The sequence below is a fragment of the Gluconobacter aidae genome (genome assembly GCF_009547075.1).
Classification (GTDB): Bacteria; Pseudomonadota; Alphaproteobacteria; order Acetobacterales; family Acetobacteraceae; genus Gluconobacter; species Gluconobacter aidae.
The window spans coordinates 1-57,671 of sequence record NZ_WIPH01000005.1 but is presented as its reverse complement, the minus strand read 5'-3'; the positions used below and the strand labels follow the sequence as shown (position 1 = coordinate 57,671).

At 62.6% G+C, this 57,671-nt stretch carries 46 protein-coding genes and 1 pseudogene (1 of these 47 running past the window's edge); 28 read left to right on the top strand and 19 right to left on the bottom strand.

The window, feature by feature from the left end; translation table 11 throughout:
• The 4 genes in view from GFJ39_RS03920 to GFJ39_RS03905 are tightly spaced (at most 22 nt apart) and all read left to right on the top strand, a layout consistent with a single transcriptional unit that may run on beyond the window.
• Window positions 1–1,508 carry the 3' portion of a DNA polymerase III subunit gamma/tau gene (locus GFJ39_RS03920; protein WP_153430002.1) on the top strand. The gene continues 451 nt to the left of window position 1, outside the view, so 1,508 of the gene's 1,959 nt are visible here — the last part of the coding sequence; its start codon lies beyond the left edge, outside the window; the stop codon is at window positions 1,506–1,508.
• Between the two features lie 10 nt (window positions 1,509–1,518).
• Window positions 1,519–1,842 carry a YbaB/EbfC family nucleoid-associated protein gene (locus GFJ39_RS03915; RefSeq protein ID WP_153430000.1) on the top strand — a complete coding sequence of 108 codons (324 nt, stop codon included), beginning with the start codon at window positions 1,519–1,521 and terminating at the stop codon, window positions 1,840–1,842.
• 22 nt (window positions 1,843–1,864) lie between these two features.
• The gene (recR, locus tag GFJ39_RS03910; RefSeq protein ID WP_153429999.1) at window positions 1,865–2,461 is read left to right on the top strand and encodes a recombination mediator RecR; all 597 of its coding nucleotides are present in this window, start codon (window positions 1,865–1,867) and stop codon (window positions 2,459–2,461) included.
• Window positions 2,462–2,463: 2 nt separating this feature from the next.
• The gene (locus tag GFJ39_RS03905; protein ID WP_153429997.1) at window positions 2,464–3,222 is read left to right on the top strand and encodes an SDR family oxidoreductase; all 759 of its coding nucleotides are present in this window, start codon (window positions 2,464–2,466) and stop codon (window positions 3,220–3,222) included.
• A 4-nt stretch (window positions 3,223–3,226) separates the two neighbouring features.
• Here the strand turns inward: GFJ39_RS03905 and GFJ39_RS03900 are convergent, their stop codons facing one another.
• Both GFJ39_RS03900 and GFJ39_RS03895 read right to left on the bottom strand, forming a co-directional pair.
• The gene (locus GFJ39_RS03900) at window positions 3,227–3,730 is read right to left on the bottom strand and encodes a chorismate--pyruvate lyase family protein (RefSeq protein WP_153429995.1); all 504 of its coding nucleotides are present in this window, start codon (window positions 3,728–3,730) and stop codon (window positions 3,227–3,229) included.
• A gap of 43 nt (window positions 3,731–3,773) precedes the next feature.
• Window positions 3,774–4,103, bottom strand: coding sequence for a TIGR02300 family protein (locus tag GFJ39_RS03895; RefSeq protein WP_153429994.1), 330 nt, complete (start codon window positions 4,101–4,103; stop codon window positions 3,774–3,776).
• Window positions 4,104–4,276: 173 nt separating this feature from the next.
• Here GFJ39_RS03895 and aroA point away from each other — a divergent pair, with 173 nt between their 5' ends.
• From aroA to GFJ39_RS03865, 6 genes are all read left to right on the top strand, one after another.
• Window positions 4,277–5,605, top strand: coding sequence for a 3-phosphoshikimate 1-carboxyvinyltransferase (gene aroA / locus GFJ39_RS03890; protein ID WP_153429992.1), 1,329 nt, complete (start codon window positions 4,277–4,279; stop codon window positions 5,603–5,605).
• A complete protein-coding gene (gene cmk / locus GFJ39_RS03885) occupies window positions 5,602–6,243 on the top strand; it encodes a (d)CMP kinase (protein ID WP_325062823.1) in 642 nt (213 codons plus the stop codon). The genes aroA and cmk overlap by 4 nt, the downstream gene beginning before the upstream one ends.
• Window positions 6,244–6,496: 253 nt before the next feature.
• Entirely contained in the window at window positions 6,497–8,209 is a 1,713-nt protein-coding gene (gene rpsA, locus GFJ39_RS03880) for a 30S ribosomal protein S1 (RefSeq protein WP_153430113.1), read from the top strand.
• 245 nt (window positions 8,210–8,454) lie between these two features.
• Window positions 8,455–11,802 carry a glycosyltransferase family protein gene (locus tag GFJ39_RS03875; protein ID WP_153429990.1) on the top strand — a complete coding sequence of 1,116 codons (3,348 nt, stop codon included), beginning with the start codon at window positions 8,455–8,457 and terminating at the stop codon, window positions 11,800–11,802.
• Window positions 11,803–11,826: 24 nt separating this feature from the next.
• Window positions 11,827–14,817 carry a glycosyltransferase gene (locus tag GFJ39_RS03870; RefSeq protein WP_153429988.1) on the top strand — a complete coding sequence of 997 codons (2,991 nt, stop codon included), beginning with the start codon at window positions 11,827–11,829 and terminating at the stop codon, window positions 14,815–14,817.
• 75 nt (window positions 14,818–14,892) lie between these two features.
• On the top strand, window positions 14,893–15,942 hold the full coding sequence (locus GFJ39_RS03865) for a CgeB family protein (protein ID WP_228391784.1): 1,050 nt from the start codon (window positions 14,893–14,895) through the stop codon (window positions 15,940–15,942).
• A gap of 162 nt (window positions 15,943–16,104) precedes the next feature.
• Here GFJ39_RS03865 and GFJ39_RS03860 read toward each other — a convergent pair whose 3' ends face one another.
• The gene (locus GFJ39_RS03860; RefSeq protein ID WP_153429986.1) at window positions 16,105–18,834 is read right to left on the bottom strand and encodes a M16 family metallopeptidase; all 2,730 of its coding nucleotides are present in this window, start codon (window positions 18,832–18,834) and stop codon (window positions 16,105–16,107) included.
• A 165-nt stretch (window positions 18,835–18,999) separates the two neighbouring features.
• On the opposite strand from GFJ39_RS03860, the gene GFJ39_RS03855 reads away from it, so the two are divergent.
• Both GFJ39_RS03855 and GFJ39_RS03850 read left to right on the top strand, forming a co-directional pair.
• Window positions 19,000–19,536, top strand: a complete 537-nt coding sequence (locus GFJ39_RS03855; RefSeq protein WP_153429984.1) for a hypothetical protein — start codon at window positions 19,000–19,002, stop codon at window positions 19,534–19,536.
• A gap of 51 nt (window positions 19,537–19,587) precedes the next feature.
• Window positions 19,588–20,628, top strand: coding sequence for a glycosyltransferase family 4 protein (locus GFJ39_RS03850; RefSeq protein WP_325062822.1), 1,041 nt, complete (start codon window positions 19,588–19,590; stop codon window positions 20,626–20,628).
• Between the two features lie 4 nt (window positions 20,629–20,632).
• Here GFJ39_RS03850 and GFJ39_RS03845 read toward each other — a convergent pair whose 3' ends face one another.
• The 4 genes from GFJ39_RS03845 to GFJ39_RS03830 form a co-directional block, all read right to left on the bottom strand.
• A complete protein-coding gene (locus GFJ39_RS03845) occupies window positions 20,633–21,226 on the bottom strand; it encodes a DUF4339 domain-containing protein (RefSeq protein ID WP_325062821.1) in 594 nt (197 codons plus the stop codon).
• Between the two features lie 193 nt (window positions 21,227–21,419).
• A complete protein-coding gene (locus GFJ39_RS03840) occupies window positions 21,420–23,735 on the bottom strand; it encodes a xanthine dehydrogenase family protein molybdopterin-binding subunit (RefSeq protein ID WP_153429980.1) in 2,316 nt (771 codons plus the stop codon).
• Window positions 23,728–24,204 (bottom strand): (2Fe-2S)-binding protein, encoded by a 477-nt coding sequence (locus GFJ39_RS03835; RefSeq protein ID WP_153429978.1) that lies wholly within the window; start codon window positions 24,202–24,204, stop codon window positions 23,728–23,730. Before GFJ39_RS03835 ends, GFJ39_RS03840 begins: the two co-directional genes overlap by 8 nt.
• 26 nt (window positions 24,205–24,230) lie before the next feature.
• Window positions 24,231–25,565, bottom strand: coding sequence for a cytochrome c (locus GFJ39_RS03830; protein WP_153429976.1), 1,335 nt, complete (start codon window positions 25,563–25,565; stop codon window positions 24,231–24,233).
• 446 nt (window positions 25,566–26,011) lie between these two features.
• On the opposite strand from GFJ39_RS03830, the gene GFJ39_RS03825 reads away from it, so the two are divergent.
• The 5 genes from GFJ39_RS03825 to GFJ39_RS03805 all read left to right on the top strand — a co-directional run bounded on the left by GFJ39_RS03825 (window position 26,012) and on the right by GFJ39_RS03805 (window position 31,832).
• On the top strand, window positions 26,012–27,046 hold the full coding sequence (locus GFJ39_RS03825) for a FecCD family ABC transporter permease (RefSeq protein ID WP_228391783.1): 1,035 nt from the start codon (window positions 26,012–26,014) through the stop codon (window positions 27,044–27,046).
• The gene (locus GFJ39_RS03820) at window positions 27,043–27,825 is read left to right on the top strand and encodes an ABC transporter ATP-binding protein (RefSeq protein ID WP_153429974.1); all 783 of its coding nucleotides are present in this window, start codon (window positions 27,043–27,045) and stop codon (window positions 27,823–27,825) included. Before GFJ39_RS03825 ends, GFJ39_RS03820 begins: the two co-directional genes overlap by 4 nt.
• Entirely contained in the window at window positions 27,822–28,829 is a 1,008-nt protein-coding gene (locus GFJ39_RS03815; protein WP_153429972.1) for an ABC transporter substrate-binding protein, read from the top strand. The genes GFJ39_RS03820 and GFJ39_RS03815 overlap by 4 nt, the downstream gene beginning before the upstream one ends.
• Window positions 28,830–28,857: 28 nt before the next feature.
• Window positions 28,858–31,044 (top strand): family 20 glycosylhydrolase, encoded by a 2,187-nt coding sequence (locus GFJ39_RS03810; RefSeq protein WP_228391782.1) that lies wholly within the window; start codon window positions 28,858–28,860, stop codon window positions 31,042–31,044.
• Between the two features lie 62 nt (window positions 31,045–31,106).
• Window positions 31,107–31,832 (top strand): HAD family hydrolase, encoded by a 726-nt coding sequence (locus GFJ39_RS03805; protein ID WP_228391781.1) that lies wholly within the window; start codon window positions 31,107–31,109, stop codon window positions 31,830–31,832.
• Here GFJ39_RS03805 and GFJ39_RS03800 read toward each other — a convergent pair.
• From GFJ39_RS03800 to GFJ39_RS03785, 4 genes are all read right to left on the bottom strand, one after another.
• Window positions 31,780–32,853, bottom strand: a complete 1,074-nt coding sequence (locus GFJ39_RS03800; protein WP_153429971.1) for a LacI family DNA-binding transcriptional regulator — start codon at window positions 32,851–32,853, stop codon at window positions 31,780–31,782. The genes GFJ39_RS03805 and GFJ39_RS03800 overlap by 53 nt on opposite strands.
• A gap of 231 nt (window positions 32,854–33,084) precedes the next feature.
• The gene (locus tag GFJ39_RS03795) at window positions 33,085–33,342 is read right to left on the bottom strand and encodes a hypothetical protein (RefSeq protein ID WP_194285280.1); all 258 of its coding nucleotides are present in this window, start codon (window positions 33,340–33,342) and stop codon (window positions 33,085–33,087) included.
• A 126-nt stretch (window positions 33,343–33,468) separates the two neighbouring features.
• Complete coding sequence (locus GFJ39_RS03790) at window positions 33,469–33,852, bottom strand: ArsR/SmtB family transcription factor (RefSeq protein ID WP_153429969.1); 384 nt, start codon at window positions 33,850–33,852, stop codon at window positions 33,469–33,471.
• Window positions 33,849–34,496, bottom strand: coding sequence for a peroxiredoxin (locus GFJ39_RS03785; RefSeq protein ID WP_153429967.1), 648 nt, complete (start codon window positions 34,494–34,496; stop codon window positions 33,849–33,851). Before GFJ39_RS03785 ends, GFJ39_RS03790 begins: the two co-directional genes overlap by 4 nt.
• Window positions 34,497–34,604: 108 nt before the next feature.
• Here GFJ39_RS03785 and GFJ39_RS03780 point away from each other — a divergent pair, with 108 nt between their 5' ends.
• The 3 genes from GFJ39_RS03780 (at window position 34,605) to GFJ39_RS03770 (ending at window position 38,057) form a co-directional block, all read left to right on the top strand.
• Window positions 34,605–35,531 carry an MBL fold metallo-hydrolase gene (locus GFJ39_RS03780; RefSeq protein WP_153429965.1) on the top strand — a complete coding sequence of 309 codons (927 nt, stop codon included), beginning with the start codon at window positions 34,605–34,607 and terminating at the stop codon, window positions 35,529–35,531.
• A gap of 62 nt (window positions 35,532–35,593) precedes the next feature.
• On the top strand, window positions 35,594–37,282 hold the full coding sequence (locus GFJ39_RS03775) for a bifunctional protein tyrosine phosphatase family protein/NAD(P)/FAD-dependent oxidoreductase (protein WP_153429963.1): 1,689 nt from the start codon (window positions 35,594–35,596) through the stop codon (window positions 37,280–37,282).
• A 7-nt stretch (window positions 37,283–37,289) separates the two neighbouring features.
• Window positions 37,290–38,057, top strand: coding sequence for a sulfite exporter TauE/SafE family protein (locus tag GFJ39_RS03770; RefSeq protein ID WP_325062820.1), 768 nt, complete (start codon window positions 37,290–37,292; stop codon window positions 38,055–38,057).
• 6 nt (window positions 38,058–38,063) lie between these two features.
• On the opposite strand, the gene GFJ39_RS03765 is transcribed toward GFJ39_RS03770, so the two are convergent.
• Window positions 38,064–38,414, bottom strand: coding sequence for a hypothetical protein (locus GFJ39_RS03765; RefSeq protein WP_153429962.1), 351 nt, complete (start codon window positions 38,412–38,414; stop codon window positions 38,064–38,066).
• A 284-nt stretch (window positions 38,415–38,698) separates the two neighbouring features.
• Between GFJ39_RS03765 and GFJ39_RS03760 the strand changes: the two genes are divergently transcribed.
• Together GFJ39_RS03760 and GFJ39_RS03755 are read left to right on the top strand one after the other, a co-directional pair.
• Entirely contained in the window at window positions 38,699–39,241 is a 543-nt protein-coding gene (locus GFJ39_RS03760; protein WP_153429960.1) for a cupin domain-containing protein, read from the top strand.
• Window positions 39,242–39,548: 307 nt separating this feature from the next.
• Window positions 39,549–39,809, top strand: coding sequence for an STN domain-containing protein (locus GFJ39_RS03755; RefSeq protein ID WP_153429958.1), 261 nt, complete (start codon window positions 39,549–39,551; stop codon window positions 39,807–39,809).
• A 1-nt stretch (window position 39,810) separates the two neighbouring features.
• On the opposite strand, the gene GFJ39_RS03750 is transcribed toward GFJ39_RS03755, so the two are convergent.
• The 3 genes from GFJ39_RS03750 to petA are packed head-to-tail and all read right to left on the bottom strand — an operon-like array spanning window position 39,811 to window position 42,323.
• Complete coding sequence (locus GFJ39_RS03750) at window positions 39,811–40,503, bottom strand: cytochrome c1 (RefSeq protein WP_153429956.1); 693 nt, start codon at window positions 40,501–40,503, stop codon at window positions 39,811–39,813.
• Window positions 40,500–41,678, bottom strand: a complete 1,179-nt coding sequence (locus GFJ39_RS03745) for a cytochrome b (protein WP_153429954.1) — start codon at window positions 41,676–41,678, stop codon at window positions 40,500–40,502. The genes GFJ39_RS03750 and GFJ39_RS03745 overlap by 4 nt, the downstream gene beginning before the upstream one ends.
• Window positions 41,679–41,690: 12 nt before the next feature.
• The gene (petA, locus tag GFJ39_RS03740) at window positions 41,691–42,323 is read right to left on the bottom strand and encodes a ubiquinol-cytochrome c reductase iron-sulfur subunit (RefSeq protein WP_153429952.1); all 633 of its coding nucleotides are present in this window, start codon (window positions 42,321–42,323) and stop codon (window positions 41,691–41,693) included.
• Between the two features lie 164 nt (window positions 42,324–42,487).
• Between petA and GFJ39_RS03735 the strand changes: the two genes are divergently transcribed.
• Together GFJ39_RS03735 and GFJ39_RS03730 are read left to right on the top strand one after the other, a co-directional pair.
• Window positions 42,488–42,979 carry a c-type cytochrome gene (locus GFJ39_RS03735; RefSeq protein ID WP_228391780.1) on the top strand — a complete coding sequence of 164 codons (492 nt, stop codon included), beginning with the start codon at window positions 42,488–42,490 and terminating at the stop codon, window positions 42,977–42,979.
• Between the two features lie 127 nt (window positions 42,980–43,106).
• Window positions 43,107–43,760, top strand: a complete 654-nt coding sequence (locus GFJ39_RS03730) for a TetR/AcrR family transcriptional regulator (protein ID WP_153429950.1) — start codon at window positions 43,107–43,109, stop codon at window positions 43,758–43,760.
• Between the two features lie 16 nt (window positions 43,761–43,776).
• On the opposite strand, the gene GFJ39_RS03725 is transcribed toward GFJ39_RS03730, so the two are convergent.
• Window positions 43,777–46,122: a TonB-dependent receptor gene (locus GFJ39_RS03725; protein WP_153430100.1), complete on the bottom strand. Its 2,346-nt coding sequence runs from the start codon at window positions 46,120–46,122 to the stop codon at window positions 43,777–43,779.
• Between the two features lie 216 nt (window positions 46,123–46,338).
• On the opposite strand from GFJ39_RS03725, the gene GFJ39_RS03720 reads away from it, so the two are divergent.
• Window positions 46,339–48,723, top strand: a complete 2,385-nt coding sequence (locus GFJ39_RS03720; RefSeq protein ID WP_153429948.1) for a TonB-dependent receptor — start codon at window positions 46,339–46,341, stop codon at window positions 48,721–48,723.
• Between the two features lie 29 nt (window positions 48,724–48,752).
• Here GFJ39_RS03720 and GFJ39_RS03715 read toward each other — a convergent pair whose 3' ends face one another.
• A complete protein-coding gene (locus GFJ39_RS03715; protein ID WP_325062819.1) occupies window positions 48,753–50,489 on the bottom strand; it encodes a putative bifunctional diguanylate cyclase/phosphodiesterase in 1,737 nt (578 codons plus the stop codon).
• 273 nt (window positions 50,490–50,762) lie between these two features.
• Complete coding sequence (locus GFJ39_RS03710; RefSeq protein ID WP_153429946.1) at window positions 50,763–51,446, bottom strand: Fe2+-dependent dioxygenase; 684 nt, start codon at window positions 51,444–51,446, stop codon at window positions 50,763–50,765.
• A 181-nt stretch (window positions 51,447–51,627) separates the two neighbouring features.
• On the opposite strand from GFJ39_RS03710, the gene GFJ39_RS03705 reads away from it, so the two are divergent.
• Genes GFJ39_RS03705 through GFJ39_RS03695 form a run of 3 tightly spaced genes read left to right on the top strand, consistent with a single transcriptional unit; the run spans window position 51,628 to window position 57,167 of the window.
• Window positions 51,628–52,920 (top strand): TolC family protein, encoded by a 1,293-nt coding sequence (locus tag GFJ39_RS03705; protein WP_228391779.1) that lies wholly within the window; start codon window positions 51,628–51,630, stop codon window positions 52,918–52,920.
• On the top strand, window positions 52,917–54,080 hold the full coding sequence (locus GFJ39_RS03700) for an efflux RND transporter periplasmic adaptor subunit (RefSeq protein WP_153429944.1): 1,164 nt from the start codon (window positions 52,917–52,919) through the stop codon (window positions 54,078–54,080). Before GFJ39_RS03705 ends, GFJ39_RS03700 begins: the two co-directional genes overlap by 4 nt.
• A 9-nt stretch (window positions 54,081–54,089) precedes the next feature.
• Entirely contained in the window at window positions 54,090–57,167 is a 3,078-nt protein-coding gene (locus tag GFJ39_RS03695) for an efflux RND transporter permease subunit (RefSeq protein WP_153429942.1), read from the top strand.
• 21 nt (window positions 57,168–57,188) lie between these two features.
• Here GFJ39_RS03695 and GFJ39_RS03690 read toward each other — a convergent pair.
• Window positions 57,189–57,671: pseudogene (locus tag GFJ39_RS03690) on the bottom strand (hypothetical protein); the annotation flags it as partial.

The window sequence follows — 57,671 nt, the reverse complement described above, 5'->3', positions numbered from 1 at the left end:
CGCGCTTCCGTCCGATGCAGGCGCGGATGAAGGTCTTCATCATCGATGAAGTCCACATGCTCTCGCGCAATGCCTTCAATGCGCTGCTTAAAACTCTTGAAGAGCCGCCGCCCCAGGTCACGTTCATTTTTGCTACGACAGAACTGCGCAAGGTTCCGGTCACGGTCCTGTCACGGTGTCAGCGATTCGATCTGCGTCGTGTCCCGCAGTCTCTTCTGGCCGGGCACTTTCACAATATCGCCGTCAGGGAAGGAGCGACTCTTTCCGAAGACGCGCTTGCCCTCATCGCCCGCGCGGCCGACGGCTCCGTACGTGACGGGCTTTCGCTGCTCGATCAGGCGATCGCGCAGGGGGCCAGCGACGCCGATGCCGTGGCCGATATGCTCGGTCTGGCGGATCGCGGACTGGTTTTCGATCTGCTGGATACCCTGATGGCCGGCAAGCCCGCGGACGCGCTGGACCTGACCGATCGGGCCTATGCCCGCGGCGCCGATCTCGGCGTTCTGCTGGCGGACCTGCTGGATCTGCTGCATCTGATCTCACGCCTCAAGGCCATTCCATCTCTGCGGGAAGGCCGGGATCTGCCGGAAGCTGAGCGCACGCGGGGTGCGACTCTGGCCGATCGGCTGTCCAATGCAGTTCTGGGGCGCGCCTGGCAGATCCTGCTCAAGGGGGTACAGGAAGTCGAAACCGCTCCGGACCGCCGTCAGGCCGCCGAGATGGTGCTGATCCGCCTGTGTCACGCCAGCCTGCTGCCCACGCCTGACCGCCTGATCCGCCAGTTGACCGAAGGGGGGCAGGATCTGTCGCTCCCGGCTGCTCCATCAGGCCCGATGGGTGGCACGTCTTCCGCCGCGCCGTCCGGTGCGGTCAGCGGCATCGCGTCCAGCAGTGTCAGGGAAGCATCTGGTGGTCACGGGCCTCGCGCGCATGTCCGGCTGGTTGCCAATGGGGGCGAGATCGTCGAGCCCGGCATCGGTTACGCCGAACCTGTCCCGCAGCCAGAACCCGAACCCGAGCTTCCGCCTCCGCCGCGGACCTGGCGTGAAATGGTGGCGATGGTGGCGCGTGAGCGTGAGCCCGTGCTGCACGGTCTGCTCCGCAATGCCGTGCATCTCGTGCGCTTTTCCCCGCCCGATGTGCAGATCCGTGCCGAAGAGCCACAGGCCCGCATCGAACGGCAGCTCCAGAAGCTGCTGGATCGCGTCTATCCCGGCCAGTGGCGCGTCAGTGCCTCGACGGCTCCGGGCGAGCCGACGCTGGATGAGCAGGGCGCCGAGGTCATTGCCATCAATCAGGCTTCGGTGGAGGAGCACCCGTTGGTGCAGGCTATCCTGAAAGCCTTTCCCGGTGCGAAAATCGGGGAAGTGCAGGATCACTCCCTTGATGAATATGGTCTGCCGCCGGAAATCACCGTGCCGCTGACCGATGATGCGCCACCCGATCTGGAATTCGCGCCGCTGGATGCCGATTTCCTTGATGAAGACGATCTGAATCTGAACCGATAGGACGATACTGATGAAGAACCTTGCCGGACTGATGAAGCAGGCCAGCCAGATGCAGGCCAAGATGGAAGCCGCGCAGAGCAATCTGGCGTCTCTTGTGGTTGATGGTTCGGCCGGTGCGGGCCTGGTGACGGTCAAGCTGACGGGCAAGGGCGAGATGCGTGACCTGAAAATTGACCCGCAGCTGGCCGATCCGAGTGATATTGAAACGCTTCAGGACCTGATTGTTGCGGCCTATACGGACGCCAGGACCAAGGCTGAAGCTGCAAGCTCCGAAGCCATGCGTGACGTGACAGGTGGACTCGATCTTCCGGCTGGACTGAAGCTGCCGTTCTGATCCGGGTAGGGATATGACGCCCATGATGGGCCACGGCGACATCGACCGGCTGATCACCATGCTCGCGCGCCTGCCGGGACTGGGGCCACGCTCCGCCCGTCGGGCCGCGCTGGCTCTTCTGCGCCAGCCGGAAAGCCGGATGCTGCCACTCGCCCATCTGATGGAGCGCGCCGCCACGAGCGTGAAGACCTGCTCCCTGTGCGGCAATCTCGATACGGTCGATCCGTGCCATATCTGCACGGATGCAGGGCGTGACCGGGGCCTGATCTGCGTGGTCGAGACCGTGGGCGATCTCTGGGCGCTGGAACGCGCAGGCGTCCATCGCGGGGTTTATCAGGTGCTGGGTGGCACCCTGTCCGCGCTGGCCGGGCTTGGTCCGGATGACCTGAATGTCCGCCCCCTGTTCGAGCGGATCGAGGAAGGCGGGGTGCGGGAAGTCATTCTTGCTCTCAGCGCCACTGTCGAAGGGGCGACGACTGCCCACTGGCTTCAGGAGCGTCTTCTGCCTACAGGCGTGACCGTGACGCGCGTGGGGCATGGGGTGCCCATGGGAGGTGCGCTGGATGTGCTGGATGATGGCACACTGGCCGCGGCTCTCACGGCCCGTCGCTCGCTCTGACCATGACATCGCCATTGCGCATTTCGCCGCGCGTCCCCCGTGTCGCTCTCGTCACGGGAAGCGCGCGTCGTATCGGCGCGTCCCTCGTGGAGATGCTGGCGGAGCAGGGATTCGCGGTCGCCATTCACTGCCGTGACAGCACGAATGATGCCGAGGCCCTGCTGAAGCGGATCGGGGGCAAAGGCTGTGTCCTCAAAGCCGATCTGCAACGCGAAGAAGAGGTCGAAGCGCTTCTGTCCCATGCCGGTGCCGCGCTTGGCCCGGTCGGTATCCTCATCAACAACGCCTCCGCCTTTGTCCGCGACGAGATCGGGAGCGTGACCCGCGAAAGCTGGGACCTGCATCTCGAAACCAATCTCCGCGCGCCCTTCGTGCTCTCGCAGGCCATGGCGCAGGCGCTTCCTGAAGGCGCCGAGGGCCTGATCCTGAACATGCTGGACCAGCGTGTGTGGAACCTGACCCCGCATTTCGTCAGCTATACCCTGTCCCGCACGGGATTATGGACCCTGACGCAGACCATGGCTCTCGCACTCGCGCCCCGGGTGCGGGTGAACGCCATCGGTCCCGGGCCGGTCCTGCCGGCCGTGCGTCAGACGCAGGAGCATTTTGACAGCATGTGCGCCCGAACTCCGCTGCAACACGGCTCCTCGCCCGAGGAAATCGCACAGGCCGCGTTCGCGCTGTTTGCACTGCCCTCCGTGACAGGCCAGATGCTTGCGCTCGACGGTGGGCAGCATCTGAACTGGTCGCCCGCCTCCTGAAGCCTCAGGGGCGGATCGCGGCGGGAAGATAATCTTCCACGACGAGCGAAATCGGTGCGTCATCGATACCGCGTCTCAGCAGCGCCCGGTTTTCCAGAACGATTCCCGAAGCCTGGCCCGGGAAACGTGTTTCGAGTCCCTGCCGCCGGAAAGCCGTCTGGTGGACCACACGACCGAACGGGATGTCGGTCTGTTCAAGCAGTGTGTTCATTGCGGGGGAAAGTCGCTCGGGCACATACCAGTTCCAGGCGTCCGACAGCACGGTCTCGCCGCACAGCAGCCGGACATGCCGTGTCATGACCTGATGCGTCTCGCGGACCTGGAGGAGCGTCAGGATGTCTTCTGTCACGGCCCGGTCCACGCCCAGGCGGATTACCCGGATCGGAGTGGGGCAGCGGGCCTGAAGCACGGCCGTGGCGCTGGGCTGGCTGTCGAGCCGGGCCCTGAATGCGCGAACGGCTGCGCTGTCCGGAGCAAAAACACCTTCCGGATCAGAACAGCCGCTCATAAGTACCGCCAGAGAAACAGCCCGGAGGACTTTGGGGACAACCTTAGTTGTCGTCGCGGTCGTCCTTGTCATTCGGCACTTCGATGTCATTGCTGAGATCGTCGTCGTCATCGTCCAGGTCGTCGTCCGGGGCGATCACATCATCGTCGTCCTCATCTTCGGCGACTTCCAGATCCACGTCGTCCTCATGCTCGTTTGCCTGGGGCTTCGGATCCTTGTCTTCCGGCAGCGGAATCTCGCTGCGTTTGAGGCGGGAATCGTCTGGCTGCGTTGTGCCGCATTTCGGGCACACCGCAGGGACGCGGTTCAGGTCGTAGAAGCGGGCGCTGCATTCAACGCATGTCCGTTTCAGACCAAGTTCGGGTTTTGCCATTGTGCGGGAACCTGCTGATGCCTCGAATAAGGAACGCGGCCATGCCAGCTTGTGCGCGCCCTGTCAAATCCCGAAGCGTGATTCCTGACAGTTTTCAGACGCATGGCTGCGCCGCCCCGACATGATTTACGAGGTGATTGACAGGTGAGGGAAGCCCCAGCCAGAACATTGCCATGCAAGTCTCGCGCCCCCTGACCGTCTCCGCGTCCCCCAAGGGACTTTCCGGCCGTACCCGTGTTCCGGGTGACAAATCCATCAGCCATCGCTCGCTGATGTTCGCCGCTCTCGCTTCCGGCCGTACCCGCGTGACCGGCCTGCTCGAAGGTGAAGACGTGCTGCGGACGGCCGATGCCATGCGCGCCCTTGGCGCGACAATCACGCGCGAGGGCACGGAGTGGACCATTGAGGGCCGCGGCGTGGGCGCTTTGACCGAGCCTGCGGATGTTCTGGACATGGGTAATTCCGGCACGGCAGCCCGCCTGCTGTCCGGGATTCTGTCTTCCCATGCGTTCAACAGTGTCATGACGGGCGATGCCTCGCTCCGCTCGCGGCCCATGCGCCGCGTGACGGTTCCGCTGGCTGCCAATGGTTCCGAATTCCTGACCCGCGAAGGTGGCCGCCTGCCGATGGCCGTTCGCGGGACGGGCGAGGCCAAGCCGATCGAATACCGCCTTCCCGTCGCGTCCGCCCAGGTCAAGTCCGCCATCCTGCTGGCCGGCCTGAACGCCCACGGCACCACGGTCGTGGAAGAGCCCGTCGCGACCCGTGACCACACCGAGAACATGCTCCGCCACTTCGGCGTCGAGGTCGATGTTTCCCGCTTCGGTGCCGGCGGACGCCGAATCGCCCTGACGGGTCCGGTGCGCATGACCGCCCGTGACGTGACCGTCCCCGGCGATCCGTCCTCCGCAGCTTTCCCGATTGTCGCTGCCCTGCTGGTTCCGGGTTCGGATATCTGGATTGAAGGCGTGGGGCTCAACCCGCTGCGTACGGGGCTGTTCACGACCCTGATCGAAATGGGCGCCAGCCTCTCCATTGAAAACGAGCGTGTGGAAGGGGGCGAGCCTGTCGGTGACCTGCATGTGCGCTATAGCCGGCTCAAAGGTGTGGACGTTCCGCCGGAGCGTGCGCCGTCCATGATCGACGAATATCCGGTTCTCGCCGTGGCCTGTGCCTTTGCGGAGGGCTCGTCCCGTCTGCGCGGTCTGGAAGAGCTGCGCGTGAAGGAAAGTGACCGTCTGGCGTCCACGGTCGCCCTGCTGAACGTGAACGGCGCCGAAACCGAAGTCATCGGGGACGATCTCATCGTGAAGGGTGCCCATGCGCCTTTGGGTGGCGGCACGGTCGAGACCCATATGGATCACCGCCTCGCCATGAGCGCCGTCGTGCTTGGCCTTGCCGCCCGGAAGCCTGTGAACGTGGACGACACGGCTTTCATCGAAACCAGCTTCCCCGGTTTCGTGGACCTGATGAACGGTCTTGGCGCGGGGCTGACCCCGTGACGGCACGCCCGCTTGTCATTGCCGTCGATGGTCCCGCCGCGGCCGGGAAGGGTACGCTTGCCAAGGCGCTCGCTGCAAAGCTGGGACTGCCCTATCTCGATACCGGACTGCTCTATCGCGCCGTTGCCCGCCGGATGGTGAATGCGGGGCTGGATCCGGCTGACGATGCGTCGGCTGAGGCACGGGCCCTGCAACAGGCCGATCTGGCCCGGACGGATCTGCGGGTTCCTGAAATCGATCGTGGCGCTTCGCTCGTAGCGGCCCAGCCCGCAGTCCGCGTCGCCCTGCTGGATCGTCAGCGCGTTTTCGCATCTGAAACCGGGGCGGTTGTGGACGGACGCGATATCGGAACCGTCGTTTTCCCGAATGCGGATGTGAAATTCTTCATCACGGCGTCTCCACGCACCCGCGCCCTGCGTCGCCATGGTCAGGTCGGAGGCGGGACTCCGCTGGATGGGGGGGCTCTTGACGCTGCGGTGGCCGAAATCGTGGCGCGGGACGAACGCGACTCATCGCGTGAAACGGCACCTCTGGTGCAGGCCGCGGATGCGGTCCTGATCGAGACGGACAGCCTGTCCGCCGCCGAGGTCCTTGATAAAGCGTGCGAAATCGTGGCCCTGCGTCGGTCGCGAGGCTGAGCTGACGCTGGGGCACCCGTAAAACGGCTTTTTTTATTGACACCGCGCCCCCGCAGGGTGTTGGTGCACCGTATCGCCCGTCCCGAAGGGGAGGGGGATGGTCCGTCCCGCGTCTGGCAGGCGGATCGAACAGCCAATAACCCGATCTGACCGTTCATCGGCAGCGGGGAGACGTTGGGTCCCTCATGGATCTGGCGCAGACGTGGATATCCGCTCCGCCTGCGGAACGGGCATCCGGGAATATCGTATCTACATGGCTTCAGCCACTCAGACCCCCACGACCGAGCGCGCTCACGAAGATTTCGCAGCTCTCCTCGACGAGACCCTGGGCCGTGACACCGGCTTTGACGGTTCCGTCGTCACGGGCCGCGTTGTCCGCCTGACCGACGAATTCGCAATCGTCGATGTCGGCCTCAAGAGCGAAGGCCGCGTGTCTCTCAAGGAATTCGGTCCGGCCGGCGTTGCTCCGGACGTGAAGCCGGGCGATGTCGTCGAGCTTTATGTCGAGCGTTACGAAGACCGTGACGGCTCCATCGTCCTGTCGCGCGAGAAGGCTCGCCGCGAAGAGGCATGGACCGCTCTGGAGCGTGCGTTCGCCAACAACCAGCGCGTCAACGGCACGATCTATGGTCGCGTCAAGGGCGGCTTCACGGTTGATCTCGGCGGCGCCATGGCGTTCCTTCCGGGCAGCCAGGTCGACATCCGTCCGGTTCGGGACGTCGGACCCCTGATGGGCCAGCCGCAGCCGTTCCAGATCCTGAAGATGGACCGCGCCCGTGGCAACATCGTTGTCTCGCGTCGTGCCGTTCTCGAAGAGACCCGTGCGGAACAGCGCTCCGAGCTGATCCAGGGCCTGAAGGAAGGCATGATCCTCGATGGCGTCGTCAAGAACATCACCGACTACGGTGCGTTCGTTGACCTCGGCGGTGTTGACGGCCTCCTGCATGTCACCGACATCGCCTGGAAGCGCATCAACCACCCGTCCGAAGCCCTCCAGATCGGTCAGCCGGTCCGCGTGCAGGTCATCCGCTTCAACCCGGATACGCAGCGCATCTCGCTGGGCATGAAGCAGCTTGAAGCTGATCCGTGGGAAAACGTCGCCATCAAGTATCCGGCCGGCGCACGCTTCACGGGCCGCGTCACGAACATCACCGATTACGGTGCATTCGTGGAGCTGGAGCCGGGCGTCGAAGGTCTGGTGCATGTTTCCGAAATGTCCTGGACGAAGAAGAACGTCCATCCGGGCAAGATCGTCGCCACTTCGCAGGAAGTCGACGTCATGGTTCTGGACGTGGACAGCGCCAAGCGCCGCATCTCCCTCGGCCTCAAGCAGGTTCAGCGCAACCCGTGGGAGCAGTTCGAGGAAGAGCACAAGGTCGGTTCGATCATCGAAGGCGAGATCCGCAACATCACCGAATTCGGTCTGTTCGTTGGTCTTTCCGCAGACATCGACGGCATGGTTCACATGTCCGACCTGTCCTGGGACGAGCCGGGCGAAGCAGCCATGGCGCACTACGAGAAGGGCCAGGTCGTCAAGGCCAAGGTTCTCGACGTGGACCCCGAGAAGGAGCGCATCTCCCTGGGCATCAAGCAGCTTCAGGAAGATCCGGCAGCCGACACGCTGTCCCGCGTTCAGAAGGGTGCTGTCGTGACCTGCGTCGTGACCGCTGTCCAGAGCAACGGTATCGAAGTGAAGGTGGACGACGTCCTGACCGGCTTCATCCGTCGCGCCGAGCTGGCCCGCGACAAGGCCGAGCAGCGTCCGGAGCGTTTCGCGGTCGGTGAGAAGGTGGACGCCAAGGTCGTCTCCGTTGATCGCGCGTCCCGCAAGCTGGCCCTGACGATCCGCGGTCGCGAGGTCGAGGAAGACAAGGCTGCGATCAACGAGTACGGGTCTTCAGACTCGGGCGCATCCCTGGGTGATATCCTTGGTGCCGCCATCCGCCGTCGCAACACGGACGCCTGAGCATCTGCTCTGGTGAACAGGGAGAGGATTTTCTTTTCCTGATCGGGTATGAAAAGGGTCGCTTCGGCGGCCCTTTTTTTATTGAAAATTCATTCTTTCGGGGTGGGCTTTTTCTTAACCGTCCCATCCGCTACAAAAGGAGGTGTGCTGAGACGGAAATGTCGTGAACGGAGGGCATGCCCTGCTGGAATCCGGACGACTGGCCAACATTGAATATGGGAGTGGGCATCCGAGCCCAGAAATTGATGGCGGTCATTTACAACACAAACTATACCCACAATCCCAATTCCTATCTGACGCTTGCGGTTCAGCGGGCAGCCCAGACGCTTTTCGGCAAAGAGCAGGTTGTTGTCGCGGATAACATGAGCCTGGCCGGTATCGCAGCTTCAGGTGAACATGATGTCCTGATCTGCCTGGATGCCCAGCGGATCAATCTTCCGTTAATCCGTCGTGTTCGTCCTGCATTCAGGACCATGATCCTCTGGACATTCGAAGACCCGTTTATGCGGGATTTCAATGTCGAGAATGCCGAACTCTTCGATTTCGTTTTCACGAACGATCCGTCCTGTGCTGAATACTATCACGGCAAGGGGCATTACCTGCCGCTGGCCGCAAGCCCGTCGATTCATGAGCGCCCCGTACTTCCCGCTGCCGAGCTGGAATATGATATTTTCTTTGCCGGTACAATGTGGCCCAACCGGGTTCATACCCTGCGCAAGGTTATCGCAGCGTTCCCCGATGCCCGTCTCAAGCTCGTCTGCCCGACCAACGAATTCCTTCCGCCTCTGCCGGCCGATCTGGCTGCGCTGGCCATCCAGCGCCCGATCAGCCACGAAGCCTTCATTGATTTCGCGAATGTCAGCGCCGTCACCCTGACCATGTTCCGTGACTATGCCAGCCACGGTGATGTCAGTCAGGCGACGGCTCCAGGGCCGCGTTTCTTCGAACTGGCCCTGGCAGGCGCTGCCCAGGTCGTGGAAGCTCCGGAAAGCATGGGCGCCGAGCATTTCGAGACCGTGAACGGCATTGCCCTGGCCCGCGATGCCAATCAGGTCGTGGATGCCATCGCCCGGCTGCTCCAGCAGAAGGGCGCGCGGCGCAATGCGGCTCTGGCCGCGCAGAAATCCGTCGTATCGCAGCATCTGTACGAGCACCGTCTCGCGAAGATGCGCGACATTACTGGGGTTGACTTCGGTCGCCGCTCCAGGGCCCTCGCTCCTCTGCGCCGTCGTCGCCGGCTGCGTGTGCTCATGTGCACGCATTCTACGATTCATGAGCAGGCATGGGGTGGCGTCGAAGTCTACCAGCAGGGTCTGTGTGCGCTTCTGTCGCGTGATGTGGAGTATTTCTACTGGCTGCGTCGTGGCGGTTTCTGCCGCCTGACCACGGCCAACGGCCACGAACTGGAGCGTTTCGACGTGCCGGAAGTCGGCTGGCAGGACGCGATGTGCGATTCGCCCGAAGAAATGGCGTTCTCCAGCGTTATAAGCCAGTACAACGTCGATCTCGTTCATTTCCAGCATCTGGGACACCATGCCCTGTCGCTGCCGATCATCGCAAAAGCCAATGGCGCGGGTGTGATTTTCTCTGCCCATGATTTCTGGCTGGTTTCCGCCCGGTACAACCTGCTGAACCACGAACTCCGCTATGTCGAGGACGAAGTCCGCTCCGTTCTGGCCGCCGATATCACGCTCAATGCCTCAGAAAATGTGGATCATGGCGGGGAGCAGACACGTCGTGCCTTCGTGGCCAAGATGCTGCATTCGGTCGACGCCATCCTGTTCGGCACGGTCCATTCCCGAAATCTGACGCACGAAATCTATCCTGTGCTCGACACCAGGCGCAGCCTCGTGATGGGCATTCCCAGCCCCGACAATACCGTTCCGGTGGCGATGAAATCTTACGAGCCTCTGGGGGACCGTCCTCTTGGCGTCGCAATTGTCGGAAACTTCCTGCGGACCAAGGGTGCGGATACGATCCTCAACCTGATCGATATCGCCCATCCGGACCATTTTGTCTTCCATATCTTCGGTTATGTGCATCCGGAATATGAAGCGGTGCTGACCGCGGTCCCGCGCTCGCATGTCAAGATTTACGGCCGCTACGAGATGGGGGATATCGAGGCGCTGAAGGTGGCGGATGTCGCGCTGAACCTTTCGATCTGGCCCGAGACCTATTGCATTTCCCTGTCTGAGGCCTGGCAGAACGGTCTCATTCCCATCGTGACCGACGTGGGTGCTCTGGGAGACCGCGTCGAAGACGGCGTCAATGGTTTCAAGGTTCCCGTCAGCCGCCCGAGTATGGTGCTCGAACGCTTGGAACTGCTACGTTCGTCTGAGCCCCTGCGTCGTCAGATCATGCAGAACATCACGCCAGCGCTGTGGACCCATGCCCGGGATTATGCCGACGAACTGCTGAGGCTCTATCACGATATGGCGCCCCGTCGCGAAATGGGCGTATCGGAACTTCGTCTGGATGTCGGGCAGGTTCACCTTCTGGCCCATCCCACATGGCGCCATCAGGCTCCGCCGCGTCACATCTTCGATCCGCCGACCCTGCGAGACCTCTCCGTGGAAATGCCGGTTCCTGTTTCGGACTGGTTCTCGGTGCAGGGTGCAGAATGTTATATCGATGATATCTGTCACCACGTCTTTTCCGGGGTGGAAGAGAAACCCTTCCCGGGGGCTTCCGAATTTCATATTCGTGGATGGATGATCCTGCCGGGGATCAGTTCAGCGGGTCAGATGTTCACGGTCCTGCTGGGCGAAGATCCCGACAGCGCCATGATCTTCCTGGAATGCCAGCGCGAAATCCGTGTCGATATTGCGGAGCTTTTCGCGAATGCTCCCCGTCGCGCCGGTTTCTCTGGAAAGGTGGCCCTGCGTGGGAAATGGTGTGAAGGACGTTTCCGGATCGGTCTCATCAACGTGGTCAATGGTCAGGGAGCCTTCCAGTTGACGTCCATGCAGATCGAAGTCGAGGGCGGTCAGATCCGGAAGATCATCTGCTCTGCTCCTTCCAACGATCTCATCCTGTCCGACTTCCGCCGTGTCTCCCATAGTGATGGTCTGATGCGCGGTGTGAAGCTGTCGGGTGTCGGCAAGCACCATATGCATCCTTACACCTCCGGAGCGCTGGATTATTTCATTGACGATTTCACGGGTCTGGTTGGCGATCCTCCTGCTGAATTGACCCCGGATGGTCCTCTGTGGGTCCGGGGCTGGGTGTTTTTCCGTAATCTGGCCCGGGCCGGCCAGATCTATGGCGGGCTGGTCTCGGAAAGCCGTGACGAGATCGTGTTCTTCGCCCTGAGGCGCGTGATTCGCGCCGATGTCGGCACAGCGCATCGCGATGCGCCGCTCTGTGCCGGATTCAGCGGTACGTTCATGCCGCGCGAAGGCTATGCCCGCCCGCTCGATGGTGTCTATCGCTTTATCCTCGTGAATGTCGTGGGAGATGTCTACGGATCGAGAATGACGAATATTGCCGTGACATTCGACAACGGTGCGATCCTGTCCGTGGAATATGTCGACCTGCACACCGAGAACGTCGAACGCGGGGAACGTCTTCTCGCGGGAAAAGTCCTTTCCTGACCTGCGAGCAGGAGGCTTGCCCAGATGTCCGAAAGTGTTTCAGCCGCGTTGGCCGAGACGCGGGAGCCGCGGTGGTCCCGCTTCGATACGCAGTGGTATCTGCTGCGCTATCCCGAAGTGCGGGACTGGATGCGGGAAGAAGGGCAGGACGATCCGCACGCCTTCTACCTTCAGACGGGCCAGCGTTACGGTCATTCTCCGAACCGTTATTTCGATGAGATCTGGTATCGCGATGCACATAAGGATGTGCGTCAGGGGCTGATCCGGGAGGAATGGGCGTCGGGTTTCGAACATTATACCGCGATCGGATACAAGGCCCATTCGCCACACTGGCTGTTTGACGAGCCGGGTTATCGTCGCCGTTATCCGGAACTGACGCAGCGTTTTCTGAGCGAGAACGGCTTCCGTAACGGCTACGACCATTATCTCGAAATCGGAGAGAGCCATTATTATCGGGGACATCATTTCTTCGATGATGAACTCTGTCGCGAACTCGCCCTGACTTTTCCGGATTGTTTCGACAGCCGGATCGGGCTCTTCGGGTCATGGCTCGGGCTGCCGGCCCATGTTGCCGATGCCGGGCGCGTCTCTTGGTATTTCGACCCGGTCTGGTATCTGACGCGCTATCCCGAGGTGCGGCAGGAAATTGCCGCCGGCCATTATTCGAGCGCCCTGCATCATTACCTGACCAACGAGACGCCGCGTCTTTTTGATCCACAGGAACTCTTTTCCGAAGAGTTCTACCGGCAGGCCCATCCGGATATGGTGCCGTCGCTGGAGCATGGATATTTCCGCAACGGTTACGACCATTTCGTCCGTTACGGCGCGCAGGAAGGGCGTACGCCGCAGGAAAACGTGGATCTCGCCGCTCACATGGCGCAGGCACAGGTCCGCAACGACGTGCGCAATCGCCTGTATGACAGCGCGTTCGCCCATCTTGTCGCCGGCAGGAGGGGGCTGGGTGAGGGACGGATGGCGGCGCTCGCGGCTGTGCCCGAGATTCCCGAGGAACAGTCCAGACTGCTGTTTGAGCGTGAAGCCGAAGCCATCCTGCCGTCTCTGGTCCGGCATCCGCTGGACTTCACGGTTCACGGCGTTCCTGAAATCAGCGTCATCATGGTCGTCTATGACCGGGTTGCCCTGACGGCGCAGGCCCTGGTCTCACTGCGGGCCAACTATGCCGGAGCCATCCAGCTCATACTGGTGGACTCGGGTTCGCATGACCAGACCCGCCATATCGGGCGGATGCTGCGCGGCGCCACGATCCTGCGGTACCGCTACAATATCGGCTATCTTCTGGGCTGCAATCTTGCGCTGGAAAAAGCGGAAGCGCCGTTTGTCCTGTATCTAAACAACGACATCCGCCTGTATCCTGATGCCATCGTCAACGCGTTGAAGCGTCTGCGCTCCGAGGCCGCGATCGGGGCGGTGGGCGGCAAGCTGATCCGCACGAACATGCGCCTGCAGGAAGCCGGATCGATCATCTGGCGGGACGGTGCGACTTACGGCTATCTGCGCGAGGATGATCCGAACCTGACGACGGCCAATTTCGTCCGGGACGTCGATTACTGTTCGGCCGCTTTCCTGATGATCCGCACGACAGTGCTGCGCCGCCTGGGCGGGTATGATCCGCGTTACACGCCGGCCTATTTCGAGGATGTCGATCTGTGCGTGCGGATTCTCAAGGCGGGAATGCGGATTGTCTATGATCCGGACGTGGTCATCGAACATCTGGAGTTCGGAAGCTCCGGTGCGACCGGGTCCCATGCCCTGATCCGGGGCAATCTCAAGACATTTTCCCGTCTGCAGCAGGATTTCCTGCGTCATCAGCAGCCGGCTCACATCCGCAACGCCGTTCTGGCGCGCGAACACCGGGTCAGCCAGCGTAAACGGATTCTTTTCATAGAGGACCGTCTGCCTCTGCGGCGTCTGGGGTCCGGCTATGTCCGCTCGAACGACATCATTCATGAGATGACGGCGCTGGGATATCAGGTCACGGTTTTCCCCGTCCTGCCCAGGGATCAGACGGCCATCGACCTGTTCGGTGACTTTCCGGAAACGGTGGAACTGATCGTGGATCGGGATCTGTCCAGTTTCGCCGATTTCATTCAGGAGCGGGTCGGATATTACGATCTGGTCTGGATCGGCCGCACGCACAATCTGGCGCGCCTTCTGCCCCTGCTTAATGAATCGAGCCGCTATCTGCCTTCCGCGGGTCCGATCCTGGACACGGAAGTGGTCGCCACGCCCCGAACGCTGGAGCGCATCCGGGTTCTGGACCTTCCAGAGCCGGATATCAGCTTCGATGACATGCTTCAGCAGGAACTGGACTGTGCCCGGTTCTGCCAGCAGATCATCGCGGTGACGTCTTATGACGCCGATCTGGTGCGTCGCGCGGGCTATGAGAATGTCTCGGTGCTCGGGCATGAACTGCAGCTCCAGCCGACGCCCGCACCGTTCGAGACCCGGCACAGCATCCTCTTTTTCGGTGCGATCCATGACGAGGGTGCGCCCAACCACGACAGTCTTGTCTGGTTTGTGGACAGTGTGCTGCCGATTCTGGACAGGGTTCTGCCGCCGGATGCCCATTTCACGATCGCCGGTTATGTGGGGCCGGATGTGGATATGACGGTTTTTTCGACGAACAGCCGGGTGGAAATCGTGGGGCCTGTGGGGGATCCGCGGGAACTATTCGACCGGCACCGGGTGTTCGTGGCGCCGACGCGGTTTGCGGGCGGGATTCCGTTCAAGGTCCATGAAGCGGCGTCCTATGGTCTGCCGCAGGTCGTGACGACGCTGCTTCAGGAAGAAGTCGGCTGGACGGATGGTGTGGAGATCCTGGCGGCTCCATCGGGTGATCCCGAGGCGTTCGCTGCTGCCGTGGAGCGACTTTATCAGGACGCGGAACTGTGGGAGACTCTGAGGGCTGGCGCGCTCGCGGCTGTTGGGCGGGATTGTTCTCCGGTCCATTTCCGGCAAGCGTTGTCTGAAATTGTTCAGGGCTGCATTGCATGACGTGCCAGGGGACTCTTTCCAGGGGACACTGGTTTGAACTCCGGTTTGAAAAGTTTGGGGAGCGCAGGGAAGGTTATGGACGCAGTGAATGAAGCGATCGTGGAAGCCGGAAGCTCCAGCAAGCCGGCCGAGGGATTGACCAGCAGCAAAGATGGCCTGACAGGGCGCGTTCTTGTCTGTAGCGGCGGGCGGTATGAAAGCCAGGCCAATGCGCAGATCCGTGAGTCCATCATGGACGGCTGGGCGGACTGTTTTGGCGAAGACAACGTCACGGCCGTCCATATTTCGGCCGCGGCCAGTTCCATCCGGATCCTGAAGCCGACGATCGTATTCGCCATCGGCTCCTATCTTCCGGAAAGCACGTATTTCGGCGAGGTGTGCCGCGAGGCGAAGAAGATCGGCGCGGTAACGGTGTTCTGGGCGACGGAAGATCCCTACGAGCAGGATGCGAACTATCGCATCGCCGATGATTTCGACGTGATCTTCTCCTGCGATCGCTGGGGACATAACTTCTATCAGCGCGAGCGGGTGTTCCATCTGCCGCTGGCAGCAAGCCCGAAGCTGCATTACGGCGAGATCGAAGCGGATTCCGAAAAGACGATCGACGTCCTGTTCTGCGGCGTGGCGTTCACGAACCGCAAGGATATCGTCCGCAACCTGCTGCCTGTTCTGCGGGATCTGAACATCAAGATCGTTGGTCCGGGCTGGGGTGAGCTTGGGATCGGGTTCTCCGATGCGCGGATCGAGAAGTCGCAGCTTGTGGAGCTTTATCGTCGCTCCAAGCTGGTGCTGAACCTCGGCCGTTCGCTGAGCTTCGAGAACAAGCGCTTCGTGATTGCGCCGTCCACGCCGGGACCGCGCACGTTCGAGGCTGCTCTGGCCGGGGCGTTCCAGGTGTTCCACGAGGATACGCATGAAATCCGCCGCTATTACTCCGCCGACGAGATCCCGGTGTTCTCCAACCGCGTGGATTTCGAGCAACTGGTAGCGACCTATCTCGACAACAACGATCTGCGCGTGAAGATGGCCCGCAAGGCGCAGGCGCGGACGCAGGCCGAGCATCTGTACAAGCATCGCATCCAGTATGCGCTGCGCGTGCTCAAGGATGAGGGGCTGATCGGCTGAGGGCTGGTCTGTCTGGCCATAGGCTCTTTTCCGCCTGCCTCTGAAAAAGCCGGAGCGTGTCTCCGGTTTTTTTGTGTCCGGGGGTCGGGGGACGGGCATGAAAAAAGGCCACGGAGCAGTCCGTGGCCTTTTTGCTGTTGTGCCGGAATGGAAAGATCAGTTTCAGTTCGGCTGGGGACCCATGACGATCTGGGACAGGTCGGTCGGGCGGACCCATTTGCGGAAAGCGGCCTGCACCTGTTCGGGCTTCATGTCGTAGATCGCCTGTGCCGCCTTGGCCGGGCTGTCCAGCGGCAGGTCCAGCGCGATCAGGGACAGGTAGCTTCCGGCCAGCGCGCTGAAGCTGGCGCGGGACATGGGCTGGCTGCGCAGCAGCGACGCCTTGGCGAGGTCGAGGCTCTCCTGCGAAACGGGGGTGTTGCGCATGTCCTCGACATCCTTGACGGCGAGCGTACGGGCCTTGCCAACCTTGTCCGGATCGGCGCCAAAGGTGATGCCGAAGCCGCTGCGGGTGCGGGAATAGGTAAAGCCGCTTCCGGCACCATAGACATAGCCCGTCTTCACGCGCAGGTCCTGCATCAGGCGTGAGGAGAAGCCATCTCCGAGGATCGTGTTGCCGACCGCGAGGGCATGGCGGTCAGGGTCGGTGACCTTCATGCCGATGGTCTCGACGAGCTTGACCTCATCCTGCGAGCGGCCCGGGTCCGCGACAACGGCCTGCGAGGCATGGCTCAGAGGAATGTCGGGCAGATCGACGACGGGCTTCGGGCCCACGGCCTTCCAGACGCCAAAAGCCTTTTCGACATCCGCTTTCGCGGCCTGGGGGGTGATGTCGCCGACAATGACGATGGTGGTCAGGTCCGGGCGATAGGCGTGGGCGTAATAGGCCTGCACGTCCGCAAGGGTCAGCTTGCCGATCGTGGCGGGAGTCGCTTCACGCAGGGTGGGGTCCCGCGGCGGGACCAGCGCCCTGCGGGCGGCGCGGCCGAAGCGGTAGCCCGGCGACTGGAGTTCACCGGCCTGGGCCTGTGCGGCCTGCATCTGGGTGATGCGGAAGGCTTTTTCCGGGAAGGCGGGGTTCAGTTCATGATCGGCCAGCAGGGCGAGGCCCTTCTCGAAGTTCGGCGTCAGGGTGCTGAGCGAAAAGGACGGCCCGGCTTCCTCGTCCGCCGCGAGGTCGTCGAGAGCGCGGGCGAGAGCCAGACGGTCATGCGTTTTGCTGCCGTAGAGGAACATCTGCTCGGTGACGTCCGCCACGCCTTCCTGACCGGCCGGCTGTTCGAGATCCGCGTTCTGGCGGATGCGGCCGATCAGTTCGACCGTATGGCTGACATGCTCGGGCTGGACCAGAAGATGCAGGCCGTTTGCCAGCGTATAGGCCGCCGGGAGCGGGGCTGCGGCCGGGATGGTCAGGCGCGCGAGAGCCTGCTGTGCCCAGTTGGGCAGGGCGACCTTGCCGGAAGGCGGCGTGTTGAAGGATTCCGCGCCGCCAAAGCCTTTCTGTCCGACCGGTTTGCCCGAGGGGCTTGGCGTCAGGGTGGCGGTGATGGCGTGGGCGGGGTCGAGCAGCTTTTTGGCCAGTGCGTCAACCTGTTCCTTGGTGACGTTACGGAAGGCGGCCAGCATGTCCTGCGGGTCGTTCAGGTGCTGGATGGCGACGGCCTGCGACCAGCTTTCGGCGAGGCCGGAAATGCTGTTGGCGTTGAACTCGAGCGAGGCGATTTCCTTGCGACGGGCGGCTTCGATCAGCTCTGCCGGGATGCCGTGGGTGCGGAAATTCTCCATGATGGCAGCGACACTGGTCCGCAGGGCGTCCGGGTTCGCGCCTTTGGGGAAGCCCGCATAGACCACGCCCAGACCGGCCTGCGCCTCTGGGTCATACATGAAGCCGGTATCGAGCGCCCTGCCGGAAGGGACGAGGTCGAACAGGGCGGCGCGCTGGCTGCTGATGGCGTCGGCGAGCAGGGTGGTCGCGGCGTAGTCGGGGTCGCGCTGGCCGGGCATGCGCCAGGCCATGGTCACGAGGCCGATCGGCAGGTCGGTGTCGAGCGCGATGTTCTGGGCCTTGGCCGGGGTGGGGGAAACGGTGCCGCGTTCGGGCAGGGTGGAAGCCGGGATGCTGCCAAAAGCGGCCTGAACCTTCTTCAGCGTGTCCTGCGGGTCCACATCGCCGGTGATGACCAGCACGGCGTTGTTGGGCGCGTACCAGGAGTCATAGAACTTCCTCAGCAGGGGGGCGGTCGTGGCATCGAAGGACGGGCGGGTGCCGAGGGCATCCTGTTCGTAGGGCGTGCCGGCATAAAGGGCGGCGCGGATCTGCGAGAGATAGCGGTAGATCGGGCTGGAGAGGTCGCGCGAGACTTCCTGTTCGATCGCGCCTTTCTCATGTGCCCATTCGGCTTGCGTGATGTTCAGGCCGCGCATGCGTCCGGCCTCGATACGGAGCAGAACGTCGAGGTCGCTGGCGGGAGCCTTGAAATAATACTGGGTGACGTCGGACGTGGTGTCGGCGTTGTCGTTGTTGCCGAGCTGGGCGCTGATGGTGGAAAGCTGGTCACGCGAGAGGGTCTGTGAGCCGTTGAACATCATGTGCTCAAGCGCATGCGCCGTACCTGGAAAGCCTTTCGGTGCGTTCACCGAGCCCGTCTCATAGTTCAGCATGGTCTGCACCACGGGGGCGAGGGTGTCGCGCACCACGATGACCCGCAGGCCGTTGGAGAGGGTCGCCCGCGTGACTGTCGCGGGGGCGGCACTCGTTGCTGCCGCGTTCGTCGTGAGGGCCGTGGCCGGTGCGGTCGTGACCGGTGCGGCCTGGGCACCCGCGAGGACCGGAGGCGCCAGCATGGTGGCTGCCAGCAGTGACAGGCGGGACAGACGGGAGAGTGCGGACATGTGTTCAGAACTTTCCAGAGGAGAAACGTATCTTCACAAAAGAGTAAACCGGTTGTGCCGGCCCCTGTCCAGCATGTGTAGCCTGCGTTGGCCGGCCTGTATCTGACGGCCGGATGAAGAAAAAATTATATGCAGGGGGGCGTCTGGGCGGATAAAGTGTCTGTGATGACTTTACCTGAACGCATTGCCCATGTGGATGACTGGCTGCTCGACCGCCTGTTCCAGCCTGTGGCGGATCGCCTTCCCGGACGCCTGACGGCGCTCCAGCTTGGCCTGAGCTGCCAGCTCGGCGCGCTGATGCTGGACGGATTGTCCCTCGTGCTGCCGATGCTGCTGTTTGGGGCCAGTCTGGGCAACATGATCGACAGCGCGCTGATCTGGTGCATCAGCCTGGCGTTCTTCCTCGGCATGAAACGTTCGGCGCCTCTGGTCCGCCCCGGGATGCTCAATCCGCTGCGGCCGCTGCTGCGGGCGATGCGTCTGCTGTCGCTGGCCTTTCTGGTCTACCAGCTGTTCCGGGGTATGGGGGCTCCGGGCTTCATCTGGCTTCTGACCCAGATGACCACGATTTCCCAGCTTCTGTTCACGGTGGGTCTCTATCTCGTGGCCTGCCAGCCGCGGCCGCCGTATCAGCGCATGTCCACCCGGAGCGGCCCGATCATCGAGGGTGTCTGGAGCGCCGGGGGGCGGATCAACTCCTGACGCCCGGTTTTCCCCGCCACGCTCCTCCCACGCCCATCAAGGAAAAAGCGCGTGACTTCCCGACTGAGAATTCTGCACTGCCTCTCGACCCGGGAATTCGCGGGGACGGAGCGTCATCTTGCGGAACTCTCCGCCATTCAGGCACGGAGTCATGACGTTACGCTCCTGCTGGACCGCGATACGGTCGATCCGCTGACGGGCGGGGACATCAGCGGGTTTCTCTGTCCCGAGGTGACGGTCGTGCGGGCCGGGAGAGCGGGGTATCTTCCCGCACTGGCTTCCGAGCTGCGCAGCGGTTGTCATGATATCGTCCATACCCATCTCGGCCGTGCCTCCGCCCGCGTGAGCTGGCTGCGCCGGGCCGGGCTGGCGGGGTCGGTTCCGGTGGTAGCCACGCTGCACACCTCCTATCGCGGCCGCTGCTATGGCGCGCATGACGGGCTGGTCTGCATCGCGTCCTGGCAGCAGGAGGCGCTGCCGGAAAAACAGCGTGCCGCCTCCGCGCTGATCCCCAACTGGACGGTGCCGCCGGCATCAACCTGCGAAGCGCGTGCGGCTCTGCGGGAGCGGATGCGGCGGCAGTGGGGGATTCCGGACGGGGGCGTCGTAATCGGCACAGCGGGACGGATGGTTGTGGAAAAGAACTTCGGGCTTCTGATCCAGGCCTGGAAGCAGGCGGAGCTGAAGCCCGGGACCCGTCTCGTTATGGTGGGCGACGGGCCGGAGCGCGGCATGCTGCAACAGGCGGCACAGGGGCGGTCGGACATCATCTTCACCGGGTATCGCACGGACATGCCCGATCTTCTGGCGGCGTTCGATGCGTTTATCGTGCCCTCACGTCATGAGCCGTTCGGGCTGGTGCTGCTGGAGGCCATGGAAGCCGGATTGCCGGTCTGCGCTACGGCGGCCGGAGGGGTGAAAGATATTCTGGCCGATGCGCCGGACTGCCTGGTGGCGCCGGACAGTCTGGAGGCTTTGACAGAAGGGCTGCGGCGTCTGGAACGTGCCGCGCCGCGCCAGTGGGACATGTCGCGCTACAGGATCGGTGCGGCGGCCAGCAGGGTCGAAGCGTTTTACCGCCGGTACTGCTGAGGATTTACAGTTCGTAGTAGCGGCGGGAGACGTAGCTGGAGAGGCCTTCGTCCGGCATGATGTGCCAGCCATTGGTGATCGCGGGGATGAACTCGCACAGGAACACCAGCACAGACAGGAAAAAGAGCAGCATCCCGTGCCCCACGATCTGGATGCGGCGCCAGAAATAGAGCGGGGGCAGGAGGATCCACAGGATCGTGCCGGGACGGAAGCCCGCCGCCAGCAGGCTGCGGCGGTCCATGATGAGCGCGCAGTAGAAAATCCCGACACTGACGAGCATGGTGCCTGTATTGCTCGCGAACTCCGGAAGGAGGCCGAATCCTTCCAGGATTTCGATCGCCTTGCTGCCGAAGAACGGGCCGATCAGGCTGAGCCACAGCCAGCGGTTCGAGATCAGGCTTGCGGGAAGAGCAGGGGGAACGCCTTCGGGCTGGGGCGGCCAGAACACGCAGCTTCCAGCCGGGTGCCATTCGCCGCCGAAGCTTTCGGTCCAGCACAGGGTGGAATGTCCGATGATCCCTTCCGTGACGAGGGCTTTCATCCCGTCTGCGGACACCGGCCCCTTGCGGGTGCCATGTTCTTCGTAAAACCAGCTCACAGTTCGTCCTTTTTCCGGCGGCGCATCGTCGTTCCGGCTCCTGCTGGTTCCTGAACGGCTCAGTCTCTCACGACTTTTGGGGTTTTTGGCAAGACCTATCCCGTCCGGATTATGGGGTGTGACCCTGTCGCCACGTATGACAAAGGCCGCAGGTCCGGGGGACTGCGGCCTTTGTCGTGATGTGCGGGCTGGATCAGCTCGTATGCTGCTTCAGTTCGCGGCGGACATCGGCGGGGCGCATCGGCATGTGGCGCAGGCGGATGCCGACGGCGTTGAAGAGCGCGTTGCCGATGGCAGGCGCGACGACCGTGACACCCGGCTCACCAAGGCCGGTGGGCTTTTCGGTGTTCTGGATGAACTCGATGTCCATATCCGGCACATCGGGGATGCGCAGCGGGGTGTAGGTGTTGAGGTTGCGGTCCTTGATCGTGCCATTGACGATCTCGGTGCCCTCGAACAGGGCCATGCTCAGGCCCCACAGCGCCGCGCCTTCGGTCTGGGCGAGGGCACCGCCCGGATCGACGATGGTGCCGGCATCGAGCACCAGCCAGAGCTTCTGGCAGGTGATTACGCCCGTCTTGCGGTCGACATGGACCTGCGCCGCACCGGCCGTCCAGGTCGGCATGCCGCGTTCCTGGCCGAAGCTGGTGGCGATGCCGATGCCGGTATCGGCTGGAAGCTGCTTGTTGGCGTAACCGATCTTGTCAGCCAGACGCTGGAGCACGGCGGCCTGACGCTTGGCCCCACCCACGGAGTTCGGAGCCTGACCGGCGTTGCGGCCCTGTGCCGTGAACATGGACAGGCGGAAGGCCAGCGGGTCCTGTTTCGTGGAATGGGCCAGCTCGTCGAGGAAACATTCCAGCGCCCACGGCGTCCAGCCGGCACTGACCGAGCGCAGCCAGCCGGGACGGAAGGTCGCGTTGGCGAGGTCGTTGCTGATGGCGCGGACGCGGGTCGGGCCGGTTTCGTACCAGTGATCCGCACCGGCGATGGCGAACGGATCGTATTTCTTGCCGTCTTCGCCGGTGGCGAGGAAGGCCGGAGCCATGACCTGCGTCGGCCAGCCGGCGACCGCGACGTAATCCATGCCCACGATCTTCTTGCGGTCGTTATCGAGTGCGACCTTGATCGTCTGAATGGACGGCGAGCGGATGGAATCCAGCTCCATGTCGTCGGAGCGGGTCAGGATCAGCTTGACCGGTGCGCCGCCGATGGCCTTGGAGGCAAGGGCGGCCGGGATGCAGTAATCGCCGTTCAGACGCCGTCCGAAGCCACCGCCGAGCATGTAGGTGCGCATGACGACCTGCTCCTCGGGGACCTGAAGCGACCTGGCGAGCTGCGGCAGGATCAGGGACTGCCACTGGTTGCCGGTGTGGATTTCCCACATGCCGTCAACGTGACGCGCCACGGCGTTGACCGGCTCAAGCTGGTAATGCGCGACCGAGGCACAGGTATAGCTGCGCTCGAAGACCTGACCGGGGTGGATGGTCAGGGCCTCGTCCACACCCTTGTCATTGAAGACGCGGGTGCCGTTCTTCGAGTCGGCGGCCAGCTTGCGGCCGTGTTCGATGATGTCCGCCTCGGAGACATTGATCGTCGGGCCGGGAGTCCACTGGACCTTCAGGGCGTCGGCCGCGCGGATCGCGGCGGGATAGGTCTTGGCCAGAGCCACGACCCAGCCCGGAACGATGCCGGAGGGATCGTCCAGAACCACATAGCGCACATAGCCCGGGATCTTTTTCGCCGCACTGTCGTCGACGGAAATGACCTTGGCGGCATAGCGTGTCGGCGGCATCTTCGGACGGCCATAGACCATGCCGTCGAGCTTGACGTCGATGCCGTAGATCGCCTTGCCGGTCGTCTTGTCGGGAATGTCGAGCGCCGGGACCGGCTTGCTGATGAGGCGGCGGTTGCCGACAGGCTTGAGCGGCAGTTTCGCCATCTCGTCCGGCGTGAAGCTCCGCGTCGGTTTGGCGCGGGCCACGATGTCGCCGAAGGACACGCTCTTGCCGCCTGCGGAAACGACGCTTTCACTGACGGTGCAGCGCTCCGGCGTCGTGCCGAGGAGCTTTGCACCTTCTTCCAGCATCACGGTACGGGCCGCGGCACCGGCCTGACGGAACGTGTCCCAGGTGTCCCAGACCGACCAGGAACCACCGGTGACATACTTCCCGGCCCATTTCGGAGCGGTATCGACTTCGGTGATCCGGATATTGTCCCAGTCGGCGTCCATCTCGTCCGCGATGATGCGGGCGAGCGCGGTGCCGACATGCTGGCCCATTTCGGCGCGCACGATATTGACGTTGATCGACCCGTCGGGCGCGATGGCGCACCAGACATTGGGTTCGAACGCGGCTTCGGGCGGCATGGCGGAAGGCAGGGTCACGGCGGCGCCGGCCCGGCGGGCGAAACCGAACATCAGGCCGGTGCCGGCCGCCGTCATCAGGAAGTTGCGGCGGGAGAGGCGCGTGGCGTCGCTCTTTTTCGCAATCTGTTCGATTTTAGCCATTGTTGGCACCTTCCTGCTGCTTCGAGGCAGCGTCCTTGATGGCCTTGCGGATGCGGATATAGGTCATGCAGCGGCAGAGGCTGCCACCCATTACACCATCAATTTCATCGTCCGTCGGGTTCGGGTAGTCTTTCAGGAGGCTCGCCGCCTGCATGATCTGGCCGGACTGGCAGTAGCCGCACTGCGGCACCTGCTGGTCGCGCCAAGCCACCTGCACGACGTGGTTGCCTTCTGGGTCCAGACCTTCGATCGTCGTGACCGAAGCGCCTTCGACAGCGGAAAGCGGCGTGATGCAGGAGCGCGTGGCACGGCCGCCGACATGGACGGTGCAGGCCCCGCATTCGCCGATGCCGCAGCCGAACTTGGTGCCGGTCATGTTCAGATCGTCACGAATGACCCAGAGCAGGGGAGTATCTGCCGGGGCGTCGACCGTGACGGACTGTCCGTTGAGTTCAAATTTCGTGGTCATGTCGTGTTTTCCCAGTCCTGCCCGGATCAGTGCGAAGCGTTGACGGGCGGAACTTCGAGCGTGGCGCGCGCGCTGGCGGCCTTCTTTTCCAGATCCGTCCAAGGGGGCAGCGTGGTGCGTGTGCGACGCAGATAGGCTGCGATACGGGCCATGTCATGATCGGACAGGGCGGTATAGAAGCTCGGCATCGAGATGTGATCCTGACCTTCCTCGGCGGTAATGCCGTGTAGCATGACCTGATAGAGGTTGTTCGGTTCATCCAGCCAGACAGCATTGTTCAGGGCCAGTTCCGGACGCCCTGAAACAGGGTTCGGACCGGAATTGTAATGGCAGGCGCCACAGGCGGCCTGATACAGGCGCGCATCGGCGTCCAGCGTCTGCGGGCCCGTCAGATCACGGCCGGACATCTGCATGGCACGGGCAATCGCGGCCTGATCGCCGCCGCTGCGCTGGGCGGCCTTGTCCACATCCGCATAATAATGTGCGATCGCATGCACGTCTTCCTCGGGGATCTTGGAGAGGAAGCGGTGCGGAACGGGCGACATCGGGCCCGCGGCCGAACCGTGCAGCGGAGCCACGCCGAAGCGCAGATACCGGAACAGCTCGTCTTCGGTCCAGACGACGGGCGTCGGGTTGTGGTCGTTCAGCGGCGGGGCGATCCAGCCGTCGATGACCGCGCCGTCATAGACGCTGCTCATTTTTTCGGCGCCGAGAAGGTTACGCGGCGTATGGCAGGCGCCACAGTGTTCGTTGCCTTCGGCGAGATAGGCGCCGCGGTTCCACTGGGCGTCATGCTTCGGGTCGTTCTGGTAGCGGCCCGGGGTGAAGAACAGCAGCTTCCAGAAGCCCTGGCCGATCAGGCGGATGTTGATCGGGAACGGGACCGTGTTGTCGCGCGGCTTCAGATGCACGGCCGGGCGCGTCATCAGATAGGCGTACAGGTCCGAGACGTCCTGATCGCTGACCTTCGTGAAATGGTCGAACGGGAAGGCCGGGTAGAGCTGGGAGCCGTCGCGGGCGATGCCCTTGTTCATGGCGCGCTTGAATGCGGCGAGCGACCAGTTGCCGATTCCCCACTGTTCGTCCGGGGTGATGTTGGACGAGAAGATATCGCCGAAAGGCGTGGCCATCTTGAAGTCACCGGCCAGTTCGGGGCCGGGCTTGCCGTCCACGCGGGTATGACATTCCGCGCAGTAGCCGCCATTCGCCACGATGGCACCCCGGCTGATGGCGTCCGCGGAGAAGGATGACGCGGCAGGCCGCGGGATTGGAGCGATGGCGGGGTACCAGGCATAGGCAAGAAAGCCGATGCCTCCCACTGCGCCAAGGCCAATGACGGCGGCAGCTATCCGTTTGAGCATGCTTGAACTGTCCCGGCAGAGTTGAAATCATTTGCCACAAAAGGCGACTGTTGGGGGCAACCTAGGGCACGAAGCCGTGAAAGGGAAGATTGCGTTATCTCAAAACCGGGTGTTTCGGGAAATAAATGCGGCCTTTGTCATGAAAATAACACAGGTTTCGCGCTGTTGCAGCGTTAATTCGGGACATTTTCGGTCCTGATTGCAGTATTCCGCGAGGTGGACTTTGCGCGGATATGGGAGGGATATTGAGGTTGTGGTCCGGGAATCTGTTACATTGTTTCCACGGGACGGTATCTCGTTCAATGATTATTATGACACTGAGTGCCAAAAACCTCCTATGCTTCCGACAAACTTCCGGAGTCCGTTCCGGGGCATGGACCGGCCTCTCCTCCCCTGGCAGTTCTGGTGATACGGGAAGGTCTGGCTTATGATTTCCCGGCGGCAGGTTGGCCGTTCTGCTGAGAGGAAGCGTTATTTCCGTCCGTCCTGTCCTGATCCGGTCTCTCGCATTGGTCTGTGTCATCCTGAGCGTCCTGTGCGCGCTCTGTCTGGGGCGGTATCCGCTGTCGCCATTGCGCGTGATGGGGGTGTTCGGATCTCTGCTGCATCTGTCTTCCGCGAGTGATCCCGTGGCGCAGGTTGTCGTTATGCAGGCGCGGCTGCCACGCATTGTGGCGGCCTTGCTGATCGGGAGTGCGCTGTCCTGCGGGGGCGCGACCTATCAGGCGGTGTTCCGCAATCCGCTGCTTTCGCCCGATCTGCTCGGGGTTCTGAGCGGGGCGGCTTTTGGCGCGGCGCTCAGTATCGTCAGTGGCGGCTCTGCGGTCATGGTGCAGATGGGCGCGTTCGGCGGCGGTCTGCTGGCGGTCGGGACGGGACTGCTCATCAGCAGGACGTTGCCGGGCGGGGGTATTCTCACGCTGCTGCTGGGCGGGCTGATCGGGAATGCGATTTTCACGGCCTTATTGTCTCTGGTGAAATATCTGGCCGATCCGATGGATCAGCTCCCGGCCATCGTGAACTGGCTGTTGGGCAGTCTGGCGTCGAGCGGATGGCAGGAACTGGCCTGGATGTCGGGGCCGCTGATTGTTTTGACGGTGGCGCTTGTGCTGTGCGCGCCTGTTCTGGATGTGTTGTCGCTCGGGGATGACGAGGCGCGCAGTCTGGGGGTCTCGGTGCGGGTCATGCGTCCGGCGCTGATCGTTCTGGCGACGCTGGCCTGTGCAATGACGATTTCGATGGCGGGGATTATTGGCTGGATCGGGCTTCTGGTGCCGCATGTCGCGAGGCTTCTGGCCGGGGCGGAACATCGGAGCATGATGCCGGTGACGGCGCTTCTGGGGGCGGCCGGTCTGGTGCTGGCCGATACCTGCGCGCGCGGTCTGACGACGGGAGAGGTTCCGCTCGGGATCGTCACGCAGCTTTTAGGAGCGCTGGCCTTCGTGCTGGTGCTGCGGCGTCTGCGGAGTGGGGTGGCATGACGCTGCTGTCGTGCCGGAACCTGGGATTTCGTCAGCCACGGGGCGACGGTCTCGTGCTGGAGGGTATTGATCTTTCGCTGGGGAAGGGCGAGCTGGTCGGGCTGCTGGGGCTGAACGGGGCGGGAAAGAGTACGCTGCTGCGGCTGCTGATGGGGTTTCTGACGCCTTCGGTTGGGGATGTCTTTCTGGAAGGACGTTCTTTGCGGGCGTGGTCGGCCTCCGCCATCGCGCGGCATCTGGCCTATGTGTCGCAAAGTCATGTCGCGACCTTTCCCTATACGGTGCGGCGGATGGTCGAACTGGGGCGTGTGCCTTATTCCGGGCTGACGGGACGGCTGTCTGCGGATGACCGGCTGGCTGTTGATGCCGCGCTGGAGCGGATGGGGCTGGCGGGATTTGGGGATCGTCCGGTGACGGAGCTTTCCGGCGGGGAGCGCCAGCGGGTCGTGCTGGCGCGGGCCATTGCGCAGGACGCGCAGGGCCTGCTGCTGGATGAGCCGATGAGCGGGCTGGATTATGGATATCAGTTGAGATTGATGGCGCTGCTGGCGGATCTTGCGCGGGAAGGCCGGCTTGTTATGCTCACCTCGCACCGGCCGGAAGAACTGTATGTCCGCGCAAGCCGGGTTCTGGTCCTCGATCATGGCCGGATTGACGCGGACGGGCCGCCACAGGATGTTGTGACGGCGCAACGGATGTCAGCGCTTTACGGTGTGCCTCTGATCCAGATGGACCATGCCGGGAACCGCTTTTTCCATCATGGAAGGGACGAGAAATGACATTCTCACAACTCTTGAAGCGGTTTTCGGCCCTGACGCTCCCGGCGGCCCTTCTGGGCGGGGCGCTGGCCATATCCCTGCTGGCGCCTGTGGCGCATGCCGCCCCGCCCGCGCGGATCGTGGAAGGCTGGTACGCGCATAATGCGACGCTCATCATGCTGGGCGCGCAGGACCGGATCGTGGGCACCGTGGCGCGTCCGGCGATGCTGCCCTGGATGTTCCGCCTGGTGCCGGAACTGGCCAAGGCGGAGACGCTGGATCCGGGCAATCTGAATGCGGAAGAACTGCTGGCGCTGCATCCCGATCTGGTGTTCGTCACCAACTCGGGCCATTCCGCCGAAGCACTGACGCGCGCGGGGCTGAATGTGGCGCCCGAAGGGTTCGACCGGTTCGACGCGATGCTTGACTGCGTGGACGGGACCGCGACCCTGCTGCAGACGCCGATGGCCGCCAAGCGGGCGCAAGCCTATCGCTCCGCGTTCCTTCAGGTCGTCTCGCAGGCCCCGACCAACCCGCAGGGGCCGCGCGTGCTTCATGTGGAGTCTCTCAAGCCACTGCGGGTGGATGGTGATGACAGTATCATCGACCAGTGGATCCGCAGTGCGGGCGGACAGAATGCGGCGGAGGGAATCCACGGCAACAAGCAGCCTGTTTCCATCGAGCAGGTTCTGTCCTGGAATCCTGATATTCTCATTATCGGGGCGAACGCTGGCGATCCGGCGGCCCTGAAACAGGACCCCGTCTGGTCGAAGCTCAAGGCCGTGCAGTCGGGGCGGGTCTATCGCAATCCGACGGGTCTTTTCCCCTGGGACCGTTATGGGCCGGAGCTGATGCTTCAGGTGATCTGGGCGCGGCAGATCGTCCAGACCGGGCAGGTGGACGTCCCGGCGATGATCCGGTCGATCCGGTCTTTCTATCATGATTTCTATGGCATCGCGCTGTCGGCCGATGATGCGCAGCGGATGCTCGATGCGCTGCCGCCCTCTACCGACGATACGCACTGATCTTCCGATTTTCCAAGGAAAGCCCTGTATGACGCATACCGCCCCGCCTCGCGGCCTGAGTTCTCCCCGCAGGGTTTCCCGTGCGGCGTGGCTGCTTCTTGCGGGAAGTGTGCTGACCGGGGGAGTTGCCGGGGGGCTGTGGGGTGTGGCGCGGGCGGAAGAGACCCTGCTGCCCGTGCCGCGGACTGTTTCGGTCTCCAATGGCGTGGCGTCGATCGGGGGCGGGGTCCGGGTGGTGTGGGACACGCGGCCCTCGCCCCTGCTGCTGCGGGCCGTGGCGCGGTTTACGACACGTCTGACCGCGATCGCCGGGCCTGCGGGCCGTGGCGTGCCTTATGTGCTGCATCTCTCGGCCGGGCAGGACCGGGCCTATCTGAGTGTGGATGAAAAGGAGCGTTATGCGCTTACGACGTCCGCCACCGGCGCGCGGCTGGAGGCGGACGGGCCGGCCGGTGTGATCCACGGGCTGGCGACGCTGCTTCAGCTTGTCCGGGTGACGCCGCAGGGGGCTCTGGTCGAGCGCGTGCATGTTGAGGATGCGCCCCGGTTTGCCTGGCGCGGTTTGCTGATGGATGTGTCGCGGCATTTCGACACGGTCGAGACCGTCGAACGGCAGCTCGATGCGATGGAACTGGTCAAGCTCAATGTCCTGCACTGGCATCTGAGCGACGGAGCCGGCTTCCGCGTCGAGAGCCGGATGTTCCCGAAACTTCAGACCGTAGCGTCGCACGGCCAGTATTACACTCAGGCGCAGATCCGCGAGGTCGTGGCCTATGCGGCTGATCGCGGCATCCGTGTCGTGCCGGAAATCGACGTGCCCGGCCATGCGCTGGCGATCCTTCAGGCCTATCCCGAACTGGCGGCCCAGCCTCTGCCGGATGTGACCGCCAAGGGCCTGAACCTCAACAATGCCGCGCTGGACCCGACCAATCCGCAGACGTTGCGTTTTGTGCGCGTGCTGTACGCGGAGATGGGTGGACTTTTCCCGGACCGGTATGTTCATGCGGGGGGGGATGAGGTTGTGTCCTCCCAGTGGACGAAGAATCCGGCCATTGCGGCCTATATGAAGGCGCATGGCTTCGAGACGGCCGCTGCGCTTCAGGCGGCTTTTACGGGAGAGGTCGCGAAGATCGTTTCCGCCCAGGGTCATGTCATGATGGGCTGGGACGAGGTCAGCGAAGCGCCGATCCCGAAGAATGTGGTTGTCGAACCCTGGCGGGCGTCGAAATGGATCGGGACGGCGACGCGGGCCGGGCATCCGGTCGTGGTGTCGGCGGGGTATTATCTGGATCTGCTGCGCCCGTCCGCGGCCCATTATGCGGTCGATCCGTTTGATACGAAGGCTGAGGGGATCACGGCGGAGCAGCTTGCGAAATATCCGCCCAAGCACCCTGAATTTTCGGTGCCGTTCGTGATGGACGAGCATGCCCCGCCGTTGGATGACGGGCAGAAGATGCTGGTCATGGGGGCGGAAGGCACGCTCTGGGCGGAAATGGTGTCCGAGCCGATGCTGGACGGGCGGCTGTGGCCCCGGATGGCGGCTCTGGCCGAGCGGTTCTGGTCTGCGCAGGGTGTACGCGACGTTCCCGATCTGGAACGGCGCCTGCCGCTTGTGATGGCGGAGCTTGAGGCGACCGGGTTGCAGGCGACGCAGCATCGGGAGGCCATGCGTGAGGCCGTGGCGCCGGGACATTCGGAGCCGCTGAAGGTTCTGACCGACGTGACGGTCCCGGTCCGCAACTACGCTCTCAATCATCTCGCTGCGTCCAGCGGGGATGCGATGCTGTCAGCTCCGGTTGCGGTGACGGACCCGGATGCGTTCGTGGCGATACGGTTCAATGCGATGGCCGCGCGGTATGTCCGGGGTGAAACCGCGCTTGCCGCCCCCCTGCGGCAGATGTTGCAGCGCTGGTCGGATAATGACGCGGCGTTTGTGGCGGTCGCGAAGGGCGTTCCGGTGCTTGAGGCGGTCGTGCCGGTGTCTCATGCGCTTGGGCTTCTGTCGCGGGCGGGGCTCGGAGTTCTGGACGGGCGTGATGGTTCAGCCTGGCGGATGGATGCGAACCGGCTGCTTCAGGAACAGCAGGCGGCCTTTGAAAACTCGGCCAGCATGCTGGCATCCGCACACAGCCCGCAGCCGCCGGGAGGATTGCTGATTGCAATCCTTCCTGGAATCCGGGCGCTCCTGACGGGTGTGGCAGAGCGCGCGGAGTAAGACATCGGCTTGTTGTTGTGCGGGGGGATGGATTTCCGGCGGCCGGCGGAGGAAAAGGGGATATGACACGTTTTCCGATCCTTCTCCTCGACTATGACGGCACTCTGGCGGAGACGCAGCCAGCCATTCTGCGCAGCCTGAAAGAGGCCTTTGATGCGGTGGGTGTGACAGCGCCTTCCACGGACGTCCTCAAACAGGAACTGACTCGGGGCGGGACGCTCCAGACCCTGTTCCAGGCGATCGCACCCAAAAGTGATGAACGTGATGCCGCCTCTTTCGTGCGGCACTACCGGGCGTTCTATCCGGCGGCCGACGAGGAAGAGACGGTCCTGTTCGACGGTGTGGTGGAGACGCTGACCGCCCTGAAGGAACGGGGGAAAACTCTCGCCATTCTCAGCAACAAGCATGCACCCACGGTCCATGCGAGCATGGTCCGGTTCGGGCTGGAGCCATTTTTCAGTGGTGTTGTGGCGTCGGAGCCGAATTTCCCGCACAAACCCGATCCGCGCGTGATGGAAGAGCGCGTGCTTCCGCTCTTTCCCGATCTGCCGCGTTCGGCTTTCCTGATGGTGGGCGATACCGTGGCCGACCTCCAGTTCGCCCGTAACGCCGGGATCGCCTCATGCTGGGCCAGTTACGGTCATGGGTCTTCGCCAATGTGCCGCACTCGAGCCGGATCTGCGGATCGACGCTTTCGCGGACCTGCCGACGGTGCTTCGGGGCTGAAAGCAAAGTTCAGGCGGCGGAGCCGATACTGCCGCGCAGGACCAGTTCGGTTTCGAGAATGACGTTTTCGCTGCTGCCTGTGGCGGCGCTCAGCAGGCGGACGGCTTCCGTGCCCTTGCGCTCATGCGGCTGGCGGACCGTGCTCAGATCCTCGCTTTCTGCGGCGGGAATGTCGTCGAAGCCGAAGATCGACACATCCTGCGGGATGTTCAGGCCAAGCGCACGGATGGTCTGCATGGCGCCGATGGCCACGCGGTCGCTCATGGCGAGGATGGCGGTCGGGCGCTGGGCACGATTGAGGAGATGGCGCACGCCTTCCGCGCCCATGTCTTCGGAATTGATCGGGATTTCCCAGGTCGGGACGTCTTCGGGCGCGATCCCGGCTTCCTGCAATGCGTGGACATACCCTTCGAGGCGCATGGCGATGGTGCTGTGGGCGATATTGGCGCGGCGCTTGGCGGTCAGCGGACCGAAATAGCCGTCATGCGCGGTCTTGAGTGACAGGATGCCGAAATGCCGGTGCCCGAGATCGAGCAGTGTCCTGGCTGCGCGGTAGGCGGAGCCGCGATCGTCGATCCCGACATACGGCACGCCTTTGAGGCGCGGCTGGTCCACCACCACGAGGGGGACGTTGCGCTGCTGGGCCATCATGACGCAGCGGCTGTCGGGGGCGACGGAATAGAGGATGTAACCGTCCACGGCAGCATTGCCGAGTGAGACGGGAGCCGTGCGGTTGCGCAGGTTGCTGCCGGCGGAAATCAGGGCGAGGTCGGTTTCCAGCGCGTCGCAGGAGCGGGCGACGCCGTTGAGGACGCTGAGGACCGCGGGATCGGTGAAGGCGTAGGGCAGGTCCTCGCTGAAGAGGAAGCCCAGCGCGCCGGCCCGGCCGGTGGCGAGCTGTTTGGCGGCCGGATCGGGGCCGGTATAGCCGAGTTCCTGGGCGGCGGCGAGGATCTTCTCGCGCAGGGCGGCCGAGAGCTGACCAGGACGGATATAGGCGTTCGAGACCGTTGTATGGGAGACACCCACCTGCGCTGCCACATCTTTGAGGGTAACTTTGCGGCGGTCATGCGGTCTGGTCATGGGTATGGTCTGTCCAGTAACGACACCAGACCCGTCATGCCAGATCCTGACGCTCGCAGTATGGTATCAGTGTTCGTTGGAAAATCACTGCGGACACCATACTCATTCTGCCGGGCGGAAACCAGTCACGGGCGCGGGAGGAGTTACAAAAACTGAAAATTTCCTATTTACCTCTGCGTTCGGGCTGACGCGCATCTTCCCCGATGCGGTCTGTATCGGTGAGTCCGGAGGTCAGCCCTGTTTCGGCTTCGGCGCGGGTGCCTTCTTGGCCTGCGGCACCGGGGTGAACATCGCACGGCATTTCGGGGAAAGCTGGTCGATCTTCTTTTTCATGCAGGCGGTGATCTTGGCTTCGTTGGGAATGGCCAGCGTACACAGACGGATGGCGTCGCCCTGACAGGCCTGTTTCTGTTCTTCGCGGGTGGCGGCGCCGGCGGCCTGTGTCATCGCAAATGTCAGGCCGGTCAGGGCGATGAAATAACGGATCATATTTTTCTCCTTACCTACAGGTAAGCGTATGGGACTTTTTACAGTTTCAGTCCCGAATAACTTTATCGCAACTACAGCTCTCCTGCTGTTTTCAATAAGGACTGGACAATTCCTGATTAAGGACTGTCAGGGGTGAAGAATACGGGCGAAACGCGCCGAGGCTGCTGGCCCGGGTGTGGTTTCAGGCGTGGGAGAGGGCAGTTCCGGCGGAAGTGCGCCCGGTTGCAGGCTCATCAGCAGCGCGCGTGCGCGGCGGGCATCCGGAGTGTCGGTCCAGCAGTAATGGATGGCGCGGGATTCGCGCTGGGATTCGATCAGCCCTGCGCGTCTGAGCGCGCCCAGATGCTGGCTCAATGTGGGCTGTCCAATGCCGGTCATGGTCTCGATTTCGCTGACGGCATGGGTGCTGTCGAGCAGGGCCGAGAGGATCATGAGGCGCTGTGGCTGGGCGAGGAGGCGCAGCCACTCCGCCAGTTCGCGGCTTTTCTCCAGAGGAAGCAGGACGGTCATGAGCGCTCCCGGGGCATGGGTTGAAAGAACCATTTCGCACCAGCCTTTTCCACGGCGGCCTGTGTCTGGAGCGGAGGTGCGACGGTGCGCTGTCCCGGCTGCCAGCTTTCGGGCGTCAGCGTGCCCGCGCGGTCCACTTCCTGCAGGGCGCAGAGCAGGCGCAGCAGTTCGGGGACGGAGCGTCCGACCGTGGCCGGATAGTTCAGGATGGCGCGGATGGTGCCTGAAGGGTCGATCACGAAAACCGAGCGCACGGTGGCGCTGTCCTGTGCTGTGCTGTCCAGCATGCCATAGGCGCGGGCGACGGCGAGGGACGGGTCTTCGACGATAGGGAAGGGAATCTGGATTCCGAACTGCGTGTTGATGGCCTCGACCCAGGCGAGATGGGCGGGGAGGCTGTCCGCCGAGATGCCGAGCAGGGCGCAGTCCCGCTTCTGGAACTCTTCCGCGCTCCGGGCCAGGGCGATGAACTCGCTGGTGCAGACGGGTGTGAAATCGGCCGGATGGGCGAAAAGCAGCACCCAGTGTCCGTGCAGGGCGCTCATGATGAATTCGCCATGCGTGGTCCGGGCGCTGAAATCCGGAGCGCGGTCGCCAATGCGCAGGGGAGGGGAAGAGGATTCAGCGGGAGGGGGTACGGTCATGATCCGGTTCCAAAAGCATCAAGGCGCTTGACATGCAATACTTACAGTATTAACTTAACAGTTAATGAAAGTGTCGTAAAGACATCTCACAGCCAGAAAGTGAACGCCATGCATGATGCAGCACTTCAGGCCGCGACACGCCAGATCCGGCGAGCCGAGGAAGGCGCGACGCCCGCTCCCGTTGTCTGTACGTTTTTCGACGAAGCCACGAATACCGCGAGCCACGTTGTCCATTGTCCCGTTACGAAGCGCGCAGCCGTCATCGACTCCGTGCTCGATTATGACGCGGCCGCCGGTCGGACGTCGCATGGATCGGCGCAGGCGATTGTCGATTACGTCAAGCGCGAAGACCTGACCGTCGACTGGCAGCTTGAGACGCATGCCCATGCCGATCACCTCTCCGCAGCTCCATGGCTACAGGAAAAGATTGGCGGAAAGCTCGGGATCGGCGCGGATATCACGCAGGTTCAGGCGGTGTTCGGCAAGATCTTCAATGCCGGCACACGCTTTGCGCGGGACGGATCGCAGTTCGATCATCTGTTCACCGACGGCGAGACCTTCTGGATCGGCGAGCTTCCCGTGACGGTGCTGCATGTCCCGGGTCATACGCCGGCCGACATGGCTTTTGTGATCGGCAATGCGGCGTTCGTGGGCGATACGATCTTCATGCCGGATTTCGGCACGGCGCGGGCGGATTTCCCTGGCGGCGATTCGCGCCAGCTTTTCCGTTCCATCCGGCGTCTGCTGTCGCTGCCCGTCGAGACGCGGCTGTTCCTGTGTCACGACTACAAGGCGCCGGGCCGGGACGAGTATGCCTGGTTGACGACGGTCGGGCATGAGCGTGCCCACAACATCCATGTTCACGATGGCGTAAGCGAAGAGGAGTTCGTGAAAATGCGGACGGAGCGCGATGCCACTCTGGGGATGCCGCGTCTGCTGATGCCGTCCGTGCAGGTCAATATGCGCGCGGGGCATCTGCCCGAGCCCGAAGCTGATGGCGTGAGTTACATCAAGATTCCCGTCAACCGTCTCTGACGTTCTTCTCCGGCGCGGGATGCGTGCCGGTCTTCTGATTTTTTCCCGTTTCTGGAGTTCCCATGCCGACTCGCCATCTGACCGAAAGCTATGCCATTTCTCCCCAGATCGCCGTGCAGGATGTGGCGGATCTGAAAGCGGAAGGGTTCCGCACGATCCTGTGTTTCCGTCCTGACGGGGAGTCTCCCGACCAGTCGGACATGAGCGCGATCAAAGAGGCCGCGAAGGAGGCCGGGCTGGCATTCGCCGCAATTCCCGTGAAGGCCGGGACGGTGCCGGATGAGGCGCAGGTCGCGCAGACGCGGGCGGCTCTGGGCACGCTTCCGGGGCCGGTTGTGGGCTATTGCCGGTCCGGGACACGGGCGGCTCAGATCTGGGCTCTGGCGGAAGCGGGCAAGCGTCCGGCGGCGGAGATTTTCGCGGCGGCGGCCAAGGCGGGGGTGGATGTCAGTGCTCTGCGGGGGCGGATCGAGAATGCTGCCGCGCCGTCCGTGGCTCCGCGCAAGGGGGGGGCGCATTTTCAGGTCCTGATTATTGGTGGTGGCGCGGGTGGTCTGTCGGTCGCGGGCAGTCTGCTCAAGCGTAACAGCCATCTGTCCATCGGTGTGGTTGAGCCGTCGAACGAGCATTTCTATCAGCCAGGCTGGACGCTTGTGGGCGGGGGTGTTTTTCAGGCGGCCCAGACGCGCCGCAAGGAAGCGGATGTCATGCCCAGGGATGTCGTCTGGGTGCGGCAGGCGGCAAAGCTGTTCCGGCCGGATGTGCGTGAGGTCGTTCTCGGGGACGGCTCTGTTATCTCCTATGATGCGCTGATCGTGGCGACGGGCATCACGCTGAACTGGGATGCCATTCCGGGTCTGGCGGAGACGCTGGGCAAGAACGGTGTGACGTCGAACTACCGCTTCGATCTGGCGCCCTATACCTGGCAGCTCGTGCAGCAGCTCAAGACGGGCACGGCGATTTTCACGCAGCCGCCCATGCCGATCAAATGTGCCGGTGCGCCGCAGAAGGCCGTGTATCTGTCCTGTGATTCCTGGAAGCGCCGTGGCGTGCTGGACAGCATTTCGGTCGAGTTCGATACGGCCACGCCGGGCCTGTTTGGCGTGAAGGAATTCGTGCCGCCGCTGATGGAATACATCAAGCGCTATCACGTCGGGCTGCATACCGGATCGAAGCTTGTGGAAGTCGATGGTCCAAACCGGACCGCCGTGTTCGAGCGCAAGGTCGGGGACGGTGTGGAACGGGTCGAGCGCAAATTCGACATGCTGCATGTCGTGCCGCCGCAGAGCGCGCCGCAGGTGATCCGCGAGAGTGTGCTGGCGGGTTCGGACGGGTTCGTCGAAGTCAATCCGGCGACGTTGCAGCATGTACGTTTCCCTGAGGTTTTCGCCGTTGGCGACGTGATCGGGACGTCTTCGGCCAAGACGGCCGCTGCGGCCCGGGCACAGGCGCCTGTGGTGGCGACCAATGTGCTGGCGTTTCTGAAGCATCAGCCTCCGGTATCTGAATATGACGGCTATGGCGCCTGTCCGCTGACGGTGGAGAACGGGCGGATCGTGCTGGCCGAGTTCCGTTATGGTGGCAAGCTGGCGCCGACGCTGCCGAAATGGCTGCTCAACGGGCAGAAGCCGGCGCGTCTGGCCTGGTGGCTCAAGAAATACATCATGCCGCTGATGTATTGGGACGGGATGCTCAAGGGGCGCGAATTCATGGTTGCGCCCAAGCCCCTGAACGCGAAGAAGGGGGGCTGAACCGATCGTGCAGATCGCGCTTGAACTGGCCTGCGGTGTCCTGATCGGGTTCACGCTGGGCCTGATCGGGGGGGGAGGGTCCATCCTTGCCGTTCCCCTGATGGTCTATGTGGTGGGGGTGAAGAACCCCCATGTCGCGATCGGGACGAGTGCGATGGCCGTGGCGGTCAATGCACTGACCGGGCTGGTCAGCCATGCCCGGGCGGAGACGGTCAAATGGAAATGCGCGGCCATTTTCGCGCCTTGCGGTGTGGTGGGAGCACTCATCGGAGCGGCATTCGGCAAGGCCGTGAACGGGCAGAAGCTGCTGCTCTGCTTTGCGCTGCTCATGGCCGTGGTGGGCGTGCTCATGCTGCGGGGGCGGCGCAATCAGGGTGAGGCGGGGGCGTCGTGTAATCGCCAGAACATGCCGCGTGTCATGATGGCGGGGGCCGGGACGGGTGTGCTGTCCGGGTTTTTCGGGATTGGCGGCGGGTTTCTGATCGTGCCGGCCCTGATCGCCTGCACGCGCATGCCCATTCTCAATGCCGTGGGCACATCGCTGGTCGCGGTGGCGGCGCTGGGAGCGAGTACAGCATTCAGTTACATGCTTTCGGGCTATGTGGACTGGGTGATGGGCGCGCTGTTCGTGGCGGGCGGGGTGATCGGCAGTTTCCTTGGCACGCGGGCCGCGAAACGTCTGTCGGGCTCCGGCGCGGCGCTGACGACGTTCTTTGCGTGCGTCATCTTCACGGTTGCGGCTTATATGATCTGGAAGAGTCTTTCGGCTCTGTAACGGACGTCAGTCGAGGCCGAAATTCGGAAAGATCGTGAAGCAGACCATCGAGAAATAGAACATCACCGCCAGCAGGATGTGACACATATAGAGCGGCGCGATCATGGCGCCGCGCCTGCGGAAGAAGGCCATCAGCACACCGAAGGCCGCGATGGCGACGGCAAGCGCCACATTCAGCATGAGCCGGCTGTCGCCGTTGCTGATGGCGATGACCAGAAAGATCGAGCCCACAATGGCCGAGCCGACATGCACGGGCGTGAGGAAGCTGAAGGGGCGTTTGTACCGGGCCGCGAAAATGGCGAGCCAGACGCCCATGATCACCGTGAGAGTGAAACACCCTGTCGAAGCGTACAGCATCTGTAATCCACCCTGTTCCTGATGTTCCTGCGCAAGCTTTCGGAGCCGTGACCGGAATATTCGGAAGTCTATGCGCTTTTCAGGTCTTGCAAAGCACGTCGCTCCGATGCGTGTTTACTCCAGAACGGCCTTTCGGGCCAGACGTTCCCGGATGCAGGGCGCTTTCTCTCCTGGGCGGCACGAAAAAATTGTACCAGGCCCCGGTATTCTGATTTCCAAGGTTTCCTTTCTGTTTCGATATGACATACTGGCGGTACGCAAGAGGCCGGAGAGGATACAAAGGGATGGATCTGGGAGCACGCCTGCGATTTGTGCGGACGGCAAGGAACCTGTCCCAGCGTGAACTGGCCAAGCGGACCGGTGTAACCAATTCCACGATTTCCCTTATTGAATCGGGCGACATGAATCCCTCCGTCGGGACACTCAAACGTGTTCTGGATGGGATCCCCGTGACGCTCGGGGAGTTTTTCAGCATTGCTCCCGATGGCGGGGAAAAGATCTTCTACCGGGCGGACGAACTGATGACGTTCGAGCAGGGCGGCGTGACTTTCCGGCAGGTTGGTGCCTCCCTGTTTGGCCGGAGCCTTCAGATCCTGCGCGAGACCTATGCATCCGGCGCGGATACCGGGGCCGCGGTCTATGCCCATGAGGGCGAAGAGGGTGGGTTTGTGTTGCACGGGGAGGTGGAAATCACGGTGGGAGACAGGCGCGAGATCCTCGGGCCGGGTGATGCCTATCATTTTGACAGCCGTCAGCCGCATCGTTTCCGGTGTCTTAGCTCCGAAGGTTGCGAGATCATCAGCGCCTGTACGCCGCCAACATTCTAGATTTCCCGTCCTTTCAGAAGTTTCGACTTCAAAAAAACGGGAGGGGCGTGCTTTCCCACCGGCTGGGGCGTTGTGTTGTGGGATAGTGTACGGCCGTATTACGGTCCAGGGAGGACGTGGCCAGCGGAGAGCCACGAACATGCCTGACCGTCCGTACCCAGAAAGAAATGTCATGTTTTGCGCGGTTGCTGCTTTTTGGCGCAGGGGGATGGGCGTGGGGGCAATGGTCTGCGCCCTTTTGCTGGGCGGGCCGGCTGCGGCAGAGAGCATAACGCGGACGCGGGATATCTGCCCGGTTCAGCGAACAATGCTGCGGATCGAAACGAAGGCGCTGGCTGCGGCTGTGGCGGAACTGGCCCGCAAGACGAAATGTCCGGTGCTGGTGGATGAAGAGCTTCTGCGCGGCGGGAAGAGCATTGCCATCGCGGGAGTCTACACGCCGCGCGAAGCCCTCATCCGGCTGCTGGGCAACGCCGAGCTGGACGTGGTCGAGACGGTGCAGGGACTGGCGGTCATGCCAGTGAGCTACCGTGCCGCGCATTGCATGGACCATGCCGAGCGCATGTAGTTCAGCGATGTGCTCTCCAGATGCGGCGCTGCAACAGGAAGGTCAGGAACGCCATCAGGGCGAGATAGGTTACGACATAGACGCCGATCCGTCGGCGTTCGGCCTGATGCGGATGGGCGATCCAGTCGAGAAAGGCCGAGACGTCGTTGGCCATCTGCGCGGAGGTCGCAGGCGTGCCGTCGGGATAGGTCAGCATGCCGTCCTGAAGGGGCGGGGGCATGCCGATATGCTTCCATTTCAAAGCGGTGTTGTAATAGCGCCCTTCGTCGAGCGTCATGCCCGCAGGTGTGGGAGCATAAGAGAGCAGGATCTGCCGGATTTCTTCGGCGCCCCCAGGGAGGGTCAGGGCCAGCCGGGAGAGATCGGGCGGGAGCAGTCCGTGATTGGCGAGGCGCCCCATGGCCTCGTTGGGGTAAGGCGACAGAATGGGATCGGTGGCTGTGGCGGGACGGGTTTTCGGATCGCCATTATCATCCGTGCCATTGGGCATCTGCTGGTCGGCGGCCCATTTGCGGATCTCATCCGGCGAGAGGCCGAGGCTGCTCATGTCGCCATATGCGACGTGTTCCATGCCATGGCAGGCGCTGCACACCTGCTGGAAAACCATCAGGCCGCGCTGGGCGGGCGTGCTCGCACAGGCGGGAAGGGCTGTCAGGCTGGCGACGAGTATGAGGTTCCGGGTCCAGCGCGTCATGACGACATCTCCCGTTCAGAGGCCAGTGGCATGACGAGCAGGAAATGGATGAACCACCAGGCTATCGCCACGCGGCTGGCAAGCAGCCATGCCGGGGTCGGTGCGTGCATCCCGGCGACGCCGAGCACCATGAAGGCCGCGAAGGCGAGGGGCAGGGACAGGCGCACCATCGGTCGCCGGGTTGCGGGGCGAAGGGCGGAGCGGTCCAGCCAGGGGAGCGTGAACAGGACGGCAAGGCTCCCCGAGGCGAGGAGAAGCCCGCCGAGGCGGGAAGGGACGGCGCGGAGGATCGCGTAGAACGGTGCGAAATACCATTCCGGCCGGATGTCTCGTGGTGTGACGAGCGGGTTGGCCTGAACGTAGTTGTCGGCCAGCGTCAGCAGGTCGGGCAGGAAAAAGACCAGCCCGGCATAGACCATCAGGAACAGGCAGAGCGCGAAGCCGTCGCGGCTGGTGTAATAGGGGTGGAACGGTAGGGTCTGGCTCGGGCTGACGGGATCAATGCCCGAAGGATTGTTCGATTTCACGACATGCAGCGCCGCGACATGCAGGGCGATGACGCCGAGGATCGCAAAGGCCATCGTGAAATGCAGCACGAAAAGCCGATGCAGCGCCACGTTTCCCAAAGTGTCCCCGCCCAGCAGAAGCTCAGACAGCGGTTGCCCGATCAGGGGAATGGCATGGACGGCGTTCAGGATTACCGTGGCCCCCCAGTAGGACATCTGCCCCCAGGGCAGGACGTAACCGGCAAAGGCCGTGACCATCACCATCAGCATCAGGCCAAGTCCGGTCAGCCAGAGCAGTTCGCGGGGGGCCTTGTAGGAGCCGTACCACAGGCTGCGGCCGATATGGATGTAAAGGCAGGCGAACAGCATCGTCACGCCGCCCATATGCAGGCTGCGAATGAACCAGCCCGAGGGGATCTGCCGGTCGATGGCCTCGACGCTGGCGAAGGCCTGCGTGATGTCGGGCGTGTAGTTGATCGCGAGGAACAGGCCGCTGGCGATCATGAAGGCCATCGTGACGATCAGGAACGCGCCGAAGCTCCAGAACGCATTGAGGTTGCGGGGCATCGGGAAGGCAACGTACTGGCGGCGCAGCAGGCTCATGACCGGCAAGCGGCGTTCGAGCCAGTCAGGCGGATCTGTGTCGGGTGTTTTCAGGGGCGAAGTCATGCGGGCCGGTCTTCAGATCTGCTGGATGTCGGACATGCTGAAGCCCGGATCACCCGCGCTGTGGCCGATGCGGAGTTTCGTGTCGGAAAGGAACGTCACGGGCGGCACCGGCAGATTGCAGGGCGCGGGTGCGCGGCGTGCGACACGGCCGGCCGCGTCGAAGTGTGATCCGTGACAGGGGCAGAAATATCCCCCCTTCGCTTCCGGCGTGGAGCCGGGTTTTTCGAAAGAGGGCACGCAGCCGAGATGGGTGCAGACTCCGATCAGCACGCCATATTCCGGACGGACCGAACGGTGCCAGTTCGTCGCGTCCTTTGGCTGCTGAAGGACTTTCGAGTCCGCGTCCCGCAGGGTGGCCAGATGGTCCGGAGCCTGAAGCGCGGCCAGCATCTGGGGTGTGCGGCGCTGGATGAAAACAGGCCAGTCCCGCCAGCGCACGCTCATGTCCTGCCCGGGCGTGAGAGACGACAGATCAACGTCCAGCAGCCGGTCGGACAGGGGATTTGCCACCGGGTTTTTCAGGCTCTCGACAAAGGGTACGGCCAGAGCGCAGGCCCCCGCGCAACCGAGCACCACGGTCCCGGTGGCCAGCAGATCTCGCCGTCTGGTGCCATCCGAAGAAGGGGGCGTCTCGCTCTGGGTCATGCGGAACCTCTGCCGGCTGCGCCGGCTGCCCGGCAGGAAAGATGACAGCAGGATAGGCGTCTTTGCGCTTTCGAGAAAGGCGGTGTGCGGTAGCTTTCGGAGCGTTTGGGAGCTAGTGTTTTCCGAAGTGATGTAACGACGCGAACCGCGGAAGGGCCCCGGACATGACATCGAAATCCCGTTTCAGGATCATGCCTGCGGCTCTTCTGGGCCTGATGTCGCTCATGGCGTTTTCCGGTATGGCCCCCAGGGCTATAGCGGCGGATGGGGCGGCGCTGTACCGGGGAAAATGCGCGATGTGTCACGGACCTGCGGGCGCGGGGCGTCCGGGGACTTTCCCCCCGCTTGCGGGGCGGGTCGGGCAGATTGCGGGCAACCCGGACGGAAAAGCGTATCTGGCGGCGGTTCTGCTGAACGGGCTGCATGGTCCGATCACGGTGGACGGACAGTCCTACAAGGGATTCATGCCTTCATTCCGTGCGCTGTCGGATGAGGATATCGCAGCCGTCCTGGCCTATGTCAGCACTCTGGGTAACAGCGCGGCGACCGGGGGGATATCCGCCCAGGATGTGGCCTCCGTCAGGGCCGCACCAATGGATGCTGCCGCGGTCCAGGCGAAAAGGGCCGCTCTTCAGACGGCTCACGTGATCCCCTGACGGAAAACGGACATATTTTGTTACCAAACAAACGTAAATGCGTCTTGTAACGGCGGGTCCATATCTGACTAGCTGCGTTCATTCCACGTGATGCCAGCCGGTGAAATGGCCAGAGAGGGGAACGACCATGTCACAGACCATAGTGCCGCATACTTTACCGCTCAAGAACATCCACGTTCCCACTCGGGACCGGACGGCTACCCGCGCACCGGGCCGGCCGGTCAATCTGAGGCTCAAGGATAATATCCTTGCGGCGATCGCGCAGGTGCTCGTGGAAGAGGGCTATCAGGGCCTCACCATCAGCCGCGTCGCCAAGGCCGCCGGAGTGTCGACCGCGACGGTCTATCGTCGCTGGCCGACGAAACAGGCCATGTTTTTTGATGCGATCCGTCTGTGGCGTGACGATCTGACCCCGCAGATTGATACAGGCAGCTTCACGGGAGATGTGGATGAACTGATCGCGGCGCGTATCCGGTTTCTGGATACTCCTCTGGGCCGCACTTACGGCACTCTGCTGGGTGAGGCTGTGCATGACCCCGAATTCGGTCAGGTTTTATGGGAAGTGAGCGTGGTGCCGGCGCGGGCGCAGATGGCGCTTTTTTTTGAGCGGGCAAGTCGGCGAGGCGAGAAGGTCTTCTACCAGCATCCCGACACGGTCCTGGACATGCTGCTCAGCACGATCCATTTCCGGGCCATGAATCTTCTGGGGCGCGAGCCCATGGATGCGGCGCGCACCCTTAAGGAAATCCGCTCTCTCGCTCACAGCCTGATTTCCGGCTGATCCGTTCCGGCAGCGCTCAGAAGCCGTACGAGACGCGGCCTCCGATGAATCGTGGCGGTCCGGGGATGTAGAAATAGGTTGTTGTCGCCATGCCGCCGCTTTCGAAAAAGCTGCGGTTGAGCAGGTTCGAGGCGTAGACCGTGGCTTCCCATTTCCCCGATGAGGGACGCAGGGTCGCATGGGCGCCGAGCAGGAAATAGGGTGGCAGGCGATAAAAGCCGGTGCCGCCGACGGCGATGGCCTGGCTGCCGCGATATGACCAGTCCGGGCCGATATCCAGCCCGAGGGCTGATGTGAGGGGCTGCCGCCATTCGGCCTGACCGTTCAGGGTCAGTTTGGGCTGCCCGTTATCCACGCCGGCGAAGTTGTTCGTAATAGCGCGCCAGACGCCCGTTTTGGCATAGGCGGCATTGGTCGCTGCCCGGTTGACGTTCAGGAAATCCTGATAATTGCCTCGCTGCCAGCCGATATTCTGCGTTATGAAGACATGGCGTATGGGATGAAGTTCAATCGTCCCTTCAAAGCCCCAGCTTTCGGATTTGGGGACGTTCGTGATTTCGCTCAGCGGTCCGTAATTCGGGATCAGAACCGTGCCCACGACCTGCTGGTTATGAAAATCGTTATAGAAGGCGGCACCGTTCAGACGCAGGACATTGGGGATCGGGTCGCTCTTGAAGCCGAGTTCGTAGGTCAGCACCGTCTCAGGGCCGAACGGATCGAGCTGCGCCTGGATCTGGGTGTTGTTGGCGCTGAAGCCGCCGGGTTTGAAGCCCTTGCTCATCTTGTAATAGACGAGCGTGTTTTTCGTGGCCTGCCATGACACTCCGACCTGACCTGCGAACTGCGCCGAGGCCGTGCTCTCGCCATGAAACTCAGTCGTCTTTCCGCCGAAGATTTCCGACGTCAGGCCCGGCAGGCTGCGGTCGTCGATTTCGTGCAGCAGCCCGGCAAACAACGTCACGTTATGCGGCAGGCGATAGCTGATATGCCCGAATTCGGACGTGCTTTCCTGATTCATGGAAAAAGACGTCGCCATCATGTAACCGCGCGCCGCATAGTCCGTGTAATCGAAGAAGAAGCGCTGTTTCATGCGGCTGCGCTGGTAGAACGCGCCGACCACCCATTGCAGGCGGTTATCGGGATTGCTGGAACCCAGACGCAGTTCCTGCGTGAAGGCGTTGGCGCTGATGGTGCGGTAGGTGTCGGCTTCGGAGCGGGACGTGCCGTCCTGATCGGTATATTCGCCCTGCCGCTCGGTCTCGAAGGCCGTGACGGATGTGACTTTCGCGAACCCGAAATCATGGTCCATATGCAGGTCCCAGCCCCAGAACTGGTTGTGTTCGCTGGGTTTGAGGCTTTCCGGGCGTCCGATCAGGTTGGCGAATTGCGGACGGACGGACCATTCGGCCTGTGTCTGGCCGAGCCGGGGCAGGCCACTCGTGCCGATCAGGCGGTGGACGGCCTGGCTTGTGACGACCTGGCTGTTGTCCTGCACGAAATGGCCGGAGAGCAGGATCGTGGTGCGGTTGTCATCCGAATGCCAGCGCAGTTTGCCACGCAGGGCATAGGAATCCGCGTCGCCCAGATGGGCGCCGTTCTGCGGGTCGGTCTGCCAGCCGCCGCCCTGGCGGATCTGTCCGGCCAGACGGAAATCCAGCCCCCTGGCGATCGGGCCGGAAATATAGGCCTCGCTGCGGCTGCGAGCGTAGGAGGCAATGTCCTGGCTGGCCCCATAATGCAGGGTGCTGGTCGGATCAGCGGTGCGGAAGCGGACTTCGCCGCCCGTGTCGGACTGGCCGTGCGTGGTGCCGACGGGACCGGGAGTGACGGTGGCGTCCGCCAGATCGAACATCAGCCCGCTTGCCATGGTTGAAAAGGCGAAAGGAACGTCATCGAAATAGGTCATGACGGTTGGAATGTTGTTCTGCGTGAAGTCGTTGAAGCCGACGCCACGCAGATAGAAATTGGTCGAGGCCGTGCCATTGATGGACTGGATTGTCAGGTTTGGCGCAACGCGCTCCAGATCCCGTAGCGTCACGACGCCACGCTGCGTCAGGCGGTCGGCGGTCAGGCGCGTGTCGGCATCCGGAAGATGCTGGGCGGCGACAAAGGCGAAGTCCGTCCGCCGGGCCGTGACGGCAATCGTTTCGGCGTCACGTGACTGAAGATCATGCGGCGCAGATGCGCGCGCAGGTCTGTGCGGGACTGGCCGGGCAGACGGGGAGGACTGTTTTGGTGTCACGAAATGTCCGGTCCGCGCTCCCGTATGTTTCGTATGTGGTACCGCGGCGGCGCCGGATGCGGCGGAAAGGGAAGGCCCAAGGAGGGTGGCGCTCAGGAAAAGCGCCTTTCGAAGCGGCAGGGTCACAGGAGCTTCCAGAAAGAAACGAGAAGCGGAATCGTGCCTGAAAGACACACCGCAAACCGATTGGGACAGGCCTGCTTATAATAGAGCTGGTCGAAGGCGTAAAACCCCTTGAACTGTTATGATATAACATCATAAAAGATCGGACTGATCCGGATGCCACGCCGTCCGATCTCTCTTCATCGCCACATTTCATCCTTAGCCGGGGGTTTCATGCCATCCTTCGTGTCCGCGCGTTCCTTTGTTCTGCTACTGGGGTGCACCACTGCCCTGGCCGGTCCGGCGTTTGCCCAGACCATGACGGAGACGGCCACGCCCGCATCCCCGACAAAAACGACGGTGGCTAGGGCAGGCATCCGCGTGGCCGCGCCTAAACCCGCGGCCACGCGGGCGGCAGGGCCGGTTTCTGGATCAGCTTCGGGACCGCTCGAAGACAGCGCTGACACCGTGGGGCGCGCAGGATTTGGCCATTCCGATAATGAACATGGAACGACGACTACCGAAGTCAGCCGCCTCGGTGAAGACAATGTCAGCGTCAACGCGCATCTCGAACGCGCGCGGGCGGCACTTCAGCCTTCGACCGGCGCAACGACGTACAGCTTTTCGCGAGAGGCCATCGAGACGAATCCCGGAGGCGATAACGCGGGTTTGAACACTCTGCTGCTTCAGGCCCCCGGCGTTGCACAGGACAGCTACGGCCAGATCCATATTCGTGGCGATCATAACGAAGTTCAGTTCCGTCTCGATGGGGTGGCGCTTCCTGAGGGCATGAGCGTTTTCGGACAGACGCTCATGACGCGCTTTGCCCATTCCATGTCGCTGACGACAGGTGCCCTTCCGAGCGAGTACGGTTTCCTTCAGGCCGGTGTGATCGATATCACAACGAAGAACGGCTATTCCGATGCCGGGGGGGACGTTTCGATCTATGGTGGTGCACGTGACTATTTCTTCCCATCCGCGCAGTTTGGCGGCCATCATGGCAAATGGGACTGGTTTGCGACGGGTGATTTCGTGCACAACCGTGTCGGTATCGAAAACACCACGTCGAGCTTCAACGCAATCCACGATCTGACAAATCAGTATCACTTCCTGGGCCATGCCCGTTACACGGTGGACGAGAACACTCGGATCAGCTTCACCGCCGGCGTGTCCAATGCGGAATACCAGCTTCCCAACAATCCGGGACAGCAGCGTCAGTTCGCCAATCCGTCCTTTGCCAACAGTGATCTGTCCCAGAAGCTGTATGGCAACGGTGACAGTTCCAGCCTGAACGAGCATCAGAAGGAAATCACGGATTTCGGTATTCTGTCCCTTCAGAAAGACATGGGCAGGCTGAGTTTCCAGACGTCCGCCGTCATGCGTTACAGTTCCCTGCGTTATTCGCCCGATCCGCTGGGCGATCTGATCTATAACGGCATTGCCCAGCGTGCGGCGCGTTCGGTCTTTTCGACCGGAACGCAGACGGATGCGACCTGGCAGGCCGCGAAGGACCATACGGTTCGCTTCGGCTATCAGATCTATGTGGAACGGAACACTTCCAAATCGGATTCGACCGTTTACCCCCAGAGCGGCGAAGATGCTGATGGCAATGCGGTCTATTCCGACAACCCGCTCACCATCCATGACGGCACAGGCCGGACAGGCTGGATGTACGGTCTGTATGTGCAGGACGAATGGCGCCCGCTGAAGAACCTGACGATCAATTACGGTCTGCGGTTTGATGGTGTGGATGAATATACCCATGCCAAGCAGGTCAGCCCGCGTCTGAACATTGTCTACAAGCCCTGGCGCGGTGGTACGTTCCATGCGGGTTATTCGCGTTACTTCACGCCGCCGCCGTTCGAACTGGTGGGTGGCACGTCGCTGAACAAGTTCGTCAATACATCCGCGGCTCCGGGGACGTTCCTGAACAGCAATGTGAAGGCCGAGCGCGATCATTACTTTGATGCAGGCTTCTCACAGACCATTCTGCCGGGCTGGCATGCGTCGTTCGATGCGTATGTGAAGCTCGCCAAGAACATGATCGACGAAGGGCAGTTCGGCTCTCCGGTCATTCTGTCGGCGTTCAACTATCGTCGCGGGCAGGTCAATGGTTACGAATTTGCCACAGACTACACCCGTGGTGCGTTCAGCGTGTATGGCAATTTCGCGTGGTCGCGTGCCATTGGCAAGGACATCACTACGGCCCAGTGGAACTTCGATCCCGACGATCTCGCTTATACCAGCAAGCACTGGATCCATCTGGATCACGATCAGCGCTGGACCGCCTCTGCTGGTGGAAGCTATTCCTTCTTCCACAAGACTGGCCACCCGCTGCGTCTGTCTGCCACGATGGTTTATGGCAGTGGTCTGCGGGCCGATGGTGCGACGCCTAACGGGGCTTCCGTGCCGCAATATGCGACGTTCAACCTGTCACTCGTCCAGTCGTTCAACAACCTGTTCCACGTTCCATTCCTCAAGCGCACGCAGTTGCGTCTGGACGTGACAAACCTGTTCGATCGGACCTATCTGCTGCGTGATGGTAGCGGCATCGGTGTAGGGGCACCACAGTACGGTCTGCGCCGGACGATTCTCACGGGAATTGACCAGCGTTTCTGACGTCGGCTCCTGGCGGATCGTCCGATCCGTCAGGCTGGTCCCGCTACCGGCGACAGCAACGCCTGGTAGCGGATCTTTTCTAGGGCGGCCGGGATGTCCATGACCGGTACGGCCTCGCACAGAAAATCTCCCTGTACGAAATCGCACTCCATCTCCAGAAGCGCGCGGATCTGTGTGGCGTTTCCGATCCCCTCGGCCACGACCTTGCGCCCGAGGCTGTGGACAATGTCGATTACGCCCCTGATGATCGCGGCATCCGTTCCATGACGTTCCAGACCGGCCACGAAGGCCCGGTTGATCTTCACCGCATCGAACGTGATGGTCTTAAGATGTGTCAGAGATGCAAATCCCGTCCCGAAATCATCAAGGGAGATCTGGATGCCCTGGCGGTGAAGGGTGTCGAGTTCCTGTTCGATCTGCCTGTGATGTGGGCGCGAGAAAATGTTCTCGGTGATTTCGAGCGCGAGGGAAGTGAGCGGGATATTCATTTCCTCGGCAAGGAGAGCGACTTTCCGGAAGAAATCGCTGCCCTCGAAATCGCAGGACGTGATGTTGATGGCGATGCGTTCGAAGCGGATGTTTTGCTCGCGCAGCTTGCGCATGTCCTGCATGACCTGCCGCGTGACGAAGGTGTTCAGCGTCAGCGTCAGGCGGGGGTCTTCAAAGACTTCGGGGAAATGCTGTGGCGAGAGGACGCGGTGCTGCGGATGGTCCCAGTGCAGCAGAGCCTCGAAGGAAATATTGCCGGGCGTGCTCAGGGAAAAGATGGGCTGGTAAAAGACCGCGATGCTCTGGTTGCGCAGTCCGGTCTGGACCCGCCTGCGCAGGCGGGCGGCATGGTCCAGTTTCTCTTCCATGACGGGATGATATTCCCGGATACGGTTCCTGCCGCTGGTCTTGGCGGCATAGAGCGCGAGATCGGCGCATTTAAGCAGGGCTTTTTCTCGCGCATCGACCAGGAGGACGCGGACGTAGCCGATGCTGACGGTGCAGGCATGGGTCATAGTGCGGTTGCGGAAGCTGAAACGCATCTGCTCGTGAATTTCGCGCAGTGTTTTTTCGAACAGCGTCGGGCAGTCGCCCGTCATGAGGATGGCAAATTCATCACCTCCGATGCGGGCGATGAAGCAGGAGTTGCTCTGGAAAGGCTGAAGCTTCTCGGCGACCTTGCGCAACAGCCGGTCCCCGGAATCGTGTCCCGAGGTGTCGTTGATCGTTTTGAACGTGTCAATGTCGAGCAGGGCCAGGCAGATATGGGCCGCCGTACTTTTGCGCAGTGTCTTGCGGAGGGTATGGGAGAAATGCAGGCGGTTGGAAATCTTGGTCAGGAAGTCCGTATTGACGGCGTTCTGGAGCTTCTGGCGGCTGGATTTCAGGTGGTTTTCCGCCTGTTTGCGCGCCGTGATGTCAAAGCGGATGGCCACATAGCTCGTGACCTTTCCGCTTTCCGAAATATGCGGAACGATCGTGGTGTCGACCCAGTAAAGGGAGCCGTCGCGCCGACGGTTGCAGATTTCGCCATGCCAGACATGGCCTGAGGCGATCGTCCGGTACATCTCCCGGAAGAATTTCCGGTCATGCTGGCCGGAACGCAGCATCCGGTGGTCGTTTCCGATGAGCTCGTCCCGGGTATAGCCGCTGATTTCCTCGAACCGGCTGTTGACGGAAAGAATGCGGCCGCGGGTGTCGGTAATGGCGACAATGGCGGAACAGTCCAGGGCATGAAGAACGAAATCGTCGCGGGGGCCCTGAGGCCAGTTCTTCACATAATCCAGGCTTCTCCTGAAATCATCCTCTTGCTTTTCCATCACCCAGGCTGGCTCTCTCGATAGGAGATCTGAGGAATATCATAGAATAATTAAGCGTTCGTTAAAAGGACATCCTGCTGTTTTCAGGTATATTTTTGAAGGTCTGTTTCGGAGTTTTTCTTTCTTCCTTCTGAAGGTTTCAGTTTTATTTTGACTGTTGCGGAGGGAGATTTCTTTACCAGAATGAGGGATGCCCTGCCTCTCCAGAATCCTCAATGACGCGCCTTTTCCTTATAGTTCCGCCCATTGGCGCAGCAGGTTATGATAGGTTGATGTCAGGCCGAGGATGGAAGGATGACTGTCGGGGAGGGATTTGCGGGCTTCGATGATAGAGCAGTCGAAGTCGTAGAGCAGCCGGCGTTTCGTGTCATCGCGGACCATGGACTGGGACCAGAAGAATGAGGCCCAGCGACTGCCGCGGGTGATGCGGCTGACGCTGTGCAGGCTGGTCGAGGGATAGAGCACCATGTCTCCGGCGGGGAGTTTCACACTCTGGGTCCCGTAGGTGTCCTGAATAACGAGTTCGCCGCCGTCATAGTCTTCCGGGCCGGTGAGGAAAAGCGTGGAAGAAACGTCCGTGCGGATGCGCATGCCTGTGCCGGGGATGGGGCGGATGGCATTGTCGACATGGGCGTCGAAATGCATGCCGGTATCGTAGCGGTTGAAGAGCGGCGGGTAGACGCGCAGGGGCAGGGCGGCGCTGTTGAAGGTCGGGTTCCGGCCTAGTGCGCGCAGAACATACTCCCCGAGTTCGCGGCATTCGGGAGAGTCCTGCGAGATCTGGAGGTTCAGTTTGGCCTTGGCGGACTGTTCTCCCGCGGTGACGCGCCCGTCCGTCCATTCGGCGCTTTCCAGCCTGTCACGGAAATAGCGGACTTCTTCGGGGGAGAGGATGTTCGGGATATGGATCAGCATGGACGGCGGGCCTTGAGGAAAAAAACGGGCTTAAAATGAGAATGAATCTTATCTCGGAGTCATAAAGCCGTTTGGGAAGGGGAGCAATTGGCGGGGCGTCCGGTGTGATGCCCGACAGTAGCGGCAAAAGGTCTTATTTCCTTTCGTTGACAGGACTGGCGGGGCAGGAGATGACACGGACATGGCATTTCATTCCCTTTTCGTTGCGCGCCGGACGGGGGTGTCGCGCAGGTGGCTGACCGGCGTGGCGCTCATGGCGGCCTGTATCGCCGGAGCGGGACAGGGCCGTGCGCAAGGGGGCTTCGTGGCGCCGCTGTCCATTCATGACGCGATTGCCGCAGCCTGGAAAATCGACCCCGTGCGGGCCGAACTGGAAATCAATCAGGATACGGCCGATGCCCGGTCGAAAGCGGCGCAGTCCTGGTTCGCGGGCGGGCCGACACTGACGGGTGACTACTATGATGACCGCATCAGCGGTTCCAATCATGGCTACATTACCTGGCAGGGCGGTGTTTCGGTGCCGCTGTGGCTGCCGGGGCAGGGTACGGCGACCGAGAACGTGGCGAAGGCCGAGGCGAAGACCGCGACGGTCCGTCTTGATGTAGAGCGGATGTCCATTGCCGTACGTGTCGTGGATGCGACCGGGGCTGCGATCATGGCCATGCGCCGGCAGACGGCGGCTCTGGCAACGGTGGCCGCATTGCGGCGGATCGAAGCGGATGTGCAGCGGGCCGGGCATGTGGGCGAAATCGCGGTGTCGGACCAGCAGGCCGTGGAAGCGCAACTGGCGCAGGCCCGCAGCGAAGCCGACATGGCGGCCGAGGAGATCGAGACCACGGCGAGCCAGTTGCGGACGCTGACGGGGCTGCCGGGTGTGCCGGACATCACGCAGGCGGATGAGCACTGGCTGGCGCTGACGCGGGCCAATGATGCGCGCTGGGTCGAGGATGTTGATCCGCGGGTGCGGGCAACGCATCAGGCCGTGATTGCGGCGCAGAACCAGATGAAGCTGGCGCGAAAGAGCTTCATGCCCAATCCGGAAATCGGCGTCGATGCGATTGATCAGGGGCAGTATGACAGCCCCTGGGATACGCAGGTGGGTGTCAATCTGCGGGTGCCGCTGCCCAGCGCGGTGACGAATACGCCGCAGGAATCCGCGGCGCGGGACCGGATGGCGGCGGCGACGCGACAGGAAGTCGAGGCGCGACGGGCCGTTCGCAACGAAATGGCGCAGGTGCGGGCGCATCTGGTCGCGGCGACGGGATCGCTGTCGAACTCGCGGGTCGAGGCGAGTTCCATGCTGCGCCGGGCGGATGGGATGGAGCGCTCCTGGCGGGTGGGTGAAACGCCGCTGATTGAGGCTCTGCGGGCGCGGATGGATGCGTATCGCGCGCTGCTGGATCTGAACCGTGCGGAGATTGCCTGGCATGCGGCGATTATCCGGATGGGTATTGCGACGGGGACCATTCCATGAGCCGGTTTGTGCGTTTTCTGGTCTGTGGGGTGGCGCTGTGTGCTCTGTCGCGTGCGGGTGCGGCGGAAGCGCCGGGCTGGATGCAGCCGCTGACGCTTGGGGCCGAAGCGCGGGAGGGTGAGCATCTCCAGACCGCGACGGTGCGGCAGGGGACGTTGCATGACACGGTCTCGGCGCTGGCGCGGGTGAGCGCGGATCTGTCGCGGACGGTGGTGATCCGCACGAGCGGGGACGGGAAGGTCACAGCTGTGCGGGTGACGCCGGGGCAGAGTGTGGTGCCCGGACAGGCGCTTATTGATTACACGGATCATTCCCTTCACGTGCTGCATCTTCAGCTCGAGCAGGACGAAGCCGCTCTGGCCTCGGCGAAGGCGACGCTGGGGGAGGCCGAGCTGGCGTATCGGCGCGGGCAGTCGCTGGTGGGCAGCACGGTATCGGCCGGGGAAGTGCGGCGGCGTCAGGCGGCGGTGCAGCAGGCGCGCAGTACGGTCGTGGCGCGGGAAGCGGATATCGGGCTGATCCAGCATCGTCTGACGGAAGAATTCACCTCCGTGACAGAAAAGATCGTGCAGGATGAGGCGTCCACGCTGATTTCGCCGGTGCAGGGTGTCGTGCAGTCCATCCAGACTTCCGTGGCGTCGGATGTGACGCCGGGGCAGCCTGTGGCGACGGTCGTGGATCTGTCGGGCGTGTGGATTGTCGCGGATCTGCGGCCAGATGAGGTGTCGCGGCTGGTGCCCGGGGGGGTTGTAACCGTTCGCCCGTCAGGCAATGCGCGGGCCGAGCCGTTCCGGGCGAAGATTACGACGATTGATGGTGTGGCCGATCCGGTAACGGGGCTGGTGCGGGTGGTGTGTGTCGTGGACCGGCCGGTGGCGTTTCTGCGGCCGGGGATCATGCTGGATGCGGCGCTTGAAACCAGTGAAGCCGTGGACGGCATGATCGTGCCTTCGAATGCGGTGCAGACGATCGAGGGGCATGATCTTGTCTATGTGCAGACCGCCGAGGGGCAGTATGCGCCGCGCGAGGTGCGGGTGCGGCTGGCGACGGATGAGAGTGTCGTCGTGCAGGGCAATCTGAAGGCCGGGGATGCTGTGGTGACGGAGGGAAGCTTTGCCCTGAAATCCATGTCGCTCGTCAGCGGGCTGGATACGGACTGACCGGGTTTCATGCTGCATTTTTTCCAGTCCAACCGTTTTGTCCTGCTGGGTCTGCTTGTTGCGCTGATGATCGGCGGGGTGATGACCGTGCCGGGCCTGCCGGTCGAGCCAGTGCCGGATATTTCGCCCAAACAGGTCATGGTGTCGGTCACAGCACCCGGACTGGCGACGGAAGAAGTCGAGAAGCTCATTACCTTTCCGGTTGAGGCGAGCCTGACGGGTATTCCGGGCGTGACGGATCTGCGCTCCGTGTCGCGGACGGGTGTCTCGGCCGTTTATCTGCAGTTCGATGACGCAACGGATATTGATCTGGACCGGACGCGGGTTTCGGAGCGGTTGCAGGCGGCGCGGGACAGCATCACCATGCCGGGCGTGAGCGTCTCGATGGGGCCGCTGGCGACGGGCATGGGCGAGATCATGCAGTTGCAGATCCGGGGCGCCGGGCTCTCGCTGATGGAACTGAACCGGCTCATGACCTGGACGGTCGTGCCGCAGTTGCGGCTGGTGCCGGGCGTTGTGGACGTCAACGTCAATGGCGGGTCGGTCGAGACGTATCAGGTGGCGGTTGATCCGGCGCGGATGCGGGCGTTCGGGGTTTCGGTCAGCGAGATCGTGCAGGCTGTCGATACGAACAATGCGTCCTCCGGCGGGGGCTGGATTGCGCATCATGCCGAGCAGAACGTGGTGGTCGGCCGCGCACTGGTGGGCAGTCTGGCGGATTTCGGCGCCATTCCGGTGAAGCTGGGGGCGGGCGGTCATGTGATCCGGCTGCGGGATATGGGTGTCGTGTCCGCCGGGCCGAGGACGCGGCTTGGGGCCGTGACGCGCGACGGGCAGGGCGAGGCGGTCATTGGCGTTGTGATGATGCAGACCGGGGCGAGTTCGAACGCGACGCTGGCGGCGATCGGGCGTGTGCTGCCGACAATCCGGCAGTCCCTGCCGCCGGGGGTAACGCTCGAGCCATTCTACAGCCGGGCGAGCCTGACGGGACAGACGATCCATACGGTCAAGGAAAACCTGCTGATCGGCGCGGCGCTGGTGCTGTTCGTGCTGGTCGTCGTGCTGGGGGACTGGCGGGCGGCGCTGGTGATCGTGTCCGTCATTCCGGCGTCTCTGGTGGCGGCGATGGCGGGGATGCGGCTGTTTGGCGTGTCGGCCAATCTACTGAGTCTGGGCGCGATTGATTTCGGGATGATCGTGGACAGTTCGCTCGTCGTGGTGGAGCACATCATGGTCGAGCGTGGGGAGCGTCGGCAGGCAAGCTCCTTTGCTGCGCTGACGGCGGATGCCGCAAGGGCCGTGGTGCGGCCGGTCAGTTTTGCGATTTTCGTCATTATCATGGTCTATCTGCCGGTGCTGACGCTTCAGGGCATCGAGGGCAAGATGTTCCGGCCGATGGCGCAGACGGTCATCATGGCGCTGCTGGCCTCGCTGGCTTACTGCTTCGTCTGTGTGCCGGTGCTTGCGGCGATGCTGATGCGCAAGATCCAGCCCGACCGGGAGACCGCATTCGTGCGGACGGTGCGGCGGTATTACGAGCCGGCGCTGCGCTGGACGGAGCATCACAGCGGGCGGCTTCTGGTCGTGACCGTGGCGGCGTTTTTGCTGGCAGTGCTGATCGGCGGGCGTCTGGGCGGGGAGTTCGTGCCGCAGCTTGAGGAAGGCTCGCTGGTCCTGACTTCGACGCGTCTGCCGGGGGCGTCGCTTGATACGGTGCTGGACGGAGTGACGGCGGAAGAGAAAATCCTGCGGTCTTTTCCGGAAGTGCAGACGGTTGTGAGCAGTACGGGTACGGCGGCGATCCCGACCGATCCGATGGGGACGAACGAGACCGATACGTTCATTTTCCTCCGCCCGCATGAGGAATGGAAGACGGCGTCCACGCAGGCCGGGCTGGTTACGAAAATCAATGACGTGTTGGAAAAGACGCGGCCGGATGCGGCGTATTCCTGGTCGCAGCCGATCCAGATGCGGATGGATGATCTGCTGGCTGGTGTGCGCACACAGCTTGCGATTTCGGTCTATGGCGATGACCTGTCGGAGCTGAACCGGATTGCCGGGCAGGTGGTTGAGACATTGCGGAGCGTGCAGGGCGCGGCGGATGTGGCGTTGCAGGGAAGCGGTACGGTGCCGTTCCTGCATATTGACGTGAACCGCGATGCGGCGGCGCGCCTGGGTGTGTCGGTGCCGGATATCCTGACGGTTGTTGAGGCTATTGGCGGCCATGTCGGCAAGCCGGTGACGGTGCAGGGCGCGATCATCCCGACTCAGGTGCGTCTGCGGGAGGATGCGGTCAGTTCGGCAGACCGGATCGGGCATCTGCAGGTGCGCCGGGCGGACGGGCAGGGCTGGGTTCTGCTGTCGCAGGTGGCGGATATCGTGCTGTCGGATGGCGTATCGCGGATTGATCGGGACAATATCCATCGCCGGGTGATCGTGCAGGCCAATATTCGTGGGCGGGATGTGAGTTCGTTCGTGGCGGCGGCGCAGCAGGCCGTGGCGCAGAAAATCAGGATGCCGCAGGGCTACCGGATGGTGTGGGCCGGGCAGTTCCGGAACCTGCAATCCGCGCTTCACCGGCTGTTCATTGTCGTGCCGATTGCGCTGGCACTGATCTTCCTGCTGCTGGTGGCGGCTCTGGGCTCGTTCGGGGCGGCGGCGCTGGTCTTTGCCAATCTGCCGATGGCGGCGACGGGGGGGATTTTCGTACTCGCGCTCCGGGGGCTGCCGTTCAGCATTGCGGCGGGGATCGGGTTCATCGCGCTGTTTGGCGTGGCGATCCTGAACGGTGTGGTGCTGGTTAGCCAGATCCGGGTCTTCCGGCAGGAAGGTCTTGCAGCGGCGGATGCGGCGTTTCAGGCGGCGCGTAGCCGGTTGCGGCCGGTTCTGGCAACGGCGTCCGTGGCCAGTCTGGGGTTTTTTCCCATGGCGTTTTCTGGCGGATCGGGCGCTGAAGTGGAGCGGCCCCTGGCGTCTGTCGTGATCGGAGGGCTGGTGTCCTCCACGCTGCTGACGCTGTTCGTATTGCCGACGCTGTATGCGCGGTTCTTTGGCCGTGAAAATGAAAGCGCCCCGGACAGGGGATGAGCCTGTCCGGGGCGGAAGCCCTTACTGGAAGGGCAGATAGCGGAAGTCGAAGAAGATCTGGCTCATGCTGGTATGCGGATCGCCGCCAATGCCGGACCAGATCTGCCGCCGTGAATAGGCAAGCTGCGTGCCCGCTTCCACGGTGCCGAACTTGCCCTTGAAGAAGCGCCACCAGCCGCCGATCGTGATCTCCGAAACGCTGCGGGTATTGGCTGTGCAGGAGAGCGTGGAGAGTTCCTGCAGACAGCCCGCGTTGGAATAGCCCGGGTTGCCGTAGCCGTAGGAGCTGCCGTTTTCGTTGAAATAGGAATGGCCGACGCGCTGCGTGCCGAAATAGCCGTAGACGTCGATGCGCGGGTTGGGATGCGCGATGATGCCGGCCTGGGCCTGGACGCCGAAGAGCGGATCGGGGCTTCCATTGGCCTTGAGCGTGGCATCAGGCAGCAGGACGGACCCATAGCGGTTGATGCCCCAGCCCGCGAGGCCGGCCATATGAAGTTCCAG

Coding starts and splice junctions, on each gene's coding strand:
- GFJ39_RS03710 (WP_153429946.1), bottom strand. CDS start 51,446: ATGCTGATCCATATCCCGAACATCCTCTCCCCCGAAGAAGTCCGCTAT.
- GFJ39_RS03870 (WP_153429988.1), top strand. CDS start 11,827: ATGTCCGAAAGTGTTTCAGCCGCGTTGGCCGAGACGCGGGAGCCGCGG.
- GFJ39_RS03695 (WP_153429942.1), top strand. CDS start 54,090: ATGCTGCATTTTTTCCAGTCCAACCGTTTTGTCCTGCTGGGTCTGCTT.
- GFJ39_RS03790 (WP_153429969.1), bottom strand. CDS start 33,852: ATGACCGTCCTGCTTCCTCTGGAGAAAAGCCGCGAACTGGCGGAGTGG.
- aroA (WP_153429992.1), top strand. CDS start 4,277: ATGCAAGTCTCGCGCCCCCTGACCGTCTCCGCGTCCCCCAAGGGACTT.
- recR (WP_153429999.1), top strand. CDS start 1,865: ATGATGGGCCACGGCGACATCGACCGGCTGATCACCATGCTCGCGCGC.
- GFJ39_RS03795 (WP_194285280.1), bottom strand. CDS start 33,342: ATGATCCGTTATTTCATCGCCCTGACCGGCCTGACATTTGCGATGACA.
- GFJ39_RS03785 (WP_153429967.1), bottom strand. CDS start 34,496: ATGACCGTACCCCCTCCCGCTGAATCCTCTTCCCCTCCCCTGCGCATT.
- GFJ39_RS03895 (WP_153429994.1), bottom strand. CDS start 4,103: ATGGCAAAACCCGAACTTGGTCTGAAACGGACATGCGTTGAATGCAGC.
- GFJ39_RS03745 (WP_153429954.1), bottom strand. CDS start 41,678: ATGACTTCGCCCCTGAAAACACCCGACACAGATCCGCCTGACTGGCTC.
- GFJ39_RS03900 (WP_153429995.1), bottom strand. CDS start 3,730: ATGAGCGGCTGTTCTGATCCGGAAGGTGTTTTTGCTCCGGACAGCGCA.
- GFJ39_RS03775 (WP_153429963.1), top strand. CDS start 35,594: ATGCCGACTCGCCATCTGACCGAAAGCTATGCCATTTCTCCCCAGATC.
- GFJ39_RS03830 (WP_153429976.1), bottom strand. CDS start 25,565: ATGCTCAAACGGATAGCTGCCGCCGTCATTGGCCTTGGCGCAGTGGGA.
- GFJ39_RS03875 (WP_153429990.1), top strand. CDS start 8,455: ATGGCGGTCATTTACAACACAAACTATACCCACAATCCCAATTCCTAT.
- GFJ39_RS03855 (WP_153429984.1), top strand. CDS start 19,000: ATGACTTTACCTGAACGCATTGCCCATGTGGATGACTGGCTGCTCGAC.
- GFJ39_RS03835 (WP_153429978.1), bottom strand. CDS start 24,204: ATGACCACGAAATTTGAACTCAACGGACAGTCCGTCACGGTCGACGCC.
- GFJ39_RS03765 (WP_153429962.1), bottom strand. CDS start 38,414: ATGCTGTACGCTTCGACAGGGTGTTTCACTCTCACGGTGATCATGGGC.
- GFJ39_RS03915 (WP_153430000.1), top strand. CDS start 1,519: ATGAAGAACCTTGCCGGACTGATGAAGCAGGCCAGCCAGATGCAGGCC.
- GFJ39_RS03820 (WP_153429974.1), top strand. CDS start 27,043: ATGACGCTGCTGTCGTGCCGGAACCTGGGATTTCGTCAGCCACGGGGC.
- GFJ39_RS03720 (WP_153429948.1), top strand. CDS start 46,339: ATGCCATCCTTCGTGTCCGCGCGTTCCTTTGTTCTGCTACTGGGGTGC.
- GFJ39_RS03865 (WP_228391784.1), top strand. CDS start 14,893: ATGGACGCAGTGAATGAAGCGATCGTGGAAGCCGGAAGCTCCAGCAAG.
- GFJ39_RS03730 (WP_153429950.1), top strand. CDS start 43,107: ATGTCACAGACCATAGTGCCGCATACTTTACCGCTCAAGAACATCCAC.
- GFJ39_RS03800 (WP_153429971.1), bottom strand. CDS start 32,853: ATGACCAGACCGCATGACCGCCGCAAAGTTACCCTCAAAGATGTGGCA.
- GFJ39_RS03760 (WP_153429960.1), top strand. CDS start 38,699: ATGGATCTGGGAGCACGCCTGCGATTTGTGCGGACGGCAAGGAACCTG.
- GFJ39_RS03815 (WP_153429972.1), top strand. CDS start 27,822: ATGACATTCTCACAACTCTTGAAGCGGTTTTCGGCCCTGACGCTCCCG.
- GFJ39_RS03700 (WP_153429944.1), top strand. CDS start 52,917: ATGAGCCGGTTTGTGCGTTTTCTGGTCTGTGGGGTGGCGCTGTGTGCT.
- GFJ39_RS03755 (WP_153429958.1), top strand. CDS start 39,549: ATGCTGCGGATCGAAACGAAGGCGCTGGCTGCGGCTGTGGCGGAACTG.
- GFJ39_RS03705 (WP_228391779.1), top strand. CDS start 51,628: ATGGCATTTCATTCCCTTTTCGTTGCGCGCCGGACGGGGGTGTCGCGC.
- GFJ39_RS03860 (WP_153429986.1), bottom strand. CDS start 18,834: ATGTCCGCACTCTCCCGTCTGTCCCGCCTGTCACTGCTGGCAGCCACC.
- GFJ39_RS03780 (WP_153429965.1), top strand. CDS start 34,605: ATGCATGATGCAGCACTTCAGGCCGCGACACGCCAGATCCGGCGAGCC.
- GFJ39_RS03750 (WP_153429956.1), bottom strand. CDS start 40,503: ATGACGCGCTGGACCCGGAACCTCATACTCGTCGCCAGCCTGACAGCC.
- GFJ39_RS03810 (WP_228391782.1), top strand. CDS start 28,858: ATGACGCATACCGCCCCGCCTCGCGGCCTGAGTTCTCCCCGCAGGGTT.
- GFJ39_RS03805 (WP_228391781.1), top strand. CDS start 31,107: ATGACACGTTTTCCGATCCTTCTCCTCGACTATGACGGCACTCTGGCG.
- GFJ39_RS03735 (WP_228391780.1), top strand. CDS start 42,488: ATGACATCGAAATCCCGTTTCAGGATCATGCCTGCGGCTCTTCTGGGC.
- petA (WP_153429952.1), bottom strand. CDS start 42,323: ATGACCCAGAGCGAGACGCCCCCTTCTTCGGATGGCACCAGACGGCGA.
- GFJ39_RS03905 (WP_153429997.1), top strand. CDS start 2,464: ATGACATCGCCATTGCGCATTTCGCCGCGCGTCCCCCGTGTCGCTCTC.
- rpsA (WP_153430113.1), top strand. CDS start 6,497: ATGGCTTCAGCCACTCAGACCCCCACGACCGAGCGCGCTCACGAAGAT.
- GFJ39_RS03840 (WP_153429980.1), bottom strand. CDS start 23,735: ATGGCTAAAATCGAACAGATTGCGAAAAAGAGCGACGCCACGCGCCTC.